The sequence below is a fragment of the Bacillus sp. FSL M8-0049 genome, from assembly GCF_038593355.1.
GTDB lineage: Bacteria > Bacillota > Bacilli > Bacillales > Bacillaceae > Bacillus > Bacillus safensis.
On sequence record NZ_CP151986.1, the window covers coordinates 3,565,977 to 3,623,647 of the forward strand.

57 protein-coding genes, 4 tRNA genes, 1 pseudogene and 1 other annotated feature (2 of these 63 cut by a window edge) are annotated in these 57,671 nt (G+C 39.6%); of the genes and pseudogenes, 10 read left to right on the forward strand and 52 right to left on the reverse strand.

What is annotated here, in order from left to right:
- The 4 genes from NSU13_RS18375 to NSU13_RS18390 form a co-directional block, all read right to left on the reverse strand.
- Positions 1–89, reverse strand: partial view of a hypothetical protein gene (locus tag NSU13_RS18375; RefSeq protein WP_342489712.1) — the 5' portion only. Its footprint begins 148 nt before the window's first position; only the first 89 of its 237 coding nucleotides appear in the window; it begins with the start codon at positions 87–89; its stop codon lies beyond the left edge, outside the window.
- A gap of 320 nt (positions 90–409) precedes the next feature.
- The gene (locus NSU13_RS18380) at positions 410–661 is read right to left on the reverse strand and encodes a hypothetical protein (protein ID WP_024427595.1); all 252 of its coding nucleotides are present in this window, start codon (positions 659–661) and stop codon (positions 410–412) included.
- A gap of 2 nt (positions 662–663) precedes the next feature.
- Complete coding sequence (locus tag NSU13_RS18385; protein WP_342490039.1) at positions 664–2,307, reverse strand: T7SS effector LXG polymorphic toxin; 1,644 nt, start codon at positions 2,305–2,307, stop codon at positions 664–666.
- 164 nt (positions 2,308–2,471) lie between these two features.
- Positions 2,472–3,707, reverse strand: coding sequence for a TerD family protein (locus NSU13_RS18390; protein ID WP_342489713.1), 1,236 nt, complete (start codon positions 3,705–3,707; stop codon positions 2,472–2,474).
- Positions 3,708–3,867: 160 nt separating this feature from the next.
- On the opposite strand from NSU13_RS18390, the gene NSU13_RS18395 reads away from it, so the two are divergent.
- Complete coding sequence (locus NSU13_RS18395; RefSeq protein ID WP_242025976.1) at positions 3,868–4,029, forward strand: hypothetical protein; 162 nt, start codon at positions 3,868–3,870, stop codon at positions 4,027–4,029.
- A 50-nt stretch (positions 4,030–4,079) separates the two neighbouring features.
- Here NSU13_RS18395 and bglA read toward each other — a convergent pair whose 3' ends face one another.
- The gene (gene bglA / locus NSU13_RS18400; protein ID WP_144496486.1) at positions 4,080–5,519 is read right to left on the reverse strand and encodes a 6-phospho-beta-glucosidase BglA; all 1,440 of its coding nucleotides are present in this window, start codon (positions 5,517–5,519) and stop codon (positions 4,080–4,082) included.
- 9 nt (positions 5,520–5,528) lie between these two features.
- Entirely contained in the window at positions 5,529–7,427 is a 1,899-nt protein-coding gene (locus NSU13_RS18405; protein WP_176967102.1) for a beta-glucoside-specific PTS transporter subunit IIABC, read from the reverse strand.
- Positions 7,428–7,582: 155 nt separating this feature from the next.
- Between NSU13_RS18405 and NSU13_RS18410 the strand changes: the two genes are divergently transcribed.
- Entirely contained in the window at positions 7,583–8,293 is a 711-nt protein-coding gene (locus tag NSU13_RS18410) for a GntR family transcriptional regulator (RefSeq protein WP_041118390.1), read from the forward strand.
- A 42-nt stretch (positions 8,294–8,335) separates the two neighbouring features.
- Here NSU13_RS18410 and NSU13_RS18415 read toward each other — a convergent pair whose 3' ends face one another.
- A complete protein-coding gene (locus NSU13_RS18415) occupies positions 8,336–8,854 on the reverse strand; it encodes an Imm64 family immunity protein (protein ID WP_101677497.1) in 519 nt (172 codons plus the stop codon).
- A 250-nt stretch (positions 8,855–9,104) separates the two neighbouring features.
- Between NSU13_RS18415 and NSU13_RS18420 the strand changes: the two genes are divergently transcribed.
- Complete coding sequence (locus tag NSU13_RS18420) at positions 9,105–10,001, forward strand: PhzF family phenazine biosynthesis protein (protein WP_101677496.1); 897 nt, start codon at positions 9,105–9,107, stop codon at positions 9,999–10,001.
- Between the two features lie 39 nt (positions 10,002–10,040).
- On the opposite strand, the gene NSU13_RS18425 is transcribed toward NSU13_RS18420, so the two are convergent.
- The 27 genes and pseudogenes from NSU13_RS18425 to NSU13_RS18555 all read right to left on the reverse strand — a co-directional run bounded on the left by NSU13_RS18425 (position 10,041) and on the right by NSU13_RS18555 (position 35,961).
- Positions 10,041–10,916 carry a LysR family transcriptional regulator gene (locus NSU13_RS18425; protein ID WP_227001689.1) on the reverse strand — a complete coding sequence of 292 codons (876 nt, stop codon included), beginning with the start codon at positions 10,914–10,916 and terminating at the stop codon, positions 10,041–10,043.
- A gap of 9 nt (positions 10,917–10,925) precedes the next feature.
- Positions 10,926–11,432: a hypothetical protein gene (locus NSU13_RS18430; protein ID WP_101677495.1), complete on the reverse strand. Its 507-nt coding sequence runs from the start codon at positions 11,430–11,432 to the stop codon at positions 10,926–10,928.
- A 16-nt stretch (positions 11,433–11,448) separates the two neighbouring features.
- A complete protein-coding gene (locus NSU13_RS18435; RefSeq protein WP_101677494.1) occupies positions 11,449–11,958 on the reverse strand; it encodes an LURP-one-related family protein in 510 nt (169 codons plus the stop codon).
- Positions 11,959–12,061: 103 nt separating this feature from the next.
- A complete protein-coding gene (locus tag NSU13_RS18440) occupies positions 12,062–12,799 on the reverse strand; it encodes an ABC transporter permease (protein WP_101677493.1) in 738 nt (245 codons plus the stop codon).
- Positions 12,796–13,530, reverse strand: coding sequence for an ABC transporter A family member (locus tag NSU13_RS18445; protein WP_070326239.1), 735 nt, complete (start codon positions 13,528–13,530; stop codon positions 12,796–12,798). The genes NSU13_RS18440 and NSU13_RS18445 overlap by 4 nt, the downstream gene beginning before the upstream one ends.
- Complete coding sequence (locus NSU13_RS18450) at positions 13,527–13,964, reverse strand: helix-turn-helix domain-containing protein (RefSeq protein ID WP_180951440.1); 438 nt, start codon at positions 13,962–13,964, stop codon at positions 13,527–13,529. The genes NSU13_RS18445 and NSU13_RS18450 overlap by 4 nt, the downstream gene beginning before the upstream one ends.
- Before the next feature lie 287 nt (positions 13,965–14,251).
- A complete protein-coding gene (locus NSU13_RS18455) occupies positions 14,252–15,100 on the reverse strand; it encodes an MBL fold metallo-hydrolase (protein WP_101677492.1) in 849 nt (282 codons plus the stop codon).
- Between the two features lie 61 nt (positions 15,101–15,161).
- On the reverse strand, positions 15,162–16,328 hold the full coding sequence (locus NSU13_RS18460; protein ID WP_342489714.1) for an MFS transporter: 1,167 nt from the start codon (positions 16,326–16,328) through the stop codon (positions 15,162–15,164).
- A gap of 137 nt (positions 16,329–16,465) precedes the next feature.
- Positions 16,466–16,768, reverse strand: coding sequence for a metalloregulator ArsR/SmtB family transcription factor (locus tag NSU13_RS18465; protein WP_025093701.1), 303 nt, complete (start codon positions 16,766–16,768; stop codon positions 16,466–16,468).
- A gap of 323 nt (positions 16,769–17,091) precedes the next feature.
- Complete coding sequence (locus tag NSU13_RS18470; protein ID WP_342489715.1) at positions 17,092–20,292, reverse strand: chromosome segregation protein SMC; 3,201 nt, start codon at positions 20,290–20,292, stop codon at positions 17,092–17,094.
- Positions 20,289–21,017, reverse strand: coding sequence for a hypothetical protein (locus NSU13_RS18475; protein ID WP_342489716.1), 729 nt, complete (start codon positions 21,015–21,017; stop codon positions 20,289–20,291). Before NSU13_RS18475 ends, NSU13_RS18470 begins: the two co-directional genes overlap by 4 nt.
- Complete coding sequence (locus tag NSU13_RS18480) at positions 20,953–22,374, reverse strand: hypothetical protein (RefSeq protein WP_342490040.1); 1,422 nt, start codon at positions 22,372–22,374, stop codon at positions 20,953–20,955. Before NSU13_RS18480 ends, NSU13_RS18475 begins: the two co-directional genes overlap by 65 nt.
- Positions 22,359–23,681: a DUF2399 domain-containing protein gene (locus NSU13_RS18485; RefSeq protein WP_342489717.1), complete on the reverse strand. Its 1,323-nt coding sequence runs from the start codon at positions 23,679–23,681 to the stop codon at positions 22,359–22,361. The genes NSU13_RS18480 and NSU13_RS18485 overlap by 16 nt, the downstream gene beginning before the upstream one ends.
- Before the next feature lie 330 nt (positions 23,682–24,011).
- Positions 24,012–24,821 carry an MBL fold metallo-hydrolase gene (locus NSU13_RS18490; RefSeq protein ID WP_342490041.1) on the reverse strand — a complete coding sequence of 270 codons (810 nt, stop codon included), beginning with the start codon at positions 24,819–24,821 and terminating at the stop codon, positions 24,012–24,014.
- A gap of 357 nt (positions 24,822–25,178) precedes the next feature.
- Positions 25,179–25,679 carry a hypothetical protein gene (locus NSU13_RS18495; protein WP_342489718.1) on the reverse strand — a complete coding sequence of 167 codons (501 nt, stop codon included), beginning with the start codon at positions 25,677–25,679 and terminating at the stop codon, positions 25,179–25,181.
- Positions 25,680–25,690: 11 nt separating this feature from the next.
- Complete coding sequence (locus NSU13_RS18500; protein ID WP_342489719.1) at positions 25,691–26,440, reverse strand: hypothetical protein; 750 nt, start codon at positions 26,438–26,440, stop codon at positions 25,691–25,693.
- Complete coding sequence (locus tag NSU13_RS18505) at positions 26,437–27,096, reverse strand: ATP-binding cassette domain-containing protein (protein WP_342489720.1); 660 nt, start codon at positions 27,094–27,096, stop codon at positions 26,437–26,439. Before NSU13_RS18505 ends, NSU13_RS18500 begins: the two co-directional genes overlap by 4 nt.
- 538 nt (positions 27,097–27,634) lie before the next feature.
- Positions 27,635–28,105, reverse strand: a complete 471-nt coding sequence (locus NSU13_RS18510; protein WP_342489721.1) for a hypothetical protein — start codon at positions 28,103–28,105, stop codon at positions 27,635–27,637.
- A gap of 218 nt (positions 28,106–28,323) precedes the next feature.
- A pseudogene (locus tag NSU13_RS18515) lies at positions 28,324–28,413 on the reverse strand (hypothetical protein); the annotation flags it as partial.
- A 204-nt stretch (positions 28,414–28,617) separates the two neighbouring features.
- Positions 28,618–30,294 carry a hypothetical protein gene (locus NSU13_RS18520; RefSeq protein WP_342489722.1) on the reverse strand — a complete coding sequence of 559 codons (1,677 nt, stop codon included), beginning with the start codon at positions 30,292–30,294 and terminating at the stop codon, positions 28,618–28,620.
- Positions 30,291–30,998 carry a hypothetical protein gene (locus NSU13_RS18525; RefSeq protein WP_342489723.1) on the reverse strand — a complete coding sequence of 236 codons (708 nt, stop codon included), beginning with the start codon at positions 30,996–30,998 and terminating at the stop codon, positions 30,291–30,293. The genes NSU13_RS18520 and NSU13_RS18525 overlap by 4 nt, the downstream gene beginning before the upstream one ends.
- 85 nt (positions 30,999–31,083) lie before the next feature.
- The gene (rlmH, locus tag NSU13_RS18530) at positions 31,084–31,563 is read right to left on the reverse strand and encodes a 23S rRNA (pseudouridine(1915)-N(3))-methyltransferase RlmH (RefSeq protein WP_342489724.1); all 480 of its coding nucleotides are present in this window, start codon (positions 31,561–31,563) and stop codon (positions 31,084–31,086) included.
- An 80-nt stretch (positions 31,564–31,643) separates the two neighbouring features.
- Entirely contained in the window at positions 31,644–31,814 is a 171-nt protein-coding gene (locus NSU13_RS18535; RefSeq protein WP_065215011.1) for a CxxH/CxxC protein, read from the reverse strand.
- Between the two features lie 158 nt (positions 31,815–31,972).
- Complete coding sequence (locus tag NSU13_RS18540; RefSeq protein ID WP_120208944.1) at positions 31,973–32,803, reverse strand: energy-coupling factor transporter transmembrane component T; 831 nt, start codon at positions 32,801–32,803, stop codon at positions 31,973–31,975.
- Positions 32,794–34,509 (reverse strand): ABC transporter ATP-binding protein, encoded by a 1,716-nt coding sequence (locus tag NSU13_RS18545; protein WP_342489725.1) that lies wholly within the window; start codon positions 34,507–34,509, stop codon positions 32,794–32,796. The genes NSU13_RS18540 and NSU13_RS18545 overlap by 10 nt, the downstream gene beginning before the upstream one ends.
- Positions 34,510–34,528: 19 nt before the next feature.
- Complete coding sequence (locus NSU13_RS18550) at positions 34,529–35,086, reverse strand: ECF-type riboflavin transporter substrate-binding protein (protein ID WP_024424020.1); 558 nt, start codon at positions 35,084–35,086, stop codon at positions 34,529–34,531.
- Between the two features lie 14 nt (positions 35,087–35,100).
- On the reverse strand, positions 35,101–35,961 hold the full coding sequence (locus NSU13_RS18555; protein WP_024427616.1) for an S-adenosyl-l-methionine hydroxide adenosyltransferase family protein: 861 nt from the start codon (positions 35,959–35,961) through the stop codon (positions 35,101–35,103).
- 111 nt (positions 35,962–36,072) lie between these two features.
- Positions 36,073–36,343: a binding site (T-box leader), on the reverse strand.
- Between the two features lie 192 nt (positions 36,344–36,535).
- Here NSU13_RS18555 and NSU13_RS18560 point away from each other — a divergent pair.
- Both NSU13_RS18560 and NSU13_RS18565 read left to right on the forward strand, forming a co-directional pair.
- On the forward strand, positions 36,536–37,225 hold the full coding sequence (locus NSU13_RS18560) for an ABC transporter permease subunit (protein WP_326135982.1): 690 nt from the start codon (positions 36,536–36,538) through the stop codon (positions 37,223–37,225).
- Entirely contained in the window at positions 37,226–38,107 is an 882-nt protein-coding gene (locus tag NSU13_RS18565) for an ABC transporter ATP-binding protein (protein ID WP_101677481.1), read from the forward strand. It begins immediately after the preceding gene.
- A 39-nt stretch (positions 38,108–38,146) separates the two neighbouring features.
- Here the strand turns inward: NSU13_RS18565 and NSU13_RS18570 are convergent, their stop codons facing one another.
- From NSU13_RS18570 to NSU13_RS18620, 11 genes are all read right to left on the reverse strand, one after another.
- Complete coding sequence (locus NSU13_RS18570) at positions 38,147–38,611, reverse strand: GNAT family N-acetyltransferase (protein WP_034283585.1); 465 nt, start codon at positions 38,609–38,611, stop codon at positions 38,147–38,149.
- A 68-nt stretch (positions 38,612–38,679) separates the two neighbouring features.
- Complete coding sequence (locus NSU13_RS18575; RefSeq protein ID WP_342489726.1) at positions 38,680–39,867, reverse strand: trypsin-like peptidase domain-containing protein; 1,188 nt, start codon at positions 39,865–39,867, stop codon at positions 38,680–38,682.
- Positions 39,868–39,948: 81 nt separating this feature from the next.
- Positions 39,949–40,743 (reverse strand): MBL fold metallo-hydrolase, encoded by a 795-nt coding sequence (locus tag NSU13_RS18580; RefSeq protein ID WP_034283589.1) that lies wholly within the window; start codon positions 40,741–40,743, stop codon positions 39,949–39,951.
- Between the two features lie 6 nt (positions 40,744–40,749).
- Positions 40,750–41,613, reverse strand: a complete 864-nt coding sequence (gene yycI, locus NSU13_RS18585; RefSeq protein WP_120208931.1) for a two-component system regulatory protein YycI — start codon at positions 41,611–41,613, stop codon at positions 40,750–40,752.
- Entirely contained in the window at positions 41,600–42,979 is a 1,380-nt protein-coding gene (gene yycH, locus NSU13_RS18590) for a two-component system activity regulator YycH (RefSeq protein ID WP_041118417.1), read from the reverse strand. Before yycH ends, yycI begins: the two co-directional genes overlap by 14 nt.
- On the reverse strand, positions 42,969–44,807 hold the full coding sequence (gene walK / locus NSU13_RS18595; protein WP_024424029.1) for a cell wall metabolism sensor histidine kinase WalK: 1,839 nt from the start codon (positions 44,805–44,807) through the stop codon (positions 42,969–42,971). The genes yycH and walK overlap by 11 nt, the downstream gene beginning before the upstream one ends.
- 7 nt (positions 44,808–44,814) lie before the next feature.
- Positions 44,815–45,522: a response regulator YycF gene (yycF, locus tag NSU13_RS18600; RefSeq protein ID WP_024424030.1), complete on the reverse strand. Its 708-nt coding sequence runs from the start codon at positions 45,520–45,522 to the stop codon at positions 44,815–44,817.
- A 347-nt stretch (positions 45,523–45,869) separates the two neighbouring features.
- Positions 45,870–45,942 (reverse strand) — tRNA-Phe (locus NSU13_RS18605).
- A gap of 27 nt (positions 45,943–45,969) precedes the next feature.
- Positions 45,970–46,046, reverse strand: a tRNA-Asp gene (locus NSU13_RS18610).
- Between the two features lie 82 nt (positions 46,047–46,128).
- Positions 46,129–46,200: transfer RNA gene (locus tag NSU13_RS18615), tRNA-Glu, on the reverse strand.
- A gap of 6 nt (positions 46,201–46,206) precedes the next feature.
- Positions 46,207–46,282, reverse strand: a tRNA-Lys gene (locus NSU13_RS18620).
- Between the two features lie 342 nt (positions 46,283–46,624).
- Here NSU13_RS18620 and NSU13_RS18625 point away from each other — a divergent pair.
- The gene (locus NSU13_RS18625; protein ID WP_034283595.1) at positions 46,625–47,149 is read left to right on the forward strand and encodes a peroxiredoxin family protein; all 525 of its coding nucleotides are present in this window, start codon (positions 46,625–46,627) and stop codon (positions 47,147–47,149) included.
- Positions 47,150–47,177: 28 nt separating this feature from the next.
- Here NSU13_RS18625 and NSU13_RS18630 read toward each other — a convergent pair whose 3' ends face one another.
- From NSU13_RS18630 to NSU13_RS18655, 6 genes are all read right to left on the reverse strand, one after another.
- The gene (locus tag NSU13_RS18630) at positions 47,178–47,387 is read right to left on the reverse strand and encodes a hypothetical protein (protein WP_024427623.1); all 210 of its coding nucleotides are present in this window, start codon (positions 47,385–47,387) and stop codon (positions 47,178–47,180) included.
- Between the two features lie 13 nt (positions 47,388–47,400).
- The gene (locus NSU13_RS18635) at positions 47,401–48,534 is read right to left on the reverse strand and encodes a DUF418 domain-containing protein (RefSeq protein WP_144496500.1); all 1,134 of its coding nucleotides are present in this window, start codon (positions 48,532–48,534) and stop codon (positions 47,401–47,403) included.
- A 137-nt stretch (positions 48,535–48,671) separates the two neighbouring features.
- Positions 48,672–49,961 (reverse strand): adenylosuccinate synthase, encoded by a 1,290-nt coding sequence (locus NSU13_RS18640; RefSeq protein ID WP_024424032.1) that lies wholly within the window; start codon positions 49,959–49,961, stop codon positions 48,672–48,674.
- 255 nt (positions 49,962–50,216) lie between these two features.
- A complete protein-coding gene (locus NSU13_RS18645) occupies positions 50,217–50,630 on the reverse strand; it encodes a VOC family protein (RefSeq protein ID WP_065215020.1) in 414 nt (137 codons plus the stop codon).
- 129 nt (positions 50,631–50,759) lie between these two features.
- Positions 50,760–52,124, reverse strand: a complete 1,365-nt coding sequence (gene dnaB, locus NSU13_RS18650; RefSeq protein WP_003214779.1) for a replicative DNA helicase — start codon at positions 52,122–52,124, stop codon at positions 50,760–50,762.
- Positions 52,125–52,376: 252 nt separating this feature from the next.
- A complete protein-coding gene (locus NSU13_RS18655) occupies positions 52,377–53,333 on the reverse strand; it encodes a DUF4885 family protein (protein WP_342489727.1) in 957 nt (318 codons plus the stop codon).
- A gap of 109 nt (positions 53,334–53,442) precedes the next feature.
- Here NSU13_RS18655 and NSU13_RS18660 point away from each other — a divergent pair, with 109 nt between their 5' ends.
- Entirely contained in the window at positions 53,443–54,300 is an 858-nt protein-coding gene (locus NSU13_RS18660; protein ID WP_041118427.1) for a hypothetical protein, read from the forward strand.
- A gap of 161 nt (positions 54,301–54,461) precedes the next feature.
- Here NSU13_RS18660 and NSU13_RS18665 read toward each other — a convergent pair whose 3' ends face one another.
- Positions 54,462–54,680, reverse strand: coding sequence for a hypothetical protein (locus NSU13_RS18665; protein WP_101677473.1), 219 nt, complete (start codon positions 54,678–54,680; stop codon positions 54,462–54,464).
- Positions 54,681–55,214: 534 nt separating this feature from the next.
- On the opposite strand from NSU13_RS18665, the gene NSU13_RS18670 reads away from it, so the two are divergent.
- The 3 genes in view from NSU13_RS18670 to dhbC are tightly spaced (at most 25 nt apart) and all read left to right on the forward strand, a layout consistent with a single transcriptional unit that may run on beyond the window.
- Positions 55,215–56,099, forward strand: coding sequence for an alpha/beta hydrolase-fold protein (locus tag NSU13_RS18670; RefSeq protein WP_268456247.1), 885 nt, complete (start codon positions 55,215–55,217; stop codon positions 56,097–56,099).
- 4 nt (positions 56,100–56,103) lie between these two features.
- Positions 56,104–56,889, forward strand: a complete 786-nt coding sequence (locus tag NSU13_RS18675; RefSeq protein ID WP_342489728.1) for a 2,3-dihydro-2,3-dihydroxybenzoate dehydrogenase — start codon at positions 56,104–56,106, stop codon at positions 56,887–56,889.
- Between the two features lie 25 nt (positions 56,890–56,914).
- A protein-coding gene (gene dhbC, locus NSU13_RS18680) for an isochorismate synthase DhbC (protein ID WP_342489729.1) crosses the window boundary here: on the forward strand, positions 56,915–57,671 show its 5' portion. It continues 422 nt past the right edge of the window; the window shows 757 of its 1,179 coding nt (coding positions 1–757); its start codon is at positions 56,915–56,917; the stop codon falls past the right edge of the window.

The window sequence follows — 57,671 nt, forward strand, 5'->3', positions numbered from 1 at the left end:
TTTTCAATATGCTCTTGATAGTGTTCTCCATGTATTTGGATTTTATGTTCTCTCGATTGAAGGAAAGCAAACACCTTCTGACAAAACAATTGATTTTCTTCGGTATAAAAAGGGGTGTTCTGGAAGTGTCATGTAGCTTAATTCGTTTATTAAGTGTTTTCTTCTGCTTTTTCTTTTTAAGGTTTCGATTTTTGAGGTTCTGTTGTTATTCATACTAGTTACCTTTCTTTTTAAATCCAACAAAATTTTTACGTTTATATTTGATCTTTTAAAATGTCTCCTTTCAAGTATCACACAATCAAATAAAGTACGATCTTTTTTATTTAATTACCCTTTCAACCAAGATGAATTTGTTTTTCTTAATAAAAAAACCTTGAAAGGATACTATCCATCAAGGTTTTTGTGGGTACTAAGATTCAAAAGCCGTTTTTTCTGGAAATATGCCACCTTCTCTTACAAGGCATACCGCCAACCTTTGAGCCGCTCGATCAAAATAAAACTCATTGGGAATATTTTGATCTGGCAAGCTCTCTAACTCTCTAAACTTCCTAGTTATTTTGCTTAACTCTATTTTACCCATTACCTCTTCATTAGGTCCAAATTTGTAAACTACAGTTTCTTCATCCTCATATTCCTTTAATAATAAAACATACGAAGCCAATTTTATTCCTCCTTTGGTGGATACCATGGACGCCCAGATTCAACTGTTTTATCATGTGCGGTCCTGTAATCTGTCTTGAATATCCCTTCAAACTTTGATTCAAAAAGTTCGTGATTTAACAAGTCAATATCATTCTTTTTATAAGTACCTTTTTGTAATCTATCCCAGGCTTGTGCTATTTGATAATCTGAGTCAAAACGCCCAACCCCATGTTCTTTTATATGCTCTTTTATAAATAAATGCTCCTTTATTCTTTGTATCCTGTGTTCGGGCATTCCAGTATTCTTAGATATAGGCTTTATATCAGCTTTTGTCTTTCTAAAAGACTCATACATTTCTTCTGCTTTATCAAGTTGTTTTAGATATGCATCTATTGAAAGTTCCCTGCCACCAGTTTGAACTCTGTCAGCACTCTTAAATCCTATTTTACCATGAAACCCTTTCGCTCCAAATGGCAAAAGCATCCCAAGCGCCGCATTCATACTGGCTTCCTGCTGTCCTTTCGAGACCTTATTTCCAAACATATCTCGGCCTGTGATCGCTTCGCTGAAACCGTTGGTGGCGGTGAGACCATATAAGCCTTTTTGCGATGTTTTTAAGGCGTCAAAGGACTTTTGTGATGTCTTGTAGATATCGACCGCCCTGACTGCGGCTGATGTGGCTTGGCTCGTTTTATAGACAGCTTTTCCGCCTTTGAAAATGCGGCCTGCCCAGCCGACGATTGGGATGTAACCTGCCGCTGCCATGCCGCCTGCCGCGACTCGCTGGCCTGCGGTGAGTTCCTCGCCTGTGATTGGATCAACGCCTGTTGCGGCACGTTTTGCATCGTTCACGCCAGTCAGTTCATTCACGATGTTTCCACCATAATCGAGGGCTTTTTCATACCAAGGGCGGTTGGCGAGGGCTTCTTGTTCCTTTGCGATCTTGCGGGCTTCTTCTTGTTCTTTTTTGATTTTCAGATATTCAGCAGTTTGCTTCTCAATATCGCTTTTTGCCTTGTAAATTTCGCTATTTTGATACGCTTTCTTGTCAAAATTCATAGGCGAAATCGCTTTTCCGTCATTTGTCGCATTGATCATTTCAGCGTACAATGCCATTGTAGCTTGCTGTTCCGTCTCTGACAAAGCATATTCATCTTTTAAATTTTGATCAAGCTCTCTTAGTTCTTTGACCGTCTTTTTTCGTTCATCTTCCGCATCTTCTATTTTTTCATCAAAGGTTTGGCTATCAAATACCTCTAGAGAAATGAGATCATCAATGTCTTGAAAAATCGTTTTGAGTGCCTTTTTTTGATCCTTCACAATGCTTTTGGCATTCTTGATGCCCATATGTACTGCGTTGTCTAAAAAGTGTTCTTCTACAAAGGTATCGCCGCCAAAGCTCGTATCATCCAGTGTTCCAGAAACACCTTCATGAAAGGCTTTTTGCTTATCAATGAAGCTGATAAACATGTCTACATTTCCAGACAGCTCTTTATAGAAACTTTTAATGTTATCGGCACCTTTCCCAGTGAAGTCATCTCCGAGGTTGGCAACACCTTGTAATGCCTTTTTTAAATCTATCATTTGTTCGCGGAGTTCTTGATAGTGTTTTGCCCTTGTGTCCATGGCACTGGTTAGTGCTTTTGCATCAAGTATCTTGCCCAGAAGAAGTCACTCCCTCCATTATTGATCATAAAGTCTATTTTACCGTGACCTTCAAAACGGAAAAATAGGCTAAATGATTTAAAAAATGGAATAGACTCTCTATTTAAAGGTCAAATAAAATAAGCTAGACAATGCACTTTGCTTTGTCCAGCCATACATTCATTTTATTTATAATCATTGATCGGTCCTTTATCCATCAAAACATCAATTTCATTAGATGACTTCATTTTTAATTTAGGTCTGCGCTCGGAATTGGGTTTGCTGTAAAGCTCTAGCGGACGGATGATCACACCATCATTTGTATTTTGAAGCATACCCGGCACACAAGAATAAATCCGATCATTATCATTCGCATGTTTGGCATGAATTGTCACAGACGTTCCTTGGTGATTATCGATACTCATAGATACCCTATATCTATAAAAGGAACCTGTTCCGTTTGATTGAGCAGAATAAACAACCGGAACGATAGCAAGGATATCGTCATTTAACCGTAATTTAATGACTTCTGTTTTCATAGATTCACGGTCTCTACCGACATCTCCCATATGCTCTACAGCTCCGTTACCGTAACTTTTGAGAGCTGGAACACCTTTTGCGCCAAACATGGCCACATCTATTTGTTTTCCTGCCTTCGTATAGACCAATGCATAAATATCATAATCCGTTCCAGACTCCCAGGATACTGTAGCTGTAATCTCAGGCGTTTTTTCAATGATGATCGGTTTATGACCTTTGTCTAGACTAATTTTACCTTGAACTTTCTCTAAGCTAATAGGTGCAGCCACTTTCTCTTTAGCGGCTGTCTTCATTGGAGCAGGCTCATCAATTTGTTTTTCAGAAGCCATTTGAGGAGGTGAAGAAACATCTTGTTCATCAGGTTCAACCTCCACCCCATAAAGCTTGCATAGCCCTTCCAATCCAGAATTGAAGCCACGCCAGATGGATCGTGCTTTCGTTTCACTATTTCTGATATACAGCTCTACTACGACAATCCCTTTTTCATTTGTAAAGTTTACTGGTGTTAGGTATAGCACCTCATCACCTGTTCGAATTTCTGCTTGCAGATTCTTCACTTGAGAAAAGCCAATTCCTTGATCCTCTGTTAGTGTAATAGCCATCTTTGTGATTCCAACAGGCACTTTACTCATATCAAAATTCAATTGATGCCTTTTCAACTGATCTGATATCTCTGCTGGTAAAAGTGTCGCGACACCCGTGGCACTCTCCGGCTGATTGTAAAAAATAATGCCATTATCTCCTTGAACTAGATCTGAATCTGTTAAAAGAAACGCAGTTAAAGAAATATCAATTGCAGATGACACTTCATAACTGATGGATACTTGCCCCTTTGGAGAATTTAGTACGGTATTGGCACCCATTTGCAGAGTTTGATTCATTTCAACAACTCCTATTCCTCATCTACCATTTATCGTTTTTATAGATCAATTATACCAAATTGTGTAATAGAACCTATGAATATCTTTATCTCTTTTCAATTTCTGCAATGATATGAGAAAATGCCAACTAAAACAAACTACTCTCGAAAGGAGAATCAATATGTATAAAAAAATCATTCCTGCTGTTATGGTGATATTCGGCTTTTGGATTCTTCTTCAAATATACTTGAACATCAAGATCTTTCACAATCCAATGAACTATTTTGTCCCTATTACCCTCTTCTTCCTTTGTGTTCAGGGTCTATTAAAACATAAACGATGAAAACCCGAACAAGCATATACCACGCTCATCCGGGCTTCTATTTTCCTTTATTACACTTCTTCACCGTTCGTTGCGATGACGTTTTGATACCAAGTAAACGAATCTTTTTTAAGGCGCTTCATTGAGCCGTTACCTTCGTTGTCGCGGTCAACGTAGATCATGCCGTAGCGTTTTTTCATTTCACCTGTTGTGAATGACACGATATCAATAATGCCCCAAGGTGTATAGCCAATAAGGTCCACACCGTCGTATTCAATCGCTTTTTTCAGTGCTTCGATATGAGAAGCGAGATATTGAATTCTTTCTGGATCGTGAATAGAACCGTCTTCTTCCACTTGATCTATTGCACCAAATCCATTCTCTACGATGAATAGCGGGATTTGATAGCGATCGTAAAAACGATTCAATGTATACCTTAAGCCTGTCGGGTCAATGGACCAGCCCCAGTCACTTGATTTGATATAAGGGTTATCTACACCATGCGGCAGGGCTCCGTTGACAATGTCTCCGTTGTGATCAGACACAGTATCACTTTTAACCGTTGTCGACATGTAGTAGCTAAAGCCTAGATAATCCACTTTCCCTTTTCTTAAGCTTTCTTCATCGCCTTCTTCAAATGGAATATGATACCCTTCGCGTTCGAATTCTTTTAATGCATAGCTCGGATAGTAGCCGCGAACCTGTACATCTGGGAAGAAATAGCGCTGTCTCATATACTCCTCTGCAAGCATGACATCCTCTGGATTTGAGGAATACGGATAGATTGGCACGTGAGAAACCATTGCTCCAATTTGGAAAGCAGGATTGATCTCTTTTCCTTTGGCTACTGCCCATGCACTTGCAAGTAATTCATGGTGTCCTGCTTGATACATGACTTCTTTGGCATTTTCGCCTTCTTTGACTGATACCCCTGAATTTGTCCAAAGGAATAGTGGGTTGTTGACATCCATTTTGTTATTGATTTCATTAAATGTCATCCAGTATGTGACCTTGTCCTTGTATCGATTGAAGCATACTTCTGCGAATTTTGCGAAATACTCAGCGACTTTTCGGCTGCGGAACCCGCCGTACTCTCTTGCTAAATGGAGCGGCATCTCAAAGTGAGACAGCGTAATCACAGGCTCGATGCCATGCTTGAGCAGTTCATCAAATACATCATCATAGAATTGTAAGCCTGCTTCATTCGGTTCCGCTTCATCTCCCTTAGGGAAAATCCGGCTCCAGCCGATCGATGTACGTAAGCATTTCAAACCCATTTCGGCAAACAACGCGATATCTTCCTTATAACGATGGTAGAAATCAATCGCTTCATGGTTCGGATAAAATTTATCTTCTTCTATCGTTTCAGTTATTTGTCTCGGTACTCCATGAGCACCTGCTGTCATCACATCTACAACACTTGGGCCTTTTCCTGCTTCATTCCATCCACCTTCAAATTGATGTGCAGCTAATGCTCCGCCCCATAGAAAATCTTTTGGTAATGTCATTATTCATTCCTCCTATTTCACAATTGTGATCATGACGTCTGTTGACTGGCATGTCGATTGTTCTTCTACAATCACATCTTCGTACGCTTGTGTATTGGTGATGATGACTGGTGTGATTGTTTTTAATCCCTTGCTTTCAATGGCTTCTTGATCAAATGTCATCAACAAGTCACCCTTCTTCACCTTGCTGCCTTCTTTGATATGAAGAGTAAATGCTGAGCCATCTAGCGAAACCGTATCAATTCCTACATGAACCAGTAACTCCACACCAAATTCTGAACGCAGTCCAATTGCATGCTTTGTCGGCGCAAGCATGACGACACTGCCATCAAACGGTGCATACAGCTTATTGTCTGTCGGTTCAATCGCAAATCCTTTGCCCATTGCCCCAGAGCTAAATACGGCATCCGGCACTTCAGATAACGGGAGCACTTTCCCTTCAAGCGGTGCAGGAATGGTTTCTTCATTGTTCATCGAAGCATTCATTTTTTCTCCAACTTGATCTTTATCAGACGTTGCACCGGCTGTCAGTTCCACTGTATCTTCCCCATAACCAAACATTTGAATGAGCACAACTGGTAAGATCAGCGCAATTGCGACACCAATCAATATGCCGATGATCGATGTTGGATAATCTGAACTAATTCCGTTTACAATCGTCAGTGGACCAGGCAACCCCGCATACGCAAAGTAATAAGGCGTAAAGAAGCTGGCAGCAATGGCCCCGATCGCTCCAGATATACATCCGAAAATAAATGGTTTCTTGAAACGCAAGGTGACCCCATAAATCGCAGGCTCAGTAATTCCAAAGAGACCAGTGATTCCCGCTGAAACCCCGACTTTTCGTGTTTCGCGGTTTCTTGCTTTTAAAATAACCCCTAACACTGCGCCGACCTGAGCGATAACAGCGATGGTTTGATATGCCTGGAAGGAGTCACGTCCATATTGTTCAAAGTTGGCGAGCACCATTGGGGTGATGCCCCAGTGAACACCGAAAATGACAAGCACTTGCCAGAAACCTCCGATAATGGCGCCTGCTAAAGCTGGGACATTTTCTGCTAAGACATTGTATCCGTTTGCAATCCCATTTGCGCCTGCTGTCGAAAGTGGACCAATTAATAGAATGGTTAACGGAACCATGACAACCATACAGATAAATGGGACAAATAACGGTTTGACCACCTCGTGAATGCGTTTGTTTAAAAATCTCTCTACATATGAAAGGATCCATACCAAGAATAACGGCGGCAAAACAGATGACGTATAAACCGTTTCAGATAGCGCTATGCCTAAAAAGGTAACGCCTTCCCCTGATGCCACGCGTCCAGCAATCTCCGTCCAAGCCGGACTGACAAGCGCTGCTGTACACGCTACTGCGATATACATATTCGTTTTAAAATGCTTGGCAGCTGTAATGGCAATAAAGATAGGCAAGAACGTAAACGGCGCCCAAGAAATAAAGCTAAAGACTTCATACGTTCCCGTTTTCGAGAAGCTTGGAAATAATAAATTAATGAGGATAAGTGCACCTTGTAAAATACCAGCTGCTGCCAAAATATACACAAATGGCGCAAACACAGCAGACATGGTCGCGATGACACGATTCAGCACCGTTCCCTTGTTTTCATTTACCTGGTCATCTTCAGACGGCGGCAGCTGAACAAGGCTGGAAAAATGCTCATAGACCTCACCAACATGCTGACCGATGACGACCTGAAATTGACCGCCGTTTTCCACCACGGTAATGACGCCAGGCATCGCATTGACTGCTTCCTTTGCTTTTGGATTCGAACGTTTCAAGACCAAACGCAGCCGCGTGGCGCATCTTGCGGCACTCACCACATTTTCTTCTCCGCCAACTGCCTCTAAGATGTCTTCTGCAAGCTTTTGATAATCCCTCACTTTTGACATATAAACCCCCCCTTTATCACTACTAGTATATGTACATTATAATTATACCGGTACAATATATCAATACATATATAATTTCAATTGGCATATCAAAGGAAATTTGGTATGTGCTATAATACAAGAACAATAAATCGTGAAAACAAAGAGGAATGGCCATGTTAAAGTATCAACAAATTGCGAGCGATATTGAAAAATATATTGTCACCCATGAGCTGCAGCAAGGGGATAAGCTCCCTGTACTCGAAACACTCATGAGCCAATTTGCTGTGAGCAAAAGTACCATTATCAAATCATTAGACTTACTCGAAAGAAAAGGAATTATCTATCAAGTGAGGGGCAGCGGCATCTTTGTTCGAAGACACCGCCGTAAGGGCTACATCAGCCTTTTATCCAACCAAGGGTTTAAAAAAGATTTAGAGGAATTTCAACTGACATCAGAGGTTTTAATGCTAGACACCATCAAGCCGTCCGAAGAAGCTGCACTTAATTTGAACATTGAACAAGATGAAGATGTCTTTTATCTAAAACGCATTCGTTACATCAATGGGCAAACGTTATGTTTAGAAGAATCCTATTACCGAAAAACGATCATTCCTTATCTCAACACAGAAATTGCTGCCGACTCTGTTTTTAAATTCATCAGTGAAGGTTTGGGGCTCAAAGTCGGTTTTTCCGATATGTACTTACAAGTAGGCAAATTGAATGAAACCGAAGCGACGCACCTCGGCCTTAAGCAAGATGATCCCGCTCTCCGCGTCGAGACAGTCTTTCATCTCACCAATGGCCAGCCCTTCGATTTTTCGAAAATCACGTATAACTACATGCAATCCCAATTTTTTATTCAAGCGAATAATTATTATGGGTGATGGATGGAAAAAGCCTCCTGGTGTCAGGAGGCTTTCTTACTATTATCTTTTAACCTTTAAACATTCCATCCTTCTTTCTTGAGAAGATAGGCCATCAATCCCAACATCACCATAATAAATGTCTATGTGATTTCCTTTGCCAATTAGTGCAACTGGAAAAGCATGCTGGTCTTGCAGACACTTTTCAAACTCATCTGGATGAATTTCGACTTCAATTTCATGTCCAATGAACGCATATTCAAACGTCATCGTATGATAAAGATCCACAAGACAGCGTATGATCTTCTGCTGAAGATGAATGACATCATGAGAAACAACCTCTGTCCAATTTAAACTGAGAACGAATCCTACGAAACCCGTTTCTTTTTGTATGTTGATTGTACTTCCTTTTCGATCTGAACTTATGCCTGACAATTCAAACTCTGTATAATAACCTGAAAAATCATCGTCTTTGAGGATATTTTCTTTAACTCTGTGCTCAATCCATGTTTCACCGTCAGGGTTCTGACTAAATTTTACTTTCGTGATAGACATGTCTTTTTGAACTAGATAATCAATCAATTGGCGAAAGTATTTGGTATATGAATGTCTTCATAAAAAACGAGTCCGATATTGATAAACCCACCTGTAGTTATGTCACATCCTTCGCTTCATTTTTTCTTTCATTATACTTTACTTAAACTATTATTCTATGAAAACTCCCTCTCTTACATGAACACTTCCGATTTAAAACATCAAAAAGATTCATTTTACGAATGCATCAAACAAACTTATGATTAACGTAACAAGAGTGTATAGGAGGGTTCGTCAGATGACAGACATTAGAGTGTATCATGTCGATGCGTTTACAACTGAGAAATTTGGAGGAAATGCCGCTGGGGTGGTGTTGGGTGGTGAGTTTTTAACAGAAGATGACATGCAGAGCATCGCCAAGGAGTTGAATTTACCGGAATCCGTCTTCTTGCTTCCTGCCCATGATAAGAAAGCCGATTATCGCGTCAAATACTTCACACCGACGGAAGAGGTCAATTTTTGCGGGCATGCGACTGTTGGATTGACTTGGCTTCTAGCAACGGAGCTAGGGCTGGCTAAAGAGAGATCAGGGATCGTGTTAGAAACAAAGATCGGCCATGTGCCTGTTGAATGGCACGAAGAAAATGGAAAGGTCGTTGATGTGGAAATGACGCAGGTGCCACCGCGGACGCGAGATTTTGTCATCGATTTAGAAGAGCTTAGTGACATGCTTGGTGTGAGCAGTGACCGCCTTGATTCTTCCTATCCTATCAAATTAGCAAACACCGGAAACTGGCATCTTCTTGTTCCAATGAAGCACCAACAGGACATTGATCAAGCGGCACCGAACTTAGCGGCTTTAGCTAAAATGAATAAAGAGCATGGCATCTCGACAACCCACCTTTATACGTTCCACACTTCAAAAGAATGCGATCTTTATACGAGGGATTTTGCACCTGGGATTGGTATACCGGAAGATCCTGTGACGGGGGCAGCAAACGGGGCGTTGGCTGGATATCTTTATTTGGAGGGTATCATTTCTCAGCAAGAAATCACTCGCCTGAACATTGCCCAAGGGGATGCCATCGGCAGACCTGGCATGCTTCGTATCACAGTCATTCCGAATGAATCAAAGCCGGTGATTAAAGTGGCAGGCGCAGCTGTCATCACGATCCGCGGCGTGTTAACTTTATAAAACATCAGCTTGAATGGGGACTTCCTGTTCAAGCTGATTCTATTTAAAATGATTTTTGACCGTTTCGATCCATCTTTTGGCCGATGGGGAAGCTGCTTTGAATGATTTGAGCGCCAGGTTGACCTCACGAAAGACACTTGTCTCCAGTGGAATGACTTTCGTATGAGGTATGTGCGGCGGCAAAACCAATTTTGGAATGATCGTGACCCCAAGTCCTTCTTGAACCATAGAAATAAGCGTATTGTTGTCTTCAATTTCAAACAAAACATGAGGCTTCACGCCGCCTCTTTCTTTTAACAGCTTCTTGACGAGTATGTCACAGCCCGCTTTCGGCATGATAAAGGCTTCATCATGTAACGAGTCCACTTCAATCACTTTCTTCGTATGAAAGCGATGATTCTCTTGTATGAGCACCACCAATTCATCCTGAAAAAGTGGAACGGTCTCAAATTCCCTCGATGACTGCGTTAAAAAACCAACATCAACCGTGCCAGAAGTGATCCATTCCTCAATCTCCTCATAACCGCCTTCATATAACTCCAGCTTGATATGCGGATAGATTTGCGTAAAACGATGAATAAGGCGTGGAAGGACATTTGAAGAAAAACTAGGGAATGTCCCTATCTTGATACTCCCCACTTCCATCCCTTGAATGAGCGCCGCCTCCTGCTCAAGCAATGCCGCATGATGCATGATTTGCCGGATATGCGGCATCACCCGCTCACCTGCGTCCGTTAACGAAAGCCCGTTTCGATTCCGCCGAAGCAGCACAATCCCGAGTTCCGACTCAAGCTTCGCAATATTATGACTCACCCCAGATTGCGTCAGCCCAAGCTTCTCCCCTGCTTTTGTAAAACTGCCGCACTCGACGACTGTTAGAAATACTTTGTATTGGAATGTGATCAGTGTGCTCACCTCACAAGCTCATATTAGATCTTGGCAAAATCTACTGTTAGATATTTCTTTGATTTTTCGATTTAAATGTTGTTCTATCAATTGAAAGCAAGTCTTCTGAATCCATAAACGTTGAAATGTAAAGAGCTGTTCTTTTTCATCACCATGCAAATCTTCATCTTCCTCTAACTGAAAATCAGTTAAATCTATGTTGTCATGAACATGTATTTTCATAAAAACATGAGCATTGTGAAAATCATGCATATGTTCTACTAAAAAAGAAATTTCGGTGATAAAATCATCAAATGTATCTTCTTCAAGCGTTTTTTTTAGATCAAGATTACTATGAACATCTATTGAAACGTAATTATCTCTTTCATCCAATTCTTCTTGGGTAGCAAGGGGATTATCGTGAGTCATTGCTTTTCTATTTACATCTGTAATGGAGAAATAAATGATGATGTCTTTATTATCGAGAAATTCATACCCCCATATTTCTGCATCTCTTAATCTTAAAATGCGGGTAAGATTGGCCAATTTTTTAACCCTCCAATTAATTATTCGTCGTCGGCGACGACGAAGACCTAGACGCTGCTTCATCAGCTTTTACACAATCAATCGCAACAACGAGGGCAATCATCACAGGCTCCATCTCTTCTTTCAAAATATCAACCTTATAGCTGTCACCCCAAGTAAACCATTCCTTCTTCACCTGACCAATCACTTCGCCGTTCTGGAGAACCTGGAAATTCATATCCCACCAGTTACCTTGCACTTCTATACCCGCGGCATCAATTGAATATTTTGCTTTAAAGAACGTAAACTCTTTTTTGATCGTCAATACCTCTTGACCATCAACTTCTACTAAAAACTTCGGTAAAAAGGTAAATATTTTCTTCGTAATCACAGCGATTTCTTCTCGTTCTGTATTCAGAATGGTAAATGTCTTCGGCATCTTCATAAAGCTGCCCTCGACCACATACACATCGTTTTCCTGCTGGTCCTTGACTGTAAACCTGCCGCTTAAACTAAATACTTTTTGCTTCATGTAAAGCTGTTTCATATGTACCTCCCTCTACTCAAATGACAACTTCATTAAAGTTTATCATACAGAAAAAGGCGCAGATAACCCAGCTGTAAACTTCTTCATCAAAAACTGTACCAAACTAATCGTTTTCCCCATTCATTTTCTTTTTAAAAGCAAAAATGGCGATAGCTACAATAATACCTGTATATCCAATCACCCACCAAAAATGCAGTAAAATTGATGCATAGTCTCCAGATAAGGCAGCTCTGCTAGCGTCTACTGCGTGAGCAAATGGAAGTGCGTATGCAATATCTTTGAACCAGCCTCCAACTAAATTCAAATCAAACCATGTACCACTTAACCATGCACTCATATTCGTTAGTAGCGCTCCACAAATACCACCAACCTGCTTGTCGTTAAATATACTCCCCACTAAGAGCCCTATGCCGATAAATAGTAAAGATGTTGGTAAAAGGACAAGAATAGATAACAAAACATTGGCATTGAAAGGTAAACCTAAGAAAAAAGCTGTGATAAAACTAATGATAACTTGAACAATCGCAATAGGTAGGAGTGGCACAATATACCCTACAATGTAGTCTGAGGCAGAAAGGGGTGCAGTAAACAATCGCATCAAGAATGAGGTACTTCGATCTTTAGCTATTAACATTCCAGCGAATAGTGAGATAAAAGAAAGACCAAAAACAGCTATGCCAGGAATAAGTTGATCAATAGCAAATACATCAGATGGAATATTCGTTTGAATAGCATGAAGCAATAATAAGATAACTAACGGAAAGCCTATACCAAAAGCTACGTTTAAAGGATCTCTTAAAATCTCTTTACCATTACGTGAAGCAAAAGCGAGTGATTTCATCTTACGACCTCCTCTTTGGTAGCAATTGACACAAACGCCTCCTCAAGTGATTTGGTGTTGGTGCTTTCCTTCAATTCGGCTGCTGTTCCAACTGCCTTTAATTTTCCTTTCGCCATCGTGCCTATTCGATCCGAAAGGGCTTCTGCTTCCTCCATATAATGTGTCGTGAGAATGATGGTCATACTCCCCTTTAATTTCTCAATAGCACTCCATAGCTCACGTCTTGCGATGACATCAAGACCAAGAGTAGGTTCATCAAGAAAAAGGATTTTGGGGTCTGTAATGAGTGCCATTGCAATACTAAGTCTTCTTTGCATCCCTCCGGATAGGGTTTTAGCCTTCATTTTAGATACTTCCGTCAGACTAAACGTACGGAGCATTTCCTCGACTTTTATATCGATCGTTGTTTTGTGGAACCCGTATATTTGAGCGATTAATTCAAGATTCTCTTTCACGGATAAATTAGGAGCTACTGCCGTTTCCTGTGGTGAAACATTAATCTGTTCTTTTACTGCGTAGGGATTAGAAACAATACTGTTACCCAAAATCGACGCATCACCGGTTGTAGGGGTGCTAAGACAGGTCAACATCTTGATCGTTGTCGTTTTACCTGCACCATTCACTCCAAGTAAAGTAAAAAGTTCGCCTTGTTCAATTGAAAGATTAAGAGAATCGACTGCAATCTGTTCTTCGAATTTCTTTGTTAGATTCTTTGTTTGAATCGCAATCATTCCTCATCCTCCTGACCTTCCTGTGCCTTATATATCTCGTCAGCAAACTGCAGGAAGTCCTCATTTCTTACAATGGCAATTCCTTGAGCTTCATCGCCCAACATCAACAAGCTGTCTCCAGGAAAGATGCTGAATATCTCCCTCGCTTTTTTAGGAATGACAATTTGCCCGCGTTCGCCAACCTTTACAAGTCCAAATATGTGTTTTCCTTTTGGTTTCACCCCTGCCACTTCTGTACCATCCAAATTATTCACGAGATCATCCAAAGCAATGCCATATAATTCAGCCAAAGCCTTGCAATTGTTGATATCCGGCACAGTTTCCCCCGATTCCCATTTCGCAACAGCTTGCCTTGAAACACCAATTTTCTCAGCTACTTCTTCTTGTGTAAATCTGTGTATTTTTCGCATTTTTTTCAAATTCATATTGATCATACTTTTCACACCCTTCATCATTATTATATTAAATTTATTCCATTCATCTACCAACTAAACATGACATCAGAAGTTATCTTCAACTTACATTTGGTTAAATGCCTAAGTTTAACAAAAAAAGCCCCCTCAAACTTAGTGGAGGGGACTTGTTGTAGTATTTATAATCATTTTTTCTTCTGCTACAATACCTTTTGCTAAAGCTAATAAGGGAAGGAAGACAGATTTTGTTGCTTAAATATAGCTGGCTTAGAAAATAGGTAATGTTATCAGTGAATAACCTGAATCACTTAATAACCATTTACAAAATAAGCGATTGTCTCTAACTCATCTTCTTTTAGTTTTCTGTTCACATGTGCTTGATATTCAATCACGATTCTCTGCCGATCTCCACCACATTGATCAGTGAATTTCGCTATCATCCGAAGTTTGTCTGTTTCCTGACGAAACTCCTCTTTTGTCCATGGTCTTTGGTGTGAAGGAATATACGTATCGGCATCAAAAGCATCTAACTCATCTAAAAGACGCAACGTTTCCTTCACTGTATAATGAACTTTTTCGGCATACATTTTCGGATAAATACAATCACCAAGAAACAGGATTTTCTCTTCTTTCACATACACGATCACGGAATCAGCCGCATGATCGCCTCCAACATGCTGCACGATGCAAGTGACGCCGCCAAGATCAATTTCCACCCGACGGTCAAATGTGACATCCGGTAAAACCACCTGAATATCTCGATGACCCTGATATTCTTCCTTAATGGCCTTCGCGCAGAACTCAATCTCCGTTCCTTCCCTCACCCGCTCATCAATCGCCTCATCTGACCACGAAAACGGAACAAGCTCCTTCATTTCCTTTCTTGTCTGTGCAGAAGCAATTGAAACCGTATCAGGCAGCGCAGGCAGACCAAAAATATGATCCCAATGCCAATGCGTGAGGACAACCATATCAGGCTTGGCGTTCTCGTGCTTTAAAGATCTTTGGATGAAATAGTTCGCATGATCTTCTGAGTTACCGGCATCGATCATTAATGTTTTGTTATTGCCAACGACCATACCTAGGATGGGGCGGTCGGAGAGTGATACTGGCGTGATGTACCAAAAACTCTGACCTATTTTTTTAATTGAGTGCAAAGGTGCTTCCTACTTTCTGTCATTATTTTTTAAATCACGTTTTTTCCCATCGTTCTACTGTTTAAGTATATCGAATTTCATTATTCGAAGTAGCACGCGAAGCCAATATTGTTACAATGATCGCGATTGCAACGCCCAAAGCCCCTACCCAAGTAACGGAAGATAGAGAAACCCTCTCTACAAAGATACCACCAATAGCAGCACCTGCAGCCATCGCCAATTGCATCATTGACTGATTGAGACCTAATAGTATACCTGATGATTCTGGCTCCATTGTAGCTAGGTGATATTGTTGAGTCGGGCCAGAAGACCATGCAGCAAATGACCATAATATTAAAATGAGTAATACTCCAACATAAGAATGCGTAACTAGTGAGAGCAATATGAGCATGATGACATGTAATGTCATTCCACTAATCAGAGTAAAATTCACACCCCATCGATCGGTACTAAACCCACCAAACTTTGACCCAACTAGACTAGCAACCCCGAATACGAGGAGAACTCCACTCAGCAATTTGCTGCTTACACCTGATATATTTAAAAGGTAAGGGGATAAATAGGTATAGGCAATTGAATAACCACCGAGCCAGAAAAAGGTGATGGCTAATCCCAACACTACTTTTGGTTTTTTAAAAAGAGCAAGTTGTTGAATTAGAGGTACAGGTTTATCCCCTTGGATTTTTGGAATCGTAAGAGAAATTATCACCATAGCTAATAATCCGAGTAAGGCTATTCCTCCAAATACAGCCTTCCAACCAAAGAAATCACTAGTCATTCTGCCCAGTGGGACTCCAATAATCAATGATGCTGTAAATCCCATTACTACTGTAGCAATAGCGGTACCTTGCTTACCTTTTGGTGCAATTTTTTCAGCAATTGTTAATGCAGTAACTACGACCATCCCCGCTCCAAGAGCCATAATAATTCTTGACACAATAAATAATTGATACCCAGGGAGGACGAATGCAAGAATATTACCTAGAATAAAAACGCTAAGTGAAAATAACATTAACTTGCGTTTATTCATTCCCGATGTTAAAGCCATTAATACTGGGGTGAAGATGGCATACACAAGAGAAAAAATCGTAATTAACTGGCCGGCTGCAGCTATCGTAATCCCTAATGATTCAGAAATATTATCCAAAATACCAGAGATGATATACTCTGATGTACCAACTAAAAAACTGACAATAGCTAAAATGTAAATCTTTACAGTGTTTGACAATGTAGATCACTCCTTATATATAATACATTTACATATCTAGAATTGTTAATATGTATGGACAAAAAAACATATTACGATAAGTCGATTTGTATTTAATAAATGAAACTGAATTCTGATGTATGAATTCAGTTCATTTATTAAATATTTTTTTCTAGAATCTCAGCAATTTTTTTTATAGCATTTTCATCTCGTTTATAATACGTGTATTTACCTATACGCTCTGTCGTAATTAATCCAGCTCGTAGTAAAATTGAAAGGTATTGAGATGCTGTTGATTGCGTCATTTTCAATTTATCTGTTATTTGACTAACACATACCCCTGTAGTATTCATATCAATCCCTTCATGGGGTGTAAAATGACGATCAGGTTCCTTTAGCCATTGTAAAATTTGCAGTCTTGATTCATTGGATAAGGCTTTAAAAACTTCTATTGGCTCCATACAAACCATTATATCGATAAATAACGATATGTCAACATGTGTTGTTGGAGATTCCTTAAAAGTTTCTATTTTCCTTCTTCCTCTGGTACGGTTCGTCGTGATGTCTTTAAATGAGGTTATTAAAAAACCTTGGTGGAGTCCAACCTCTACCAAGGTTCTTAAAATATTATTTTATGTTGGAAGATCTCTAGAACTACATTTAAATTAGAAATTGCTTATCACTCTTCACAAAAACTAATGATTTCCTTCGGTACAGGTTCAAATATACTTTATAATTAATTATTTAAAAATTATCTTAAAATGATCATTATAACAATTAAAAATTAGTTCATAACAAGCCCCACAATTTTGCTAAATGGGATCGATGAATCGTGTTGAACAACTAAAGCTTTCGAGAATCGATCTAGGTATTGTTTCTCGTGTGACTTTGGTGAAAGAATGATTAATTTCCTTTTTAATTCCTGCACATATAAATCAAACACTTTTAACTTTCGATTTTCATCAAGCGCGCTATCAAATTCATCTAGTACAATAAAGCCTGGTGTAAACGATAAATTTTGTAATAGTGCTAGTGCAAATAGTAATGAGCTTAACGACTCTTCACCGCCGGACACACCTTTTCCTACTCGTCCGCCTCGTGCTTTTACACTAACATCTTCCATCGTCCCCCGATGGCCTTCTTTCCTTGCTTTAATGAATAATTTAAACACATTACGTCCTCTTCTATCTTCATCAACTGTCCAAGACACTTCCCCTTCAAATTGAAACTGTCTCATAAAGAATTCAAATCGATTCCTCACCTCAAGCACTCTCATGTTAATCGTTGTTTCTAACTTGTCCTTTAATTGCTCTGTCCTCGCACCATTCTCTGTTAATAAATTGTCTAAACGCTTATATTCTTGATCCAGTCTTTCATATTCAGTCTTCGCAGCTTTATAATTTTCAGGTGCTTCTGGATCAATCTCAGGTTCATTTTTTGCACCATCAAACATCCTTTTTCCATGATCGCGTTCTGTTCTTAAATCGTTAATAGATGGAATTTGATCAGGGAATCGTTCTTGTATTGCTTCTGAGTAAAACTGTGACCCGTACTTTTTGATTTCCATGATCTCTTGCATGTAACCCACCAATTCTTGCTTCATTCGATCGATCTCAACATGTTTTTCTTTCAGTCGACGACTTATGTCCTCTTTCTCTCTATTTTTATGTTGTAAATCATCTTCTAATGCTTCTACGGCTCTCTTATGTTTTTTGACTAAGACACGATGCGTGTCAAGCTCCTCTTCTAAATAGTGGTTTTTTTTCTTACACCTTTCAAACTCGCCTTCTATATCAGCCAACTGTTGTTGAAGTGCTTTAAATTCTTGATACTTTTCTTTCCTTTTCCCTAATTCTTCGTAAAAAATTCCTTCTCTTTCGAACAACGCATAATCATTGTTCAGTTTGGCTTTTTCGTTATTCAAATCGTGTCTTTCTTGATCTAGCTGTTTTAATTGCTGATGTTTTCCTGACAATTCCTTTTCTTTTCTTGTTAATTGTCTCGTTCGATCTTCCCGTTCATACTCTTTTGACATAAACGCTTCTGCTTCTTTCACAGATGAAATAACATGATGTAGATTTTGTAGTTGTACCGTTAACTCATTCATCTCTCTCTCTAATTCCGTATACCTTATCTTCTTTATCTTTAATTGTTGATCTACTTCTTTTTTTCTGGCTTGTAATGATGTTTCGCTTAAGATCAATCGGTCTTTTTCTTGTGAACCTCGAATACCCATTTCATCATATAAATATCCATTTTTGATGTGGATGGTTTTATGTTTGAAGAATAGCTCGACCCACCACAATGCTTTGATTGCATGCGGAATGAATTCGTCTCGTACACCTTCCTTCACTTTAAGATGAAGCGCTGGTAAAAATGTAATTGAGCGATCTGGAACTATATTCATGAGGGACACATGATAAAGGTCATTAGGTGGTTCGACTTTTTTCCCTTGAAAAAAGATTGTGTACTTAATCGCATCGAATAATTGCTCATCTTTTAATTGAGCCTGTTCGTCTAATTCAACTAATTCACGAAGAGGAAATGCTTTCACGTTCTTATTTCTGAAATAGCTGAGTGACTGCTTTTGGCGTTGAGAAAGCTCTTGATTTCCCATCAATAATTGATGTTCTTTTTCTAATTCCTCGACATCTTTTGATAACGTAAACTGTTCATCTTTTGATTTTTTTATTTCTAAATTTAATTGATCAATTCTCATGCTCACATCATAAGAACTCAGGTACTCATTTAAAAGCTCTTTCATTTTTTTACTACTATTTTCATCTTGCTCTATTTTAAACTTTAATGCTGCTATCTCATTACGTAGTTGATTTTCTATCTCTTTTAATTCAACTTCACTTTCCATCACCTGTGAAAGCAAATACGTGTTATGATCAATCTCTTTTTTCAACCGAACTAGGTTTGTCTTCACTTCCTGCTCAGTATGCCGAATATATCTTTCTTGTTCTGTGATATCCTTTAATTCCTCTTCTCTTATAGCAATCTCTTCACTTTTCTTAGCTTTCTTTTCTTTTAATAAAGACATCTCTTCGTGACCAGCTTCAATATCAACTTCTAACTTTTCTTGTTTAAGTAAAAGTTGATTCATGCCTTCACTGCGCTCTGAAAATTGTGCTTGTTCCAACTGAATTTGATCATTTACTTCTTCATAATCAGTTTCAAGCTGATCAATCAAATCTTCCAACAGTTTCTGTTCTTTTTTGAGTGCTTTTTCTAATAAAAGGAGTGCTCTTATATATTGCGTGCCTCCCGTCTTTAGACGCTCTTGATTCTGATTAAAATAGTGTAAACGTTGTTTACTACGATCGAGATTTAATTTGCTATTATCGACGCTGTGCTTTGTAAGATCTAGCGCTTCCTTTGATTCTTTTAATCTCTCAATGCTTTCTTCCCATTCTTGTTGCATCTGAGAAATGCCATGCATTTCACTAAACACTCGAAAACGCTCTTCTGGATTCATGGTCGCAAATTGATTGACATCTTGCTGATACCAAATTAAATAATAGGCATCAGGATCAATTTTATATTTATAAAGTAATGTCTCTTTATAAGATGAAAAGTTAAACTGTCCGCCGCCAGAGGTGTATGTGATTGTATTCTCCCACTCATCTATCTCTTCTCCAGTTGAAATGGTGTATTCCCTTTTCAACAATTGTCCAGACTCTTGTACGATGTTCAACGTAAATTGGATAAACTTTGCTGCATCGATTTTCATCGAACCTTCATTTTGAAACACAATTGAAATTTTAGCTTTCCACGTCTCGTCAGGTAAAAGGTTACGTGATTTTAAGCCTTCCAAGTCAACCTTTGAAGAATATAAGACAGCACCTAGACAATAAGTAATGGTGGACTTTCCGGAACCGTTTGGCCCAGAAATGAGAATATGCTGATCAGCTCCAGCTAAATCAATTTGTTCCGGACGATAATCACGTATCCCGTGAAACGTTAATCTCCAAGGTATCATTGCTCTGCCCCTTCACTCTGAAAATTATAGCGTTTAAAAAATTTCATGACTTCCTCTTTATTTAATTGATTTGAGTGGCTAAACTCTGCTGTTCTTCGCAAGAAAGAGTCTGAAAAAATATTCGCACCGATAGCCGTCAATTGAAAGGCTCTTTCTGTTGAATCCGTCTCGTAGTCTTCAATCGCACCGATTTTTTTCAGAGGGTCGATATTTAAATTGATTCTATTATTCGCCTTCTTTGTTTCATGCCCCAAAGCCTCTAACAGTTGATCAAATAATGTAAATTCATGTTGTAGCACTTCCTGTTGATAAAAGATATAAAGTAAAATAGCCAAGCTTTCCTTAGATAATGTGTGACGTGCTGCAGATGCTGTCACTCGCATAAGCACAATCACTTGGTCTCGCTCATCATCATAGATGATTTTGAAATATCGGCTAATGGCTTGATTCACTCTTTTGATAAATGAGAAAAAGTCTTCTTCACCCGAAATACCTAGTTGTTTCTCGACTTCCTTACGAGATAACCCAAAATTTCCAGATCGAATTGAAGCAGATGATGAAAAAAGAATGTTCATGAACGTCATCTCTTCTGTCTGCGTGAGAATACCACGTATGTTTTGCAAAGCATTCAATGGGTTTACATTCAATTCGGTCGTTCCATCATTTAGACTTTCTTTGATGGTCGTTGTCTCTTTTTCTTTTGACAATATCTTTTCCGTCTTCATGATTCATCCACTCCCATTCTTTTTCGTACTGTTTGTGTCCCCTTAGTTCCGTCCCCTTTGATATAACAATCTCTTTATTGCTCACTAAAGCAGAAATAGCAGTTAAAGCATTTATTGCGTCACTCCACTGCTCTGTTGTAGCCTCAATGACAACCTGTTCTAAAGTCGCTTGTTCTTGTTTTTCAAAGTACGCTTCAATCTTTGTTGTATCAATCATTTCCTTTGTTAAAAGCCAATTAGACTCTGCGATGTGTCGCTCTAAATCAACACCAGACACCTCTTCGTTTGCGTATACAATGTCCTCTTCTTCCTCTGGAATTGAGTCAATAATAGGTTCATAATTTTCTAAATAATCGACAGCCACCTCAATTGTGTCAGACGTTAAAGGAGAAGCAAATTTCACAGGAATCCATAACCCATCAACTGCCTCATCCTTATATTGATTTTGTTCCATGAAACTTAACAACTGGTAAACATCTGGAACATCTGATTCAAGCGGTGGTTCAAACATACTGGAAATGAAACGTCTAATTTTTTCAGGCTGAATATGAGAACTAAATGGGGTATTCTGCATATTCGTAAATTTTAAATATTTTTTAATCATGCCAAGGCTAAGATTTGTCCCTGTTGTAAGAACTTCTGTACCTCTCTGCATGAGTTCTGTAAGAACTAAACTGTCTTCCACTGTTTGAAACTTTTTAAATCTCTCTTCCAGTTTTACATCTAAATCATTCATTAACTCGTGAATCAACTCTAAATGGGGTAAGGCATGTCGATCGGCAAGCATTTCTAACTCACGCTCTTTTAAAAGTGTGATGGCATTCTCTACATTCCTTATCATACTGGCAATTTTGTTCCCACCTGAAATCCCTTGATCGTCATAGGCCTCACTAATATCTGAATCTCGTCTAGCCTGAAACAACGACCTGCCAATCTCATCATTCATATAATAAGCTAATGAATCATTGGCCAGTCGAATCAGCATATCCATCATCCGTTTTCCAACATCACGCATTTTGATTCTTCTCGTTTGTTTAGAAATCCAATTGTATTTCACTAGCACCTGGATTACCTGATCGACTCTTTTTTGAGAAGGCGGCTCCTTATCATCATAACGATTTCGATACCGATAGTAGATTGATTCAGTATTTTCAATAAGGTCACTTAAACCTAGAGCTTCTTCATTTAGCAACTGAATGATTTTTAAAAGCCTTAGTATTTCCCCAGGAGTTTGAAAAAAATGTTGAGCATCTAAATCACTAAGAACCCCACTAAGAGTAGAAATATCCCGCATAGATTGCATCAATTCTGGTGCTGAGTATGAAGATTGAAAAATTGAAATTAATCCTGAATCCACTTTTTCCAAAGATCGACACCTCCCATCATCTGCTCTTGTTCCATCTTTTGATGCTGAAGGAAATCCGTCAAATACTGTTCATAATGCTGATGATTCATAGTCACTTTTTGATTTGGCAATATCCACTTCAGCTTAAAATGATCATAAGGTTTCAGTGTTTCATATACTTTTCTTGCAATATATAAACCATCTAAATCATAATCACACCAAATCATCACTTGCTCTACCTGACTATGATCTAAAATTTGTGTCATTGCTTTTCGATGGGCAGACCTCAAATGTCCATCTGTACACAAAACATATGATTTCGTCTCTTTTAAAAAATCTCTTTTTGACGCCATACTTGTTAAAATAGCTCGATTTTCCACGATCCAGAATGTCGTTGCATCTGTATGATAGGCTTCATTTAATATAGATAAGTTTGTGAGGGCATGGACTGGTCCAATTTCATAAGAAGAATATTGTCCTTTCAGTTTTCCAGAAAAAAAGACGGGTGTGATTTGGCCCAAACTCGTTAAACCCAGCTCTTGAACCGAGGTTTGCGACCAGTCCTCTATCTCGCTTATAAATTCTTCTTTGTCAGCATCAAATTTTTTCGATCCACCAATCTCCTTGTAAAACATTGCACCAATCTCTTTCCAATCAAACGATTCTTTAAGAGAGGAAATATGACAAAACGCGCAAACAAAATGTAGATACTTGAGCCTTTTCATCAGTGGCCAACTGGTTGGAAATGATAGGGAAATCCTCATCTCGCTAGGATTTAATTGCTGAGCCCTCTCAGTTAACTTTTTAATTCCTGATACTCTATTGGGAGATAATGTTTGATGTTCTTGATCTTTTTTCAGTGCAATTTCGTTCAAACGATCTTGGATCATTAAAATGTCATTCACCAATTCATCATGCTTTCTTTGATGCTGCACTGATTGATATTCAAATAATCGATAACCCATCCGATAGTGGGATTTACTAACTGTTTTACCATCCTTCTCAAAACGAATCTCCTTGATAACCCAGCCTTCCTTTAACCAATTAAATGTTTCCTGTTCATCTTCATTTAATTCCACTTTTCTATTAGTCGTTAAGGCTAAAGATGCTAGAGCGGGATCTAATGGTAAATCGTTTACATGATGGTGTTGCTGGGTAGATACAGTTAATAAGCCTAAAACCCGATATGTTCTTGCTGACCGCTTAATAATGTTGAACTGAGTCAAAAGTTGATCTTGTAATGCAGATGTTAACTCCAACTCTTCTTTGCTTCTTAGGATATAGTCTTCAATATATTGGCGTACCTTTTCATCTATCATATCATTGCCTCTTTACTTGTTTGATATCTCTATTTAAATGGAAAATTGAGTGTGAATTTGACATTATCGTAGTTCCTCAATGAAGTTTTTTCATATTTAAATATGTTCATAAATAAAAAACATCTGATCTTCGTATTCATTAAGTTTATATGTATTATTTTACTATTTTACACTTTAAATTGGAATTGTTTTCAGTTAGGAAAAAAGACTTGGGTAATGTCTGTCACAGTTCGTGATGCAGAAGATGTTGTAGGCTTACCATAAAATAAAAAAGTCTCGTTTGAGGGAAATACACTCAAATGAGACTTTTTGTTTAGTTACCGCAATTATTTAATAACCATTTACAAAGTAAGCAATGGTTTCTAATTCATCTTCTTTCAGTTCTCTGTTCACGTAATTTTGAAATTCTTTCGTGATTTTCTGCTTATCTCCACCACATAGATCAGTGGATTTCGCTATCATCCGAAGCTTGTCTGTTTCCTGACGAAACTCCTCTTTTGTCCACGGTCTTTGGTGTGAAGGAATATACGTATCGGCATCAAAAGCTTCTAACTCATCTAAAAGACGCAATATTTCTTTCACAGTATAATGTACTTTTTCGGCATACATTTTCGGATAAATGCAATCAGCAAGAAAAAGAATTTTCTCTTCTTTCACATACACGATCACGGAATCTACCGCATGATCGCCTCCAACCTGCTGCACAATGCAAGTAACCCCGCCAAGATCAATCTCTATCCGACGGTCAAACGTGACATCCGGTAAAACCACCTGAATATCTCGATGACCCTGATATTCTTCCTTAATGGCCTTCGCGCAGAACTCAATCTCCGTTCCTTCCCTCACCCGCTCATCAATCGCCTCATCTGACCACGAAAACGGAACAAGCTCCTCCATTTCCTTTCTGGTCTGTTCAGAAGCAATTGAAACCGTATCAGGCAGCGCAGGCAGACCAAAAATATGATCCCAATGCCAATGCGTGAGGACAACCATATCCGGCGAGGCGTTCTCGTGTTCTAAGGTTTTTTGGATGAAATAGTTCGCATGATCTTCTGAATTACCGGCATCGATCATTAATGTTTTGTTATTGCCTACGACCATGCCTAGGATGGGGCGGTCGGTGAGTGATACTGGTGTGATGTAGGAGAAGGTTTAGCCTATTTTTTTGATTGTGTGCATAAAATACCTCCTTTCTATAATTATGATAAAGCGTTCTCTATTCTCATTGAAGTGGTACGATTCTAATACCTATTTATGTATGAATAATTTTAATGGGGAAAATTAAAAAATATACTTAAAAGTTCTCTATAATGTTATTAATTAAAGAGACAAAATAACCCTTCTTTGTTAGTATATAAAGAATCGTGATCCAAACTTGCATAACAGCAGTTTAAGATCACGATAAAAAATTTTCATAACTTTTATTCTTTCCTATAATATTAACTAAAACGAAATTATAAAGTATACGATACTATCTAAAACAGAATATTTGTATGGTTACTTATCTTGACAAAAATTACTGTCAGATAATTCGATAAGTCTTTTATTTACATATTTTTCAACTAATTTGATACAGTTATTTTTGATAAATTGCTCTTTATATTCCTCAACTTGCTCTTCTTTTGAACCATATAAATCTTCATCATTATCAACTTCTATATTATGAGATTCAAATTTTTCATTCTCATATAAGTGGAAATGGAAAAACACATGTGCATTATCTACCATATGTTCAACTAATGACGAAATATCATCTATTAATTCCTCATACTCTTCGTCTTCTAATATTTCATTCAATTTAACATTACTATGAACATCTATAGAAATATAATTATCTCTTGAAATTAACTCTTCCTCGGTTGCCAGTTGATTATCCTCAATTGTAGCTTTTCTATTCATGTCTGTTATAGAAAAGTAGCAATATGCATTATAATTAAGCAACCTTACTTCCCAAATTTCGGTATCAGTCAATCTGTAAATTCTATTAAATCTATACATACAATTCACCCCTATAATTTATTATTTTTTAATGCAATCAATCTTAAAATTTTTGACAGGTATAAACTAAAAGAATAAAAAATCACTGAGTTAATAAAAACATATAAAAAATTCATCCATAACATATTAAAATCTATATAAGAATTGTTTAATAAATTATATATCATAACCTTACTGTTTGAAAAAGGCACAAAAATACTACCAGAGGGAAATGAAAATATCAGGTAAAATAATGCAATCTGGGCAACAGTGATAATTATTTTTTTAACACCCGAAACCACACCTATTAATACTACAAGCAATCCAATTCCAGAGACAGAGAACATTCCTAGAAATGAGATAACAAATATAACAAAATATTGGTAAATGCTAATATTAAAAGAACTTCCTAATGCTATATCTACCAATATAATGAATAAAACCGAAAAAATCAAATTAAGAAAATTATTAATAATTATTCTTGCTGTAATAATATGTTCAAAGGAGGACTTTAAATAACTTAACGTGTATATTCTATTTTCTTTAATCTCTTGATTAATTTGATTACCTGGAAAAGTGTAACTACTTAATAGTAACCTAAGAAAGAAAACTAATGATATAAATATTGTTAAAAAATCATGATATATTTCTAATTTATTTATAAAAGAATTAACTGTGAATATTAAAATTAATACCATAAATACGATTGATAATAAAGTTAACTTTATATTTTTTATATAATTAAAATATGATCTTCTAAGTTCAGCAGTTAACAAATTCATCTTTGTATATCCTCCATATTGAAATTATGGAAATTAGAACGTTGGATAAAATTTTCTTCATGAGTTGTTATTATAAATGTTTTATCTAACTCCTCAAACATATTAAAAAATTTAGCTACACTCTCTTTATCAAAGCCTAACGTTGGCTCGTCCATAAGTATAATCTTTCGGTCCAACAATATCTGAAATATTATTATGAGTTTTTGTCTAGTACCTTTTGATAATGAACTGACTGTTTTATTTTTGTCTTCTTCCACCTTAAAGTAATCTAAGAAATCTATAAATTTTTTATGTTTTTCTAATATTTCTTTCTCTTTGTTTATCTTTAAGTAATAGTTTAAATTCTGTTCTATAGACGCCTCACTGTATAGGAAATTTGGTGATTCAATAAAGGAAATATTATTTTTAACATACTCAGTAAAACGCTTCTGATCTTTTAGTTTAAATCTATTAAAATCAAATTTTAAATCATCGGAAAATTGAATTTCTCCACTTTTAGGTATAATATGGCCTGCAATTACTTTTAATAAATTAGTTTTTCCAGATGCATTTTTTCCTTTTATAATATTTAGCTTGTTTTCAGAAAAATTCACGTTATTTATAGATAATGAAGATTTAAATCTATAACAAATGTTATTCAATTCTATATTAGACAATATAGCTTTTCTCTCCTTGCCTGTATGGTGAAATAATTTTATCATACATTTATTTTAAAAGGTAGATGCCCGTTTAGGCAAATTTATTAAAACTATGGGGCGTATACATAGCCACTCTTTATCAAGTTGTCAGCCATTTTCATGGACATGATTATACCACCAGCTACCTTATTTATATTTGGTTTTACAACGTTTTATATCACATTCAATGCGATTGAATCCAACATACGACTTTCCTAAACCAAAGCTGTATAAAATGAATAAAAAAATGACCTTTCACAGTTATCCCTACATATTATGATCAGTCGTACTGACTTTAATTTCTTATATTTCTTTTTTAACTCATAAGAACAGAGGCTTTTCACCATGTCTTTCTCAATCAACATTATTTTCAAGCTTTCTCTCTCAAAATTTAATGACATGCTATGCTCATCAGCTTTACGTTATAACTCTTATTATATAAAAAAGCTTGTAGATCTTATCTACAAGCTTAAATAATGGTCAAAATAATTGCACTGTTCTTTTACTATTAGTTATCCTATACTGCCATTGCTCTTAAGAAAAACGCCCAAGCTGCTACATCATCTCCTGGGAAAAAGAACGTTGCTGTCGCAAGAAATACTGCTAGCGCTCCTACTGACACTAGCGCCCACTTAGGAATCTTAGATATCCAAGATTTTGTTTGAGGGTTTTCTTTTTTTATTATGCCTTGCACATATTTATTATTTGACACATGTTGTTTTACCTTTTTAGGTAAGCTATCAAAATTCTTATAACTATTATTCTTCTTATCACATGGTCCCATAGTATCCAGCCTTAGACAATAGACATTTTTACCTTTTTTCATGAAATGAATATGATGGTATGGCTTAGCATTGTCTGGGGTATCAACTCGATAACTCCAGCCTCCACCCACATTATAGGTTTTACCTGCTCCTAATACACTTTGCATTGGTAAAAGACTAATGAACATAACCCCCACCAATAATGCTATAAGTACTTTTTTCACTACATTATCCTCCTCTCATAATATTCTATATAATAACACATTTTGCTAAAGATTCTATATTTTTTTATTAACAAAGAAAATTGAAAACTATACTGACTTAATTCTTATATTTAATTTAAATTACATCATCAAAAAATCTGCAATATTATTTTTTCATGTCATTTAATACAATACAGAGTGTACAAGTGAAAACTTAAAGTTGTTGCTTGTATTATTTTTTATCCCACTGGCTGCTTGAAAGCGACAGCATCCAAACGACGAATAACGGTCATCGGCAAGATGACATCTCGATATTTCCCACGTACATATACATCACGAAGTCAATCATCAGCGATGCCCCATATAAAACTAACGATTTGATTATCTGTTTGATTATTCAATTTACTTCCTCCAATAAAGGTATCTAACAGTACAATTTTATCATATTGATAGAGCGTGATTGGTATTTTATATTTGTAAAATTACAGGAAAACCTTCTCCTGTTTTCAGCAGATTCTCATTCCAACATTTCTTCATCCAGAAATATATTCGATTGTGGCATTAAAAGCAATATTATAGATTTTCCTTGCTCTTTTAGGACCAATTCCATAGGCCTTTTGTAATTCTTCTTCTTTTGCACTTAATATATCTTGTAATGCTGTAAAGCCAACAGTTTTTAATGTAGCACACTGAAATGGTGTTATATCCAGTTTATCAATAGGTTCCTGCAATAGACTTTTTAGAATATGTTTAATATCAGCATCAATTTCAACTGGTTTAAGCTCATCTATATTTTCATATGATGGCGAATTTATACCATACTCTGAATATAATTTTATTGATAAATTTGTCACTATTTCCTTATATCTATTTATAGGTGTATTTTTTGTTTCTGAAGCTAATACAACTCCAAAATTAACTTGATATCTATCAAACACTTCTGTTCTCACTTTTGTGCCCTCTGTGTGAAGTGAAATTATCCCTGAATATTCTAAAATTCTTATCGATTGTTTCACAACTGCTGGCGCATCCCGATGAATAGTAAAGAAAATTGTTTGCTGGTACTTATCTTCACTTACCCTTTTATCATTCTTGTTTAGTGTCTCCTGTAATACTTTGTTTTCTACAAACCATCTACCCCAGTCAATCAACTTCTTATGACCTATGTATATATCACTTAGCTTGGTATGTTCATTCCATATATTAGTTCTATAAAAATTCTTAATTGTTGTATTTACATTCCCAGTCTTTAGACTTTTTAAATCTTCACTTGCCATAAACAAACTCTTTAACAACAATCTTGGGTTTCCTGATGCAGCATATATTAAAGCATTAAAATTTTCACCATTCTTTTCAAAGATACTATACGTATCTTCACCTACTTGATTTTTTACAATTTCCCTCATTTTTTCTATATAATCAAGACTTGTTATATCTCTTTCTACCTTTTTTACCATTGCATCATGGAACGCTTGAAACGTGCCATATGATGTTATGCCTGGGTATACCGCTGCCTTACAACTAATAAAAGGGCACCTTAAATCTCTAAACATCGTAAAAAACTCTCTTTGTTGCAAAGGGATAAAATTATGGCATGCTTCATCAAAGAGTAATACAATTCTTTTTATATTACATGTTTCACATATATCCTCAATCAGAGCTTTAAAGTAATCAACATCTCGTATAATACCAATCTTTTTTAAGTCCACTCCAAATATTTCACTGGCCTTCTCAGAAATATCAAAGTTCTTATTACTCCAAGAATTTTCTAAAGCATAAATAAAATCGTCAAGCTTTTGTAGAATATTCTCCTCTTTATCTATAAAACCAAAGTAATTTCCCAGAATTCCTGTCGAAGACAGTACGATTCCCTTCTTTTCCAGCTTTCTCTTTAATGCAAATAATATCTTTGAGAACATCCAATTTCTAAAATAGACAATATCTTTATATGCATCTACAAATATAGCCTTACTAAAGTTAACAAATACTGCAAGCTCCCTAGAAGAATTTAAATCTTCGTCCATTTCTTTCTCTGCTACTCTCAGGAGCATTGTTTTACCGGTTCCTCTACTGCCTTCTAATAATAATGGTGATTTACTTTTAATATAATTTAGGTTATCTCTATCTGTTTTAGTTGCAACAAATATATCGATTAAATCGTGCGGACTAATGTCCTCAGTACGAAAAATAAATTCATCATCAAACCTCATATTTGTATTAGTCCTCCTAATTTATACTCAGTAAGTGCTTCTTTTAAACTTATTTTTTTATCATCTGTAAAAGAATTCGCAAACTCATTAAATCTAATTGTAAATAATATATTAAGTAACTTAACTATATCAATAAACATCGCTGCCCAAAGTTCAATTTTATCTTTTTGATAGTGTATTTTTTGTTCTTCAATTGTGTGCATATATTTGTATTTACCATGAACATACTCTGAACATTCTCTGTATACCGACTTAAACTGTTCTATTAAATCCTCTACTTGAAAGTCCTGCCCCAAAAAAAAAGAAAAATATTTTTTATTTAACAAACCATTTTCATTATCTTTTAAAGTTGACCACTTCATATCATAGTCATTTACTTTCCACAGCAAGTACTCATAATTTCTATCAATAAAATAAATAAAACTCATACCTAATTCAAGTGCACTTCTTAAACATATGTATGCATTTCTATACATGCCTTGAGCAGCTATGTGAAGGGAAGAAAGAAGGTCATAACACACTTCTTTTAGAACTACATTTGAATCATAGATTTCTAGTTTCCTCGACCATAAATTAAGTATTTCTAAGTAATGGAGCATTTCTGCATAAAGTTCCCCATGGGTATCGACTGTTTTAAGGGTATTTTCAGTCAAAGCTTCAGCAGATTCCTCCATAACTCTTTTTATATCAAGGAAATTTCTCATAACATACACCTCACTGTCTAAACTTTCATGTAAATTTTACCACTAAGCCTTCTTACAATCCATCTAAAAGAGTATAAAATCTCATCTACTTATGATAAGGCTCACCCCGCACAATCCGAAACGCACGATAAATCTGCTCCACCAACACCAACCTCATCAACTGATGCGGAAACGTCATTTTCGAAAACGACAGCTTCTCATTCGCGCGCTGCATGACGGCATCACTTAAGCCAAGGGATCCGCCTATGACGAAACATACTTTGCTTTTTCCGTAAGTTGCCAGCTTATCTATTGTATCGGCTAATTCTTCGGAAGTTTTCATTTTTCCTTCGATGGCGAGGGCGATGACGTGGGCGTCTGGGTTGATTTTGCTTAGGATGCGTTCGCCTTCTTTGTCTTTGATGATTTTCATGTCTTGATCACTGAGATTCTCGGGTGCTTTTTCGTCCGCGAGCTCAATGATCTCGATTTTTGCGTAAGCTTGTAATCGTTTGGTGTATTCGCCTATGCCTTGCTTTAAATATTTCTCTTTTAATTTTCCTACTGTGATAATTGATATATTCACAGGTCATCCCCACCTTAAGAACAAGTTATTCAGATAAGTTATCAACAATTGTGGATAAAATTTGTGTATTTTGTGTCCGATCATTCGTTCCCCACTATATATATTGCAGGTTCATCGCACAATTCACAGGTTGTGGATAAACTGTGTGTATGTTCGATTTTTCTGAATTCCGGCGGCGTTTCGTGATCATCTATGTACATGTCTAATACGGTTTCTATGTGTTCTGCACAAGCATAAAATGTTTTATTCATAAGTTTCTTATTCCTCCAATAAGTTCTTTAGTTATTCACAAGTGTTTCGCTCATTGTCCAATATAACCGATTTATTCACATGTTAATAGTCTTTTACCATTTCTCACACCTTTTATCCACAAACTAAAAAAAGCCTCCACTTCTGTGAAGGCTTCTTTCTATAAAAATGGATTATAAAATCTCGTTCCTCTAACAAATGTAATCACTAGCGACACGATCAGCACCACACCAACAAACAATAACGCAGCATAATCTGCTTTTTGAAAGTCTTTCGCCGTAAACCATGTGCGCTTTTTATGTTTCCCAAATCCGCGCAGCTCCATCGCATTGCTGATCGTTTCAATCCGTTCTAAGCTGGAGAAAATCAACGGCATCACAATCGACAGCGCATTTTTGATTCGTTTTCCCAGCTTTTCATTCTTCGATAAATCAATGCCTCTTGCTTGCTGAGAAATCGCGATCGTGCGAAAATCCCGCTGAATATCTGGAATATAACGAAGAGCAATCGCTACAGCATACGAAATCCGGTAGCTGACCCCAATTCGGCTGAGAGATGAGGCGAATTCACTTGGATTTGTTGTCACAATAAATAAAAGCGCTGCTGGCATCACGGTCACGTATTTCAGCGTAATGTTCAACTGATAGAAAAGCTGTTCAAGTGTGACATTATACCAGCCTGCAATATGAAACAGCTCATGCTTTGCTCCGTAGATGGCGACACCTTGCTGGGGCGCAAAGATGTAAATGGCGATGTTATTGATCACTAGGAAAATCGCCAGGACGATCACCACGAAGGAAATATCACGAAATCGTACGTTCGATAGCTGAAAGAACACGATACTGGCGGCTAACATAAACACTAATACGCCTGTATCATACGTGAGCATCGCTGCGGATGACCAGAGGATAAAGCAAATGAGTTTGGTTGCACCTGTCAGCCGGTGAATCGGTGACGGGCGATCGATATAAGACAGCATGTCTACAGCCATGTCATTCGTTCCTTTCTGTCAACCTCAATGAAGCGATCCACGAGTTCATTTGGATTTGGCCAGTCTGCTTTCAGCGCCAGTTCATACAGCGATGTTTCCTTTAAGCTCGCCTTTTGGACAAGCAGCTGATCTGTCAGCACTTTGGCTGGTGTATCATCTGCGATTTTTTCTCCATCTGAAATGACAATGGTTCTTGTTGTGTATTCAAGCATCAAGTGCATATCATGGGTGATCATGAAAATCGTGACACCCTGCTGGTTTAATTGCTCTAAAAACGTCATCATCTCTGTGTAATGTTTAAAGTCCTGTCCTGCGGTTGGTTCGTCTAGGATGAGTATTTCTGGCTCTAAAACAAGAATTGACGCGATGGTGACGCGTTTTTTCTGTCCAAAGCTAAGGGCTGAGATCGGCCACTTCCGAAATGGGTACAGCCCGCACACCTTCAGAACCCGCTCCACACGCTCCTTGATCTCGTCTTCCTTTACGCCTCTTAAAACGAGACCGAGTGCCACCTCATCAAAAATCATTTGTTTTGAAATCATTTGATTGGGGTTTTGCATAACAACACCGATTCGTTCGGAGCGCTGTTTGATCGTATCTCCTGTGATGTCATCACCATTTAAAAGAATTGACCCTTTCGTTGGCTTTTCAAATGCACAAAGCACCTTAGATAATGTTGTCTTGCCTGCTCCATTGGCTCCTGCGATGCTGATCATTTCTCCTTTTTTGACGGTAAAAGAGATGTTGCTCAGCGTATTTGGTCTTGTTGGATAGTCAAAGCTCAGCTCGCGCACTTCTAGTAAATCCTGTGCTGCAATCTGTTCTACTGATGGCTCAGACGCTTCCATCCACTGTTCGATTTTCTCTTTTGCCTCGTCGTCTAAGGTGAGACGCTGTAAATCAGCGATCTGATCTCCTGGCGCGACCGGTATGCCTGCATATTTCATCGCCTTTACATATAAAGGTTCACGTAAATACGCCGCTTCTAATACGTTTGAGGCGAGCAATTCATCTGGTGTCATATCCGCTACAATCGTTCCTTCATTGACAACGATAATGCGGTCCACATGACGGAAGAGGACGTCCTCTAATCGGTGCTCAACCATCACGATGGTTTTTTTCGTTTGTTTTTGCAGCCGGTCAATGAGGTCGATGACTTCTTTACCTGTTGCGGGGTCTAGGCTTGCAAGTGGTTCATCAAACAGCAGAATGTCGACATCATTGACAAGTACGCCCGCAATGGCGACACGTTGTTTTTGTCCGCCTGACAGCTCATGCACGGAAGCTGCCAGCTTGCCGTCTACCTCTGTTAATCTGGCAGCTTCCTCGACACGTGTGTTCATTTCTTCGCGTGTGACTTGATCATTTTCAAGCGTGAACGCGATGTCTTCTCCAACGGTCAGCCCGATGAATTGTCCATCAGGGTCCTGAAGCACCGTTCCGACAAGCTGTGAGAGGGAGAAAATGTTCTCTTTCTCTGCATTTTTCCCGCCGATGTGAAGACTTCCTTCCATAGAACCTTTATAAGACGCAGGAACTAGCCCATTGATACAATGGGCTAGTGTGCTTTTTCCCGATCCAGACGGGCCTGCGATGAGAACTTTTTCTCCTTCATAGATCGTCAGGTTGATATCCTTTAATGTTGGTTCTGCCTGACTGCGATACTTGAATCCGAAATGTTCGAATTGAATCATCGGTTTCTTCATTTATGTGTTCCACCTTGCTTCATGATGTTTCTTTCGATAGGCTGCCGCTTTTGCTTCTCGTTTTTGCATAGGCTGCAATGATGATGGTTCCTAGTACACCAACTGTGATGATGTTTGAAATCCCTGCCACGATGCCTTGGACAAACACTTTGTTCGCAGGTTCTGCATAGATCACAATGTCGAGTACAGGAGCAATGATAAACCAGCCTAATGCCTGTGCGCCTGCTTGTACGGCGTTGAAGAGCGTGATTTTCTTCCAGCCGAAGTCTCCCTCTTCTACTTTTAAACGGTTAGAAATAAAGCCGATCAATAAACCAACGACACCCGATACAATAATCCAGCTCCACCAAGGGCCAAATGTGGTCGCATCTTTAATGAGATGGCCAATAAAACCAATCAGTGCGCCTGCAACAGGACCAAATAGCACGGCCATTAATGCAAGGAATGCGTATGAGGTTTCAATTTGTGTATTCGGAATTCCAGTTGGAATGGAGACGAAGCGTCCTAAAATCACAAAGACGGCTGCTCCAATTCCAATGGCAACGACAGTTTTCGTTGAAAGTTGTTTTCCTGCCATGATGTATCCTCCTCTTATTCGTATATAATGCGCGGAGCTTTGCGAATCGAAAGGCGCCAGCCTGTGCCTGTACCGATGTTATAAGCCTTTGCAAATGACCCTTGATTGATCGCCACGCCTAAATGATCGAGTGAATTGACATATACGAGTGGTTCGCCTACCTTTAAGTCGGCAAAAGATCGTCCATAGGTCATGATATTTTTATACACATTTTTCGGCCCGTTGGCAATGGTAACTTCTATTGCATCCCCATAATTAATTGAAAGCTGTTCAAATAGCGTGTGATGAATGTTTGTCCATAGGTTTCCGAATCTCACATCTAAAATATCAATCGTCCCTGTGATCACATCTTCTTCCGCATAAGCCTGTACGACTGGAAGATGGATAATATCATCAATATTCGCCTTTGGCCCAACCTCTTCAAATGAAATCACACCTGATGCAATTCTCGCCCCTGTATAAGCGTAAATATCTCTCCCATGGAAAGTATGTGATTTTCCCGACTTTGGCAGCCGGTTAATGGTTTCATCTAAGTAACGGGCTTCCACAATGCCAATATCCTGGGCAACGTGCGTGAGTGTCCCGTTATCTGGGGTAATGATATAGTGAGAGCTTGTCGTTTTGACGACAAGACTTTTTCTCTCGGATCCAACGCCCGGGTCAACGACGGAAACGAATACGGTCTCTTCCGGCCAGTATGTGACGGTTTGAAGCAGGCGATAAGAAGCCTCCCAAATGTCATACTGCGGAATATTGTGTGTTAAATCAAAAATGCGGATGCTGCTGCTGACCGTATTTGCCACTCCGTACATTGCACTGACAGCTCCATCATCAATGCCGAAATCTGATTGTAAAACCAATGCATGTTCACTCATGTCAATCTCCCTTTCATTTGAAAAAATGGATGTGGTGTTTCACGTGGAACATTTGAACAATTGTATGAAAAAAAGTGGACAATAAAAAATACCCCATCCTTATCTTTGAATCATAAGGACGAGGTATTTGTCTCGTGGTACCACCTTTATTTACTGTTTGCTCGCGCTAAACAGCCTCTACAAGTACAAAGCTCCAATCTGGCTCATATACTGTGGTTTTGATAACGAGTACCAACTCTCGTCGTCACCTACTAATATCATAGATATGTTCAGCACGAGGCTCAGAGACCATTTTTCGAATCATTATTTTTGCTTCTTTTCAGCTGCCGAAGCTCTCTGTGGAAAAATTGATGATTGTACTTTCTCTCGTCATTGCCTGTATAGTTATCTTGAATTAAAGCTATCATACATGATGTTTTTTGATAAATCAAGATATTTTTCTGAACATTTTTAAAAATGAGTCAACTGGTGCTGGAAGAGTCTTCTTTTTATGAAATTTAAACAAATGTTAAAGAGCAAGATATGGTGTCTTTCTTTTCTAGGGGTATAATAAAGGTGAAGGGAGGTACAGCGTGTGTGGACCATCTGTATGAATGAGTTTAAGCAGCTCTTCAAAAGCACAAAATCTATTTTAACAATTGTTATTATTTTCATTTTATCTACTTTTGTTTCAAGTCTTCCGTTTATCGCTGCTCATCAGGAAAAATGGGAACTGGCAAAGGATCCTTATTCTATTGGGAATGAACTGGTGATTTCTTTATTTGGTTTCTTCCTTATTTTTTTGTTGTCTCATGATATTTTAAGCCGCGAAATTCATTTGAAAACCATTCGTTTTCTCGTCAGTAAAACAACCCGTTTGAACATTATCATCGGGAAATATCTTGGACTGATGCTGTTTTGGCTTAGCTGTATTATGACGACATATGTGCTGAATATGGTGATTTCACACCGTTTTCTGTTCTCAGATGCCTTAAAAATCTTAACCTTTATCAGTGTCGGTATCTCATGTGCTTTATTTTTGTCCATGCTCTTTCCAACACCGCAGAAATCAATGTTTGTCGGCATGTTATTTTCCTTTCTTTTCCCAATCGTCAGTTTGATTTCTGTTCTTTCTTCAGAACGAATGATTCATTGGTTCCAATATATGACGCCTTATTATTATGCGCGCTGGAGTGAACCGCTGACCTACGTCCTAATGAACACGGCATTGACCGTTATCTTACTCATTGGAACTGCACTGCTGTTTCAAAGGAGGGATGTGTAGATGCTTCATACAAAGGGGCTCACAAAAAAATACCGTACAAAAGTCGCAATAGATCATATTAATCTTGATGTCAATCAGGGCGATATCTTCGGACTCATTGGACCAAAGGGATCTGGTAAGACGACGTTTTTCAATATTATTACCGGGATCTCCCGCCCTACCTCTGGTACGTTTACAGTGATGAATATGCCTTCGCTAAAAAAAGTGAGACAGCATATCGGTGTTCTGCCAGAATATACGGATTTATATGAAGGTCTTACGGCTCTTGAGCATATTGCCTATTTATCAAAAATCACCGGAACACGCCAGAGAACGAGTGATTATGAAGAACTGCTCGAATTTGTCGGTTTACATCATGATCATCAGGAGAAGGTCGGTGCCTTCACACCTGGTATGAAGAAACGGCTCGGAATGGCGCAGGCCATCGCCCATCAGCCGGAATTTATTTTACTCGACGAACCTTTTGCCGATATTGATGCAGATTCGATCTTGCACATCCAGCGGGTCATTGAAACATTAAAGGATGAAGGAAAAACCGTCTTTTTAACAGCTGACCGTCCAAGGTTCACCAATAGTATTTGTACCAAAACGGCGTTCATTTCTGAAGGAAAATTAGTGTCCCCACATACTCATCCTCAAGAGAAAACCATCACATCCTCAAACATACGTGCAACCTTCAAGCATGCATGGATTGATGATGAGGTGAAACCTGTTCTCACGCAGTACCTGCAAACTGTCGGAACAGATCTTGTGATCAGTGATGACGAGACCTCATTGTTAATTCGTTCAGAAGCTCAAGTTCCAGCGATCATTCGCGCTTTCGTGAAGTGTAAAGTCGATTTATACAGAGTCACGGCTCAGGATGCCATGACGTCCTCATAAAAAAGTACCGTACGCTTTCTGCACGGTACTTCTTCTTTTTTATAAAGGTTTACTCATATAGATACCGGTTTCTGCAAATCCCGTTTTCTCGTACAGCGAACGGGCGATTTGATTGTGAGCAAAGACATGGAGCGAGAGCTTTTGCACACCTAATGACTTTGCCTGCTCCTCTAATGCAGCAATGGCCTGCTTTGCAAAGCCTTTTCCTCGATAAGCTTCAAACAAAATAAAGTTATAAATAAATCCTTCGTGCTGCGGGTGATTCGGGTCATAGCAAAGCCAAACCCAGCCAATCGCTTCATCTCCGTTTAAGAAATTCCACAGCTCATGATGCTCCGTCTGAAGTCCTTCTGGAAGCAGTCTGTCAAATTGTTCTTCTGCGTTCGCAAGTGATTCTTCCTTTTCCCATGTCCCTGCGAGTACCTTTTCTTCCGCGTACCGCTGAATGGCTTTCTCCATCAATACATCGTAATCAGTTTGTGACATCCGTTGTAGTGTAACCAATCGTACCGCCCCCTTTCCTTCATCATATGTCAGTCATGCCAAAAAAACCAGTTCCTAGTTGGAACTGGTTAGCCGCCATATCGGTCGGTTTGAGAAAGTTTGATCTCTGCTGATTTTTTCTTTCCGCTTCGGTAAAATTGCACCTTTACCTTGTCGCCGACCTTCCTTTGATATAAGTACTTACGAAGATCCACGATATTCTGTACACTCTTGCCATCAAAGGAGGTCACGACATCCAGCTCTTTTAGTCCCGCTTTTCCTGCTGGAGATAACGGCTCAACACTCATGACAACGACCCCAGATGTAACCTTAGATGGCAGTTTCAACGTTTCCTGCCAGTGGTAGCTCGCAATATCCGCTAATGATTTCATGCCGACGCCAAGGTACGGACGCTTTACCTCTCCGTAGCGCTCTAAATCCTCTATGACAGGTATGACCAGATTCGCTGGAATGGACAGCCCGATTCCTTCTACCTCTGATTCAGCAATCTTCATTGAGTTGATGCCGATCACCTTTCCGTCCATATTGATCAAGGCACCACCGCTGTTTCCAGGATTGATGGCGGCGTCTGTTTGCAGTACTTCTGCATTCCAATCCGTCTGTCCGTCCCCATTTGAGTCCACAGGGATCGCACGCTCCGTGCCTGAAATGACTCCTTGTGTGACAGAGCCTGCGAATTCAAGCCCTAATGGATTTCCAATGGCGATGACTGGCTCACCCGGCTTCACATGATCTGAGTTACCGAAGGCTGCCGTTTTCTTGATTTTATCACTTTTGACAGTGAGAACTGCTAAATCCATGAGTTGATCGCTGCCGACAAGATTGGCACCAATTCTTGTCCCATCATGGAGGCTCACTTCAAGCTGGTTGGCGCCTTTGATGACGTGATGGTTTGTGACAATATAAAACGTGTCACCCTTTTTTTTATAAATCACACCTGACCCGCTACCTGCTTCTCCGCCTTCCTCCCAAAAGCTCGACTTTTGGATATTAATGACGCCGACCACCGTATCTGACATATTAGACACCACTTTCGTGACTGCATCATTGACGTTTACATTCACAGTTTTTAAAGGGCCCTGAGATGTTTGTCCATCACTGTTCTGCTGCCATCCAAAGGGACTGCCGCTCTGTCCAGATACATAGGGGAAAAAGAATCCCATTAAAAAAGCTCCTACCAATACACCGATCAAACCAGAAAGAAAATATCCTTTTCTGCTTCGTCTCGGCTTCCACTCTACATCGCGATAATCCACTATGTTTCCTTCCTTTCAGTGAATAGATGATGTATATAGTGTTGGTAAGAAGCTCTTATCTTAATCATACGATTATAAAAATCATACGGCGCAAAGCGGGGTTGCTTTTTTCGGGTCCGTATCAAATAAATCAAAGCCGTCCCCCACAACAAAGCCCTTCATTTCAAGCGTCTGCTGGACCGCCATACGGGCTAAATCCTTCATGTTGTTATCTTGACTCAAGTGAGCCAAATAAATGCGTGAGGTGGCATCTCCAATGACATCTGTCATCGCGAGAGCAGCATCTTCATTTGATACATGTCCGACATCACTCAGAATTCTGCGCTTAATGCTCCATGGGTAGCGGCCCATTTGCAGCATCCCGACATCATGATTGCTCTCAAACACAAACGTATTGGCTGACTTAATAATGCCTTTCATGCGGTCACTCACATAGCCTGTATCTGTCATGAGGGCAAGTTTGCGCCCTCCATAATGGAACACGTAAAACATAGGCTCTGCCGCATCGTGTGAGACGCCAAATGACTCGACATCAAGGCCGCCAAAGGATTGAACGGTCTCCATATCAAAATGGAATTTCTGCTCTGTGTCAATCTTTCCGATATGAGACTCCATTGCCTTCCATGTTTTCGCATTTGCATAGACAGGAAGCTTGTACTTTCTTGCCATGACACCAAGCCCTTTAATATGATCGGAGTGCTCGTGTGTCACAAAAATGCCGTCCAAGTCCTCAGGCTTGCGGTCGATTTGGCTAAGCAGCTCGACCATCTGTTTGCCGCTTAAACCAGCATCCACCAAAAAGGCATGCTCGTCTGTTTCTAAATAAAAAGCGTTCCCCGTACTTCCGCTCGCTAGTACACTGAACTGCAAGCTCATGTTCTCTCACTCCATTGAAGATTTGTCATCTTTCTCTATATGATCAAGTGTTGAGCCATCAATGGCATTGATCAAATATTCTTCTTCTGTCTTTTTCTTTGAACCTGCTGATACGCCTTCAAGCTCCACCCGCCATACAGGTACCATGACTTGCGTGCTTGCCCCCGGGTATTGCGTATAGTAGCCAAGCTCTACCTTTTTCACGGTCGTGTTTTGGCTCAGCATATTTTGCGTATATAAGTCCTTCACTGTTTCAAGTGCCGGGACAAGGGTTTCTTTTCTCACTTCATTAATCGATGTCACCATTGATTGCTGATATGAGACGATTTCGTTTTGATCGTTGAGATTTAAGGTGATTTGCCCGATGGTTTCGGTGTCATCAAGGCCTTCTTGGAAGATGTATTTCCCTTTATACGTTTGGAAAAAGACGATTTTCCCTGTCTCTTCATCTATACTCCACAGCTTATAATTCTTCCCATCCAGCAAACGCTGGTTCACAAGGTTCGTCGCCGCTGTTTTGATATCCTTTTTCGGCAAGGCAACGGGCTTGTTGAAGGTCATTTCAAGCAGCGTGACAGGATCATCTTTGTCTGTTTTCGGGAATGTGCTTTTCGCCTTTTGATCAGCTAATCCGTCGACATCCTTTTTCGTATATTGCTTCTTTTCAGCTGTAATGCGGTATCCAATCTTCGCTTCATCTGATAGATTGCCATATTTGATCCCGTCTGCCTTCATTTCTTCCAGCGTATCCGTTTTTTCGATAATCGCAAAATGATCGGTTGACCGTTTTTCAAAGTATTGAAAACCTAGAAAGATATCGAGAACGAGAAAGGCTAGGATAAAGATCGTTTTGGTCTTATTCCACTCCATGATTCTCGCTCCCCTCTGTCAAAAGATCATTCGATAGAATCACGGTTTTGCCGTTATATTTCATGCACCATACAGGCTCCAGCCAGACAAACATCGCTTGATCTTGATCTGATGGAGTTGAAGCAGCTTGATATGCAGGGAAAATCTGTTCAATTTTCTCCAGGTCATCATATTTCGTCTGCTTGATGATCAAGTCCTTCAGCTCTGTTCCGTTCATCAGCTTGACCTGTTCACTTTGACTCGCTTTATTGCCAAGAATATAGTTTGGGCGCTTGTAATTCAAAATGTCATCATTTGCCCATTGTACTTCAAGGGAGGTCATCCCAAATGGATGCTTTGTACTGTTGACGATCGGCAAACCGTCCATAAACATATTAAAGGATAGCTGCTGGTTGCTGTTGATGCCAAAATATTGATAGTCATCAGTAAAGCTTCCCGTATCATTGAAATATTTCACGCTTCGCTTAATCAAATCCCCCGTTTGGAAAACAGTGCTGGAATTGATATTGCGGTGCTGATATTGAATACGGTGGTCTTTTTGATTGGCTTCAAGGCGGCTTGTGCCATCTGTGTACACCGTCCGGTTTAAATTAGATTCCTCACCGACAAGGCTCGGGTCCGTAAACAAAGCGTCTTTGAACTTGTTTGTCTTAATCGTTTCGATAAAGAACATCTTCGCTTCAAGCTGCTTTTGCTTTCTCGGAAGAAGGAAATCTCGTTTAGAATTCGTTGAGAATGTATAAAGATCATAGCGCGGCATCTCGTTTTGAGCGGCTGCGATACTGTTCATTAGATTACGGTAATTGGCGGACTCAATTGTCAGCTCAAGCACCGTCTCCTTGCTGTATGAGACCAAATACACTTTCTTATTGGCCTTATCCTGCTGGGCGAACGGCACGATCATTCGATCAAACGAGTTGTATTCAATGGACTTGTTCGGCCATTTAAAGAGCGCTTGAAAAATATCAATTGGAATCGGATCATTGAACACAAGATCCAAAGTCTTCCCTTGTCCTTCGCGTCCATAGAAGAAATTCTTAAATTTCTGCTCGGAATATTGATCTGACACATCATTAATCTCTTTGACATCCCAAAGGCTCACATCATTCCAAAAGTTTTGAAAGAGTTCCTTTTGATCCACTTTAAAATGCTCCCCATTTGAATGGATGAACATCTCGCGCGGCTTCACGACATCAATGAGACTTCTAGGCTCGTCGCTTGAAATCTTCTTCGTTTCCACGACCTGTGTGCCGGTATCTGCCTGATCCTGCATGACGGGCTGGAACATCCAGATATTCCACGTAAATACAAGACTGATCGCAATTAGGATTGTCAATATTATGGTTTTAAAGGTCTCACGCTTCATCCCAATCATCCTCTTGTTCTTCATTGTACGGAAGGGTAAAGGTCACCGTTGTCCCTTTTCCTTCAATGCTGTCAGCCCAAATATCTCCGCCATGAGCCTGAACCATTTCTTTTGCAATCGCAAGACCGAGGCCGGTTCCGCCAAGCTTTCTTGTTCTTGCTTTATCCACCCGATAAAAACGTTCAAAGATTTTATCCATATCCTTCTTCGGAATACCGATTCCTTCATCTTTTACGCTGAATAACACAAGGCCTTTCTCCTCATCCAAATCGACGGTAAACGTGATGTGTCCACCCTCTGGTGAGTATTTCATGGCATTGGAAATGATATTATCGAGCACCTGAGTAATTTTATCTTGGTCGATTTCCACATATACTTCACGCTGCGGCAGGTTGCGGATAAAATCGACATGCTGCTCCTTCGTCATTTCAAAACGATCAATGACGAGCGAGATAAACCTGATAAAGTTCGTCCACTCACGGTTGAATTGATAATCCTTGCTGTCGAACTTAGACAGCTGCAGCAGGTCATTGACAAGCCGGATCATGCGCTCAGTTTCATTTTGCGTGACACTGAGGAATCTTGGTGCAAGCTCTTTATCACCAATCGCACCTTCAGCCAGCGCCTCAAGATAGCTTCGCATCGTCGTCAGCGGTGTGCGCAGCTCATGCGATACGTTCGCGACGAATTCACGGCGTTCCGCATCAATTTTCTCCTGCTCTGTGACGTCATAAATGACCGCAATTAAGCCATCAATTTTCCCATGCTCTTTCTGAATGACGGAGAAATTCACACGCAATACAGACAGCTGATCTTCGCGCTCAATTTCTATCAGCATGGAATCTTGATTTTCGACTAAATCTTCAAATGTATGAGTTTCCTCTAAGCCAAGCAAAGACGTGATCGGCATCTCTAGTGCTGTTTCACGTGAAACATTTAATAGCTCTAATGCAGGGCTGTTTAATAGAATAATTGCACCGTTTTGATTCGTTGCGATGACACCGTCCGTCATATAGGCAATAACAGAAGAAAGCTTTTTCCGCTCCCCCTCCGTCATCAGCTGAGCTTCCTCCAGCTCTCTCGTCAGATGGTTAAAGGTTGTCGCAAGCTGGCCAATCTCGTCATGTCCATACTTCCGGACCTTTCTGGAGAAGTTCCCTTTGGCAAGCTCGATCGCCTGCTTTCTCATATCTGAAATAGGATGAGTGATCGTTCTAAAAATGAAGATACCAAGTAGAGCAGTCGTCCCAAGTGCAATCAGTGTCCCAGTCGCTAAAATGGTGTTAATGGTTCGCATTTGATTAAACACACTTTCCATTGAAGACACAACATAAATCACACCAACGGTCTCTTGGTTCTCATTTTTTACGGCTGTCGCAGAAATACGCACCCTTTTATTTGACTCAGGGTCATAGAATTTTTTCTCATAGTCTTTGCCGACCGCGAAAATACGGCTAATGATTTGATCAGTGATTTTCTTGCCGGCAATCTCTTGGCTGCCGTTATTTACAGAGGCAATGACCTCTCTGCTTTCGTCAATATAGCTGACTTCAGAGATTTCATTAGACTCATCTTTGTTGTTAAAATCGTTTAATATCTTTTGAGCATCCTCTTTTAATTCTGCCTTGCTTTTCGATGAATCTTGTTCTAGGTAATACGATAACGAGTAGATTCGCTGATTCAAGGAATTATCATATGAATTAATTAAGGACTGCTCTAGCTGCTTCACAAAGTACACGCCAATGATCTGCATGGCGACGATGATCAGCAGCACGTAAATCAAGGTCAATTTGAAGTGAATCGAGCGAAAAAAACCTACTTTACTCATAAGAATCTTAGTCCTGTTCTGGGTTTCTTAAATAGTAGCCTACGCCTCGTCTTGTCACGATCCAGCTCGGGTGGCTAGGGTTGTCTTCAATCTTTTCACGAAGACGGCGGACTGTGACGTCTACTGTACGGACATCTCCGAAGTAATCATAGCCCCATACGGTTTGCAGCAAGTGCTCACGTGTCATGACTTGTCCGATATGTTTCGCTAAATAATGAAGCAGTTCGAACTCACGGTGCGTCAATTCAATCGTTTCCTCGCGCTTAGACACCACATACGCATCTGGATAAATAACAAGTGATCCAACCTCAATATCATTTGATTCAGATTCTTCCTCCGTCTGCGGAGCAGCGGTTTGTCTTCTCAAATTCGCTTTCACGCGGGCAAGCAGCTCACGTGTGCTGAAAGGCTTTGTCACATAATCATCTGCGCCAAGCTCAAGGCCGATGACTTTATCAATTTCAGAGTCTTTTGCTGTCAGCATGATAATCGGCATATCATATTTCTTTCTCACTTCACGGCATACTTCAACACCATCTTTATTCGGCAGCATAATGTCGAGCAGAATAATGTCCGGCTTGATTTCTTCTACCATTTCAAGGGCTTCGTTTCCATCATATGCACAATGAACCTCATAGCCCTCTTTCCTTAAATTAAATTCCAATATATCAGCAATCGGTTTTTCATCATCTACGACAAGAATCTTTTTTTCCATTGTGATTTCCTCCTGCATTTTTAGCATCTATGTCATTCCATTTTGCATGTATCATTACACCTTTTCCATTTATGAAAAAAAGGCTCACTGTCTATTATAACGTTTTACGAGGCAAAGATAAAAATAATAACGGCTTTCTTTTCTAGTAAACGTTGGATAGGAAGGCGCCGCTCGAAAAAATTGATGACTTTTTCCTTTTTTATTGAAACTTTTCCAATCACCAGCCGTCTATATAGATGTAACGTCTTCTTCTTATGGAGCCGGGCCCTACCTAGGTCCGGCTTCTCCCTTTTTATGCCTTCTTTTCATAATAAAAACGCACCTGCGATTGCAGATGCGTTTGGAAGTGGCTCGGGACGGAATCGAACCGCCGACACACGGATTTTCAGTCCGTTGCTCTACCAACTGAGCTACCGAGCCATCATCAAAAAGATGAATATGTATAAATGGCGGTCCGGACGGGACTCGAACCCGCGACCTCCTGCGTGACAGGCAGGCATTCTAACCAACTGAACTACCGGACCTCAGTAACTTGCCCGAAAAAGCAATCGTGGTGCTCCTTCAAGCAAGTGAGGAAAAAATTAGCTTAACGCTAAAGTAAATCAATGACCCGTACGGGATTCGAACCCGTGTTACCGCCGTGAAAGGGCGGTGTCTTAACCGCTTGACCAACGGGCCAATACATGGTGAGCCATGAAGGACTCGAACCTTCGACCCTCTGATTAAAAGTCAGATGCTCTACCAACTGAGCTAATGGCTCTCGGCTTGTGAAAAGTGAATCTGAAGAAGCTGTATTGCGCCAAACCAATCGCTTTAAAAAAGCTGGAACATCGCATCCTAACAAGTTTCAGAGACCTTTGCAACAACGAGATTTATAATATCATAGAGTAAATACATATGGCAATACGTTTTTCGACATTTTTTAAAAAAAGTGTCGGATTTAAATATCTTCTATCAAAGCTCCCACTTCTGCAACCGCCTTCATTAGATAGGCCTTTTCGGATGTCTTCTGCCTACTCAAACACATAGACACGTTTCAGGCCGCTCAAAAATGGCTATACATGAAACAAGTGACATTGTCATTGAAAAAGGAGGAAGCAGTATGAGTTCATTCAAATTAGGAGATAAAATGCCCAACTTTTCACTTCCAACAATACAGGGCGAACACATTGATTTCGACAAACATTTAGAGGAGCATCAAAGCTGGCACCTGATCGTTTTCTTTAGAGGATCTTGGTGCCCGGTATGTGTAGAAGAATTAAAAGAGCTTGAACAGCAGCAGTCATACTTTCAGGACAAGGATATTCACTTGATGGCGATTTCAACGGATAACCCTGATGACTTGAAGGCATTTGCGGATAAAGAGGGACTGTCCTTTCCGATCATGTATGACCATGATCTCACGTCATTAAAAGCATATGAAGTCCACTATCACGGGGAAGATGCCCCATATGAAGATCACGGGGTGCACGGTGAACCTGCTTATTTCTTATTAAATGAAAAAGGTCAAGTGCTCTATCAGCAAAGACAAACAAGTCCGTTTGGCAGACCGCATGCCAACGAACTACGTAAAATCATTCAGTACATCCGTAAAAATTTAAAAGGCCAATATAAAAGCCTGAAGTAAGGGAAAAGCCCTCGTGATGAGGGCTTTTTTATGAACGTTTTTTGTTAAATAGCCAGTCAGCGGAGAAAAAGACAAGGAGTCCCGCCATTAAAATGATAAAAGTAACCGGTGGTCTGTCACCTTGGAAAAACGCGTACAGCGCATGCCCTCCTAATGCCAGAAGATAAAAGACAAATGCCGGCACAGCAGCTTTATGTGCATTCGCTTGTTCTCTTTTCGTCATTTTTTTAAAAAACATTGTGCTCTCCCCTTTATGAAGCTTGTTTCATCGTCACCCGGCGAAGTGCCCGTGAACGGATATATTCCATTGGTCCAATTCTCCAAACCTTTAGGCAAACTGCTGAAATCGCGATTTGCAGAAGTGAAATCAACAGCCATGCCAATACAATAAGGGGCGCATTGATTTGACCGCCAAGACCCAATCCCCAGCTATAAAAAAGAATGGAACAGATGACATTTTGCAGGATGTAGCAGCTAAGCGCCATTTTCCCTACATATTCAAACCAAGTCCACATGAACCAAGACTCCTTGCGTGCGAGGAGCTTCGCAATGACAGCTATATAGAAAATAGAGAGAAATGGTGAAAAGGCGTAGCGAACCACAAATTCCACTAAATCGTTCGATACGAAAACTAGTGCATTCAGCGGCAGACCAATCCACAGTCCGATTCGGAACAATATTTTCCGGAGAGATTGCCCGCGTTCATTTGCATAAAATACACCGGCTCTCATCATCCGCACACCCAATAAAAACAGAAATGTGTTCATTGGAATAATAAAGACCGCTTCTTCTCGATACATGAAGAAGTATTGTAACCGTTCTTGAATCTGCGAGATCCATGTCTCTGGCAGCTGCTCTTCCAGCGCCGTTTCACCGCTTTGATCATCAGTCGCTGACTCCATTTCAGAGAGGGAGTACAGCATCAGACATGACATCACGAGCAGATGAATCACACCTGAGAAAACCATGCCCTTTTTGATGCGCCTGCTTCCTCCCCGTACAATGTAAGCCACAAGCAGCCCCGTAACGGCATAGCTCATGAGCACATCATATTCCATCACAAGCGTAAAATGGACAAAGCCTTCGATAAATAAAAATAAAAGAATCCACAAATAAGTACCCGGCCAAGGCATGTCCTTCCTTTTTGCCTGCTGGTATTTCAGCTCCAATCCAACACCAAACATGATCGTGAGCAGCGAGAGCATTTTTCCATAAACGAACATGGAGACAAGACTTTCTAGAAAACTGCCATTTTCATATTCATCCGCAATCTGATCTGTCGCAAAGGTATCCCCTGCATACGCAAAAAACCAGACGTTCGTTCCCAAGGTGCCTAGTATGGCAAAACCTCGTAAAATATCTAATAATCGTATTCTTTTTTCCACTAGAACGCTCCTTCCCTCCTATACAGTTATCATATTTTGGTAATGACCGGAAGTCCGTTCTAGTGAAATTAAGGAATATTTAAACAAAAAAACACCAGCAAAATGCGAGATTTTACTGGCGCTTCATCAATCTATTCTTATGGACGGTACACGCTGCGGACAACGTTCGTTTGTGAACGATCTGGTCCGACTGAGAAAATGGAAAGTGGAATACCTGTTAATTGTGAAATGCGCTCTAAATAATGGCGGGCATTTGCAGGCAGCTCACTTAAGTTCTTCACACCTGTAATATCCTCTGTCCATCCTGGCATTTCTTCGTAGACAGGCTCACATTTCGCTAATTCATTTAGGCTTGCTGGGAATTCCTCTGTGATTTCTCCATTCAATTTATAGGCGACACAGATTTTCAATTTTTCAATCCCTGTTAGTACATCAATTGAGTTAAGAGATAAATCTGTAATTCCGCTCACACGGCGTGCATGGCGGACAACAACGCTGTCAAACCAGCCGACACGGCGCGGGCGTCCAGTTGTCGTACCATATTCACGGCCAACCTCACGAATTTGATCGCCAATTTCATCATGGAGTTCTGTTGGGAATGGGCCATCTCCAACACGTGTTGTGTACGCTTTTGACACGCCGACTACATGTTGAATTTTCGTTGGTCCTACGCCAGAACCAATCGTCACGCCTCCAGCTACCGGGTTAGATGACGTCACAAATGGGTATGTCCCTTGATCGATATCAAGCATGACCCCTTGTGCTCCTTCAAATAGCACACGGCGGCCTTCATCTAGTGCATCATTCAAAACAACAGATGTGTCTACAACATATTTTTTCACTTGCTGGCCATATTCATAATACTCGTCTAAAATATCTTCAATCTTGAAGCCTTCTGTGTCATACATTTTCTCTAAGAGACGATTTTTCTCTTCTAGATTACGTGCAAGCTTCTCTTCAAATACTTCACGATCTAATAGATCTGCGACACGGATACCAACGCGGGCAGCTTTATCCATATAAGCTGGTCCGATTCCTTTTTTCGTCGTACCGATCTTATTAGCCCCTTTCCGCTCTTCTTCTACCTCGTCCAATTTTAAATGGTAAGGCAGAATAACATGGGCTCTATTGCTGATTCTGAGGTTATCTGTACTCACATTCCGTTCGTGAAGATACGCAAGCTCAGTGACCAACGCTTTAGGATCAACCACCATTCCATTACCGATGACACAAGTTTTCTCTTTATAAAAAATACCGGATGGAATGAGGTGTAGCTTGTATGTCACTCCATCAAATTTGATCGTGTGACCTGCATTGTTTCCCCCTTGATAACGGGCAATCACCTCTGCATTTTCTGAAAGGAAATCGGTAATTTTCCCTTTCCCTTCGTCACCCCACTGCGTACCTACTACGACTACTGAAGACATATCGTGCACCTCCGTTAACCTTTCAAAACGTTATCTCTTTCAAACACATTTATTTTATCAATGCACAACGAAAAAGTCAACGCGAAATCCGAACATTAATATCTTGAAATCAAATTTTGTTCGTTTTAAATATAAAGAAAAGCGCTTTAATCACTTTTCCAGTGCTTAAAAATGGAGATTTTGAGCAAAAACAACTTTTTACCGTTTCCAGCTGTTCATCAACATAAAAAAGACCCCCAACAATGGGCGTCTTTTTTAAACAGGTGTAATACCATCTGTGTTCATCAGCACAACTCGATACCCATCTGGGTCTTCAATGGTTGCTCCTCCCCGGTCCCAGTATGGATTCGTAGAGGTGACATGGCGTCCGCCAAATGAGAGCAATCTCTCTTTCATTTGCTGAAATTCTTCTGCATCTGGAATATAGAAAACAAGCAGCTGTTCTGGATGCGGGACGGGCAGGCTGTCTTCTTCTTCATGTTTGGTGATTTCTAAATGAACATGCTGGTGAGGCAGCCCGAGCATCACACCATCGTACCCTTCATGCCGATCAAATGAGCCTATTCGTTTGAGCCCTAAGCCTTCTTCATAAAAGGAAACAACCTCTTTCATGTTGACGGTTGGGCGTGCGATACGTAATTGAGCGGCTTCAAACTGTTGAAATTTCATCAGTCTTCACTCCTTTTCTCCTTTTAGTATACGCTCTCTCTTTTTCTCTCTCCTCCTCATTTTGATTGTTTTTTCAATCATTCTTTCGATGTAGATCAACCAAAAAAGCCCAGCTTCTTGAGCTGGGCTTTAAGCACCGGGCGGAACACCCGCATCATCAAATCTTCTTTCCAGATTGACGAATTTGTTATATTCTTTGACGAACGCCAGTGATACTGTACCAACTGGACCGTTACGCTGTTTGGCAATAATGATTTCGATAATGTTCTTATTCTCTGATTCTTTGTCATAGTAATCATCACGATAAAGGAATGCCACGATATCGGCATCCTGCTCGATACTTCCTGATTCACGAATATCAGACATCATCGGACGTTTGTCCTGGCGCTGCTCTACCCCACGGGAAAGCTGAGACAAGGCAATAACCGGAACTTCAAGCTCCCTTGCCAGCGATTTTAATGCCCTAGAGATTTCAGAAACCTCCTGCTGACGGTTATCGCTTGATCGCCCGCTCCCTTGAATGAGCTGCAAGTAGTCAATCAGGATCATGCCAAGACCATTTTCTTGCTTCAATCGGCGGCATTTCGAGCGAATTTCACTTACTCTGATTCCAGGTGTATCGTCAATGAAAATTCCGCTGTTTGACAGCGAGCCCATCGCCATTGTCAGCTTGCCCCAGTCCTCTTCTGTCAGATTACCGGTTCTTAGGTTTTGTGCATTGATATTCCCCTCTGCACAAAGCATACGCATAACGAGCTGCTCAGCACCCATCTCTAAACTAAAGATGGCGACACTTTCATCCGTTTTGGTCGCGACATTTTGGGCAATGTTCAATGCGAAGGCGGTTTTCCCTACTGATGGACGGGCCGCTACAATGATTAAATCATTTCGCTGGAATCCAGCTGTCATCCGGTCAAGCTCAGAGAAACCTGTTGGAATCCCTGTGATATCGCCTTTACGGTTATGAAGCTGTTCAATATTATCGTATGTTTGAACAAGAACGTCCTTAATGTTTTGAAAGGCTCCTGAGTTTTTACGCTGCGCCACTTCCATAATGGTCTTTTCAGCATCGCTCAACAGGTCCTCTACTTCATCCTCACGTGTGTATCCATCTTGTGCAATGGTTGTCGCCGTACGGATCAGACGTCTTAAAATGGATTTTTCTTCTACAATTTTTGCATAGTATTCAATGTTTGCGGCAGTTGGGACAGAGTTCGCAATATCGGTTAAATACGAGATCCCGCCTACCTCTTCTAGTAAATCTGTATTGGCAAGCTCAGATGTCACCGTGACAAGATCGACCGGTTCTCCTCTATCGCCAAGTACAAGCATCGCATTGTAAATCTTTTGATGCGACATTCTATAGAAATCCTCTGGAATTAATACCTCAGAAGCGAGCGTTAGCGCAGATGGTTCTAAAAAAACAGCACCTAATACGGCCTGCTCGGCTTCTATATTTTGCGGCGGCAGCCGGTCATCGAGAAGTTCCGTCATGCCAAGCACCGTCCTTTCATAAAAAAATACGCTACTCATCATTTTAACATTTTCATCAATAAAAAAGTGAAAAACATCGACTATAGTCAAAATTACCATGTTGATATTTTGTGCAAACCAGCGCATTTCAATAGAAAAGACTCTGTAACATCAATTGTTATAGAGTCTTTCGTTATCGCTAATGGAATTTGGATTTGTTGCCGTTCACACATGTAATCGACGCTCCAACATGGCATGTTCGGGTGCATTTTTCTAATCTATCGCTTTCTTAACCCCATAATTCACTTTTTGCCCAATGTCTTGTAAAGAATCGTTTTGATAACCAATAGATAACACCAAATCTGGAATGGAATCAAACCCGTTTTTCGCTAGATCAAATAGCTGTGCACCATAATGTGAAGCGGCAATGCGCGCATTTTCTGCTGTATATGGATTTTTAAGAAGTTCTTCTTTGTATAGATCAAAAATATTCGTTCCGTTATCCGTTACAAATTGACCATTTACAATGCTTAAATCCTTTAAATTGTAGCCTGTGACCGTTTTGATTTGATTAACAAGATGGAACTTTGCCAGAGAATCCGGTGTGAATTGAGTAGAATCATCATTTCTGCTTTTCATGATATGGAAAAATAATTCTCTTGTATTGTTGGTTGTATTTAATAAGTCTTCTATTTGTTTCATCAGCGATTCGTCTTTTGAACCACTTACCACTAATTTAAAATTGTTCGGGTCAATGGTAAAAGTGAGATTTGTGTTTTTAGGAATGGATATCCCGTTTTTAGAGAATAAATCTTGTAATTGTTCGTTCACTTTTTGGCGATTGAGTATTTTCTTTTCTACACTTTCTTGGGTAGGGTCATACCGTTTTTCATTACGAAAGGCGGCATCATTAGAATTAAAATGTCCTCCTGTTCCACTATTAGCCCATCCAATTTCAATAGAGTAAGCCGCCTCTCTTTCCGGTTTAGTTAAATCATTTCTGAAATAAGGGGAGTTTGGATTTCGATACTTATCAAATATATGACCATGAGGATCTTTGAATCGTTTATTTTGTTCATTTATTTTTTGGTATTTTTCATCTAAAATTTTCATTCTTCTATCAGCTTCGGTCATCACCTCGTTTGTACTTTTAATAGCTGATTGATCTTTAGAGTCTATTCGGTTCTGATTGTTTGAAGCAACTGCCGTGTATGACGAGTTAATATTCATTTTGATTCTCCTTTTTTAAAAAAATAGTGATTATTAAATATATCGGCAATTCAGTTAAAATTTGTTAGTTTCGATCCGATATAGTAATTATTACAAGGAGGGTTAAAATATGACAAATACTATCTTCAAACGTTTTTTGTTACCTGCATTGGTATTCGTGCTTGTTACTAGTTTTTTTGCACCTAATTCAGCAGAAGCAGCGATTACGGGGAATAACAGCCCTAACACAGCAAGCTCAATGGGCTATTGGAAAAATAGTCGCCCAGATACAACAATCTTACCTGAAGGTGAAAATGAAGCGTATTATCAGTTTACGATCAATAAAGGTGAAAGAGTTTATGTCAGAAGTTCGTATAATAAGCAATATACAGGGATGAAAATCGAGGTGTATAATTCGAAAAGTTCAGATGAAAGAAGTAGGGTGATTAACCCTGATTCAATTACGCCGTTTATTTTTGCCAATACTGATGAAGTTACTTCAACTTCAGAAACTTATTTTGTGAAAGTAACTCGTGGCACATATACAGGAAATATGTATTTTACTGTATCCATTCAAGATCGAATTAAATCTGGAAATAGTACATTCAACTTTACGGGGACCGCTACCAACCTGGGGAATACTTCTTTGAATTTTTTAGGAGTTGATTCTTCTATCATTACAATGGATTTAACGAACAATTCTTCTATCCCTAAAAATGCAATCGTTAAATCGATTTCAACAACTAGTACCCAATCGCCTAACCAAGGAAATGTCACACACAAACTGATGGCTGATGAAAACAAGATTTGGAACGAATCCGTTTTTTCATCTGCAACAAGTGGTTCTTACCGTATTTCTCTGGAAGATCAATTAAGAGTGGCTCAAAAATGGAGCTTTAAGTACAACGCAAAGGCTACTGCGAGATCTACTATGAGCAATGTCAAAGCCGATATTCGTTACGAATATGATGTCACAGATGGATTCTAATTGAATGGTGTTTACAGACATGTACACCAATTGATCAAAAAGTAAGGGGACATCCCTTACTTTTTTCATTTCCGCATTTTTGATGCTATATGATATTTGGCCAACTTTAAAACAGCACCGTCCTTTCATAAGAAATACGCTGCTCATAAAAAGTGAAGGTGTTAATGGTGGTTTTGCTTGAGGGCGTGTTGAAAGAGGAGGATGGTGATCATATCGGTGGCCCGCTGGTATAAATCCCATTGTTCATAGGCCGCAAATGTCATCCGTATTTCATGTAATGATTGCTTCATTTCATGATATTCTTCCACTGTAAACGAATTTTTCAATTTGAGCTGATGTTCAAGCAGTTTCAGCCTTAGCTTTCCTAATGGAGTTTTCATTCTGCCTACATTCCCTTCGATCTCATCTTCCTTAGAAAATTGTATATGAATTTACGCATGAGATTGAATAAGTTGTGAGATATGCTCACCAGCTTTTCGAAAAATTCTCCTCTTTTTTCCTAAAAATACAAGAAGGTCTATAGACTTATTTTTCCTCAAAATGATTTCAAGAAGAAAAACCTATATATATTCCTGAATCAAACAGAAGAAAATGGTAAATATCCCGTGACGGTCAAGGTCTTTTGGCATTTCTCCTCTTTTTAAATGACTCAGTCCGGCATTCCCTATTTCCATTCATTTGGTAGTTATTTAGTCCTTTATTTTCCGAAAATTTAGATCAAATTATCAATTACACCATTTAATGAACATTTGACTTCATAATTGATAACCATTATCATTTGATTTGCTTGCGTGATAATTGAGAATCATTTTCATTTGAAGGGACCATTCTTCAATCTCTACACTCATCCTATATCCGCAAGCCTGCTTTTATCAGCATATGAGAGTCAATTTGAGGAAGGGGATTTTTTACACATGTCCAAACGCCCTGAAGGAATGGGTACTGAGGATTCTCTTTTCGGAGAAAGCCGTCCTTTTTTTATACCCGGGACGGAGCAACTGGATATCACAGCACACCCATACAGACTTTTTATATTTAAACCGAATACTACTCCTCCAGCGGCTGGTTTTCCAGTCATGTACGTGCTTGATGGGAATTCACTTTTTGGCACAATGGTCGAAGCCATTCGTTTACAGTCAAGAAGACCCGAAAAAACAGGTGTTGTACCTGCCATCATTGTTGGAATTGGCTATCAGACAGAAGCGCCCTATCATCCGCTCAGGCATTATGATCTCACTCTAACCGGCCCTGACGCTTCCATTGGTGGCAAAAGAAAGGATTTCTCCACCCATACATATGGCGGAGCCTCTGCGTTCTTTTCTTTTTTAGAAAAGATTGTAAAGCCTTATATCGAGCAGCGCTTTCCGATCAACCAGAGTCGTCAAACACTATTTGGGCACTCTCTTGGCGGACTTTTTGTATTACACACACTATTTGAGCACCCTGATGCTTATCAAACATATATTGCAGGCAGTCCTTCTATCCACTGGAACAAAAAATTATTTCTAGAAAAAGAACACCAATTCACCAGCCATATACGTCAGATGCCTATGGATGTCAGGCTGCTTGTAGGTGTAGGTGAGTTAGAAAAACATCATCCGTGTCAAATGAATGATCATGCAAATTCACTAGCAAATCGTATGCTGCCCTTATCCCCATATGGCTTGCATACAGCCTATCACGAATTCCCTAAAGAAGGACATACGTCCGTTTTACCGGTGCTGATGAATGACGCTTTTCGATTTGCACTCTATCATGATGATCCTTTCACAACCACAGACATGAAGGAAAGGCAGTGAACACATGAAACACAGTGGTCTATCTCAAAAGGTTGTCCTTATCACAGGCGCAGGACAGGGTATTGGACAAGCAGTCGCAAAAAGACTAGCCGAAGAAGGTGCGATTATTGCAGCAGTTGACGTAAAAGAAGATCAGCTGCAAAGCACCGTCCAGCAAATGAAGGATGAAGGCATACGTGCCTTTGCCTATCCAGGTGACATTACCGATCAAGCATCTGTTCAGCACATGGTCGATCAAATTGAAAAGCAGCTTGGCCCCATTTATTTACTGGTCAATGTAGCAGGCATTCTTCGAATGGGTTCTATTGACCAGCTTAGTGCAGATGACTGGCAACAAACTTTCGCAGTCAACACACATGGTGTCTTTTACGTATCTCAAGCTGTCTCCAAATACATGATAAAAAGGTCAGAAGGGGTCATTGTGACCGTCAGCTCTAACGCAGGTGCCATTCCTAGAATGAATATGGCTGCCTATGCCGCTTCAAAAGCAGCAGCCACTTCATTTACAAAAACGCTTGGATTAGAACTGGCTGCCTATGGAATCAGGTGCAACGTCGTCTCTCCTGGGTCTACCGCAACGCCTATGCAATGGGCTTTATGGCCTGATAAACAAGGAGAAAATCAGGTGATTAAAGGTTCACTAGAGACGTATAAAACCGGTATTCCTTTACAAAAAATCGCTGATCCTCAAAATATCGCTGATGCAGTCATTTTCTTTGCATCTGAGCAATCCAGTCATATTACGATGCAGAATCTCACGATCGATGGCGGCGCAACACTCGGAATCTAGCATTTCATTAAAAGGAGGCTTTTTCATGAAACATCCATTATTGTCGTCCGAAGAAAAAGTACAATTGCTTCAAGACTATCAGCCAGGTGCTTTTTTCCTTGCTTCCCCTAAACGCACAATACTTGCCGAAGGGATTTTCCAGCATATTGAAACCAATCAGCTAAATGAACTATCCACAAGGGTAGCGCACGTATTTGAAGATGCCAAACAAGCTGGAATTCAAACACCGATTGTGGCTGGTGCTGTCCCGTTTGATCCGGCGCAGCCCGTTCGTTTAAATGTACCATTCCATGTACAGTTTAGTGATCCACTCGAATTTCAACAAGGTGATGAGGAGTCAGAAGCGGCATCGCCATCCTATGAGGTGACACCTGTCCCTTCTCCTGAAGTCTACATGAATGGTGTGAACGAAGGGTTAGCTAAAATTGAAAAAGGAGAGCTTAGCAAAATCGTCATTTCTCGATCTCTCCATCTCAAATCAAATCAAGACATTCCTACGAAAACAATACTCGAACGACTGGCTCGTCATAATACGACTGGCTATACGTTTGCTGCAAATGTAGCTGATCCGAAGGCTTCCCAAAAGCGCACACTTCTTGGGGCAAGCCCTGAGCTGCTCCTTTCTAAAACCGGTTCATCTGTGATTTCCAATCCACTCGCTGGTTCCCGGCCGCGCAGTTCAGATCCAGTAGAAGACCAGCGCCGCCGCGATGAACTCCTTACCTCAGCGAAGGATTTACACGAGCACGCAGTGGTTGTTGAAGCTGTCACTAAAGCGCTTA

Coding starts and splice junctions, on each gene's coding strand:
- NSU13_RS18550 (WP_024424020.1), bottom strand. CDS start 35,086: ATGGCAGGAAAACAACTTTCAACGAAAACTGTCGTTGCCATTGGAATT.
- NSU13_RS18545 (WP_342489725.1), bottom strand. CDS start 34,509: ATGAAGAAACCGATGATTCAATTCGAACATTTCGGATTCAAGTATCGC.
- NSU13_RS18390 (WP_342489713.1), bottom strand. CDS start 3,707: ATGAATCAAACTCTGCAAATGGGTGCCAATACCGTACTAAATTCTCCA.
- NSU13_RS18395 (WP_242025976.1), top strand. CDS start 3,868: ATGTATAAAAAAATCATTCCTGCTGTTATGGTGATATTCGGCTTTTGG.
- NSU13_RS18475 (WP_342489716.1), bottom strand. CDS start 21,017: ATGAAGACGGAAAAGATATTGTCAAAAGAAAAAGAGACAACGACCATC.
- NSU13_RS18670 (WP_268456247.1), top strand. CDS start 55,215: ATGTCCAAACGCCCTGAAGGAATGGGTACTGAGGATTCTCTTTTCGGA.
- NSU13_RS18540 (WP_120208944.1), bottom strand. CDS start 32,803: ATGGCTGTAGACATGCTGTCTTATATCGATCGCCCGTCACCGATTCAC.
- NSU13_RS18470 (WP_342489715.1), bottom strand. CDS start 20,292: ATGATACCTTGGAGATTAACGTTTCACGGGATACGTGATTATCGTCCG.
- NSU13_RS18405 (WP_176967102.1), bottom strand. CDS start 7,427: ATGTCAAAAGTGAGGGATTATCAAAAGCTTGCAGAAGACATCTTAGAG.
- NSU13_RS18675 (WP_342489728.1), top strand. CDS start 56,104: ATGAAACACAGTGGTCTATCTCAAAAGGTTGTCCTTATCACAGGCGCA.
- NSU13_RS18495 (WP_342489718.1), bottom strand. CDS start 25,679: ATGTATAGATTTAATAGAATTTACAGATTGACTGATACCGAAATTTGG.
- yycI (WP_120208931.1), bottom strand. CDS start 41,613: ATGGAGTGGAATAAGACCAAAACGATCTTTATCCTAGCCTTTCTCGTT.
- NSU13_RS18445 (WP_070326239.1), bottom strand. CDS start 13,530: ATGATTGCGATTCAAACAAAGAATCTAACAAAGAAATTCGAAGAACAG.
- NSU13_RS18625 (WP_034283595.1), top strand. CDS start 46,625: ATGAGTTCATTCAAATTAGGAGATAAAATGCCCAACTTTTCACTTCCA.
- NSU13_RS18520 (WP_342489722.1), bottom strand. CDS start 30,294: ATGAGGTTTGATGATGAATTTATTTTTCGTACTGAGGACATTAGTCCG.
- NSU13_RS18630 (WP_024427623.1), bottom strand. CDS start 47,387: ATGTTTTTTAAAAAAATGACGAAAAGAGAACAAGCGAATGCACATAAA.
- NSU13_RS18435 (WP_101677494.1), bottom strand. CDS start 11,958: ATGAAACAGCTTTACATGAAGCAAAAAGTATTTAGTTTAAGCGGCAGG.
- NSU13_RS18485 (WP_342489717.1), bottom strand. CDS start 23,681: ATGATAGATGAAAAGGTACGCCAATATATTGAAGACTATATCCTAAGA.
- NSU13_RS18450 (WP_180951440.1), bottom strand. CDS start 13,964: ATGATCAATATGAATTTGAAAAAAATGCGAAAAATACACAGATTTACA.
- NSU13_RS18655 (WP_342489727.1), bottom strand. CDS start 53,333: ATGAATATTAACTCGTCATACACGGCAGTTGCTTCAAACAATCAGAAC.
- NSU13_RS18660 (WP_041118427.1), top strand. CDS start 53,443: ATGACAAATACTATCTTCAAACGTTTTTTGTTACCTGCATTGGTATTC.
- yycH (WP_041118417.1), bottom strand. CDS start 42,979: ATGAAGCGTGAGACCTTTAAAACCATAATATTGACAATCCTAATTGCG.
- NSU13_RS18665 (WP_101677473.1), bottom strand. CDS start 54,680: ATGAAAACTCCATTAGGAAAGCTAAGGCTGAAACTGCTTGAACATCAG.
- NSU13_RS18440 (WP_101677493.1), bottom strand. CDS start 12,799: ATGAAATCACTCGCTTTTGCTTCACGTAATGGTAAAGAGATTTTAAGA.
- NSU13_RS18535 (WP_065215011.1), bottom strand. CDS start 31,814: ATGAATAAAACATTTTATGCTTGTGCAGAACACATAGAAACCGTATTA.
- NSU13_RS18565 (WP_101677481.1), top strand. CDS start 37,226: ATGCTTCATACAAAGGGGCTCACAAAAAAATACCGTACAAAAGTCGCA.
- NSU13_RS18420 (WP_101677496.1), top strand. CDS start 9,105: ATGACAGACATTAGAGTGTATCATGTCGATGCGTTTACAACTGAGAAA.
- NSU13_RS18410 (WP_041118390.1), top strand. CDS start 7,583: ATGTTAAAGTATCAACAAATTGCGAGCGATATTGAAAAATATATTGTC.
- walK (WP_024424029.1), bottom strand. CDS start 44,807: ATGAGTAAAGTAGGTTTTTTTCGCTCGATTCACTTCAAATTGACCTTG.
- NSU13_RS18640 (WP_024424032.1), bottom strand. CDS start 49,961: ATGTCTTCAGTAGTCGTAGTAGGTACGCAGTGGGGTGACGAAGGGAAA.
- NSU13_RS18580 (WP_034283589.1), bottom strand. CDS start 40,743: ATGAGCTTGCAGTTCAGTGTACTAGCGAGCGGAAGTACGGGGAACGCT.
- dnaB (WP_003214779.1), bottom strand. CDS start 52,124: ATGACGGAACTTCTCGATGACCGGCTGCCGCCGCAAAATATAGAAGCC.
- NSU13_RS18555 (WP_024427616.1), bottom strand. CDS start 35,961: ATGAGTGAACATGCATTGGTTTTACAATCAGATTTCGGCATTGATGAT.
- NSU13_RS18500 (WP_342489719.1), bottom strand. CDS start 26,440: ATGAATTTGTTAACTGCTGAACTTAGAAGATCATATTTTAATTATATA.
- NSU13_RS18645 (WP_065215020.1), bottom strand. CDS start 50,630: ATGAAATTTCAACAGTTTGAAGCCGCTCAATTACGTATCGCACGCCCA.
- NSU13_RS18525 (WP_342489723.1), bottom strand. CDS start 30,998: ATGAGAAATTTCCTTGATATAAAAAGAGTTATGGAGGAATCTGCTGAA.
- NSU13_RS18465 (WP_025093701.1), bottom strand. CDS start 16,768: ATGGAGCCAATAGAAGTTTTTAAAGCCTTATCCAATGAATCAAGACTG.
- yycF (WP_024424030.1), bottom strand. CDS start 45,522: ATGGAAAAAAAGATTCTTGTCGTAGATGATGAAAAACCGATTGCTGAT.